The sequence below is a fragment of the Streptomyces sp. NPDC006309 genome (assembly GCF_040613095.1).
Classification (GTDB): Bacteria; Actinomycetota; Actinomycetes; order Streptomycetales; family Streptomycetaceae; genus Streptomyces.
Genome location: NZ_JBEXRO010000015.1, coordinates 1 through 57,671, shown reverse-complemented (window position 1 = coordinate 57,671; position 57,671 = coordinate 1). Strand labels below are relative to the sequence as shown.

Annotated in this window: 35 protein-coding genes and 1 pseudogene (1 of these 36 running past the window's edge); 18 read left to right on the top strand and 18 right to left on the bottom strand. The window is 73.7% G+C overall.

Translation table 11 applies throughout. The features are described from left to right. A protein-coding gene (locus ABZ117_RS20390; protein ID WP_356822635.1) for a low temperature requirement protein A crosses the window boundary here: on the bottom strand, positions 1–1,020 show its 5' portion. Its footprint begins 171 nt before the window's first position; 1,020 of the gene's 1,191 nt are visible here — the first part of the coding sequence; it begins with the start codon at positions 1,018–1,020; its stop codon lies beyond the left edge, outside the window. A 499-nt stretch (positions 1,021–1,519) separates the two neighbouring features. On the opposite strand from ABZ117_RS20390, the gene ABZ117_RS20385 reads away from it, so the two are divergent. Next, positions 1,520–2,095: a dienelactone hydrolase family protein gene (locus ABZ117_RS20385; RefSeq protein WP_356822634.1), complete on the top strand. Its 576-nt coding sequence runs from the start codon at positions 1,520–1,522 to the stop codon at positions 2,093–2,095. Positions 2,096–2,171: 76 nt separating this feature from the next. On the opposite strand, the pseudogene ABZ117_RS20380 reads toward ABZ117_RS20385, so the two are convergent. Continuing rightward, positions 2,172–4,111 (bottom strand): annotated as a pseudogene (locus ABZ117_RS20380) (ABC transporter ATP-binding protein). Positions 4,112–4,463: 352 nt separating this feature from the next. On the opposite strand from ABZ117_RS20380, the gene argG reads away from it, so the two are divergent. The 4 genes from argG (at position 4,464) to ABZ117_RS20360 (ending at position 11,429) form a co-directional block, all read left to right on the top strand. After that, positions 4,464–5,909: an argininosuccinate synthase gene (argG, locus tag ABZ117_RS20375; RefSeq protein WP_356822632.1), complete on the top strand. Its 1,446-nt coding sequence runs from the start codon at positions 4,464–4,466 to the stop codon at positions 5,907–5,909. A 1,069-nt stretch (positions 5,910–6,978) separates the two neighbouring features. Next, on the top strand, positions 6,979–7,734 hold the full coding sequence (locus ABZ117_RS20370; protein WP_356822631.1) for an alpha/beta fold hydrolase: 756 nt from the start codon (positions 6,979–6,981) through the stop codon (positions 7,732–7,734). A gap of 135 nt (positions 7,735–7,869) precedes the next feature. Further along, a complete protein-coding gene (locus tag ABZ117_RS20365) occupies positions 7,870–9,666 on the top strand; it encodes a non-ribosomal peptide synthetase (RefSeq protein WP_356822629.1) in 1,797 nt (598 codons plus the stop codon). A gap of 23 nt (positions 9,667–9,689) precedes the next feature. After that, positions 9,690–11,429: an NAD(P)/FAD-dependent oxidoreductase gene (locus ABZ117_RS20360; RefSeq protein ID WP_356822627.1), complete on the top strand. Its 1,740-nt coding sequence runs from the start codon at positions 9,690–9,692 to the stop codon at positions 11,427–11,429. 109 nt (positions 11,430–11,538) lie between these two features. On the opposite strand, the gene ABZ117_RS20355 is transcribed toward ABZ117_RS20360, so the two are convergent. Both ABZ117_RS20355 and ABZ117_RS20350 read right to left on the bottom strand, forming a co-directional pair. Then, entirely contained in the window at positions 11,539–12,831 is a 1,293-nt protein-coding gene (locus ABZ117_RS20355; RefSeq protein ID WP_356822625.1) for a cation:proton antiporter, read from the bottom strand. Beyond that, positions 12,828–17,273 (bottom strand): amino acid adenylation domain-containing protein, encoded by a 4,446-nt coding sequence (locus ABZ117_RS20350; protein WP_356822624.1) that lies wholly within the window; start codon positions 17,271–17,273, stop codon positions 12,828–12,830. Before ABZ117_RS20350 ends, ABZ117_RS20355 begins: the two co-directional genes overlap by 4 nt. A gap of 530 nt (positions 17,274–17,803) precedes the next feature. On the opposite strand from ABZ117_RS20350, the gene gntD (ABZ117_RS20345) reads away from it, so the two are divergent. Beyond that, positions 17,804–18,886 carry a guanitoxin biosynthesis L-enduracididine beta-hydroxylase GntD gene (gene gntD / locus ABZ117_RS20345; RefSeq protein WP_356822622.1) on the top strand — a complete coding sequence of 361 codons (1,083 nt, stop codon included), beginning with the start codon at positions 17,804–17,806 and terminating at the stop codon, positions 18,884–18,886. An 86-nt stretch (positions 18,887–18,972) separates the two neighbouring features. On the opposite strand, the gene ABZ117_RS20340 is transcribed toward gntD (ABZ117_RS20345), so the two are convergent. Then, on the bottom strand, positions 18,973–22,626 hold the full coding sequence (locus ABZ117_RS20340; RefSeq protein WP_356822620.1) for an amino acid adenylation domain-containing protein: 3,654 nt from the start codon (positions 22,624–22,626) through the stop codon (positions 18,973–18,975). A 1,578-nt stretch (positions 22,627–24,204) separates the two neighbouring features. Here ABZ117_RS20340 and ABZ117_RS20335 point away from each other — a divergent pair. Next, entirely contained in the window at positions 24,205–26,637 is a 2,433-nt protein-coding gene (locus ABZ117_RS20335; protein ID WP_356822619.1) for a non-ribosomal peptide synthetase, read from the top strand. Positions 26,638–26,674: 37 nt separating this feature from the next. On the opposite strand, the gene gntD (ABZ117_RS20330) is transcribed toward ABZ117_RS20335, so the two are convergent. Then, entirely contained in the window at positions 26,675–27,748 is a 1,074-nt protein-coding gene (gntD, locus tag ABZ117_RS20330; RefSeq protein ID WP_356822617.1) for a guanitoxin biosynthesis L-enduracididine beta-hydroxylase GntD, read from the bottom strand. Positions 27,749–27,786: 38 nt separating this feature from the next. After that, a complete protein-coding gene (locus ABZ117_RS20325) occupies positions 27,787–29,388 on the bottom strand; it encodes a condensation domain-containing protein (RefSeq protein ID WP_356822616.1) in 1,602 nt (533 codons plus the stop codon). Between the two features lie 191 nt (positions 29,389–29,579). Between ABZ117_RS20325 and ABZ117_RS20320 the strand changes: the two genes are divergently transcribed. Continuing rightward, complete coding sequence (locus ABZ117_RS20320; RefSeq protein WP_356822614.1) at positions 29,580–30,416, top strand: putative nonproteinogenic amino acid hydroxylase; 837 nt, start codon at positions 29,580–29,582, stop codon at positions 30,414–30,416. Here ABZ117_RS20320 and ABZ117_RS20315 read toward each other — a convergent pair. From ABZ117_RS20315 to ABZ117_RS20285, 7 genes are all read right to left on the bottom strand, one after another. After that, on the bottom strand, positions 30,392–32,017 hold the full coding sequence (locus tag ABZ117_RS20315; protein ID WP_356822612.1) for an amino acid adenylation domain-containing protein: 1,626 nt from the start codon (positions 32,015–32,017) through the stop codon (positions 30,392–30,394). The genes ABZ117_RS20320 and ABZ117_RS20315 overlap by 25 nt on opposite strands. Before the next feature lie 4 nt (positions 32,018–32,021). Next, entirely contained in the window at positions 32,022–33,104 is a 1,083-nt protein-coding gene (locus tag ABZ117_RS20310) for an ornithine cyclodeaminase family protein (RefSeq protein ID WP_356822610.1), read from the bottom strand. 51 nt (positions 33,105–33,155) lie between these two features. Continuing rightward, entirely contained in the window at positions 33,156–34,910 is a 1,755-nt protein-coding gene (locus tag ABZ117_RS20305; protein WP_356822608.1) for an ABC transporter ATP-binding protein, read from the bottom strand. 49 nt (positions 34,911–34,959) lie between these two features. After that, positions 34,960–36,654, bottom strand: a complete 1,695-nt coding sequence (locus ABZ117_RS20300) for an ABC transporter ATP-binding protein (protein WP_356822606.1) — start codon at positions 36,652–36,654, stop codon at positions 34,960–34,962. A gap of 82 nt (positions 36,655–36,736) precedes the next feature. Then, positions 36,737–37,507, bottom strand: a complete 771-nt coding sequence (locus ABZ117_RS20295) for an alpha/beta fold hydrolase (protein WP_356822605.1) — start codon at positions 37,505–37,507, stop codon at positions 36,737–36,739. Then, positions 37,504–38,301 carry an alpha/beta fold hydrolase gene (locus ABZ117_RS20290; RefSeq protein WP_356822603.1) on the bottom strand — a complete coding sequence of 266 codons (798 nt, stop codon included), beginning with the start codon at positions 38,299–38,301 and terminating at the stop codon, positions 37,504–37,506. Before ABZ117_RS20290 ends, ABZ117_RS20295 begins: the two co-directional genes overlap by 4 nt. A 16-nt stretch (positions 38,302–38,317) precedes the next feature. Next, positions 38,318–39,931, bottom strand: a complete 1,614-nt coding sequence (locus ABZ117_RS20285) for an MBL fold metallo-hydrolase (protein WP_356822601.1) — start codon at positions 39,929–39,931, stop codon at positions 38,318–38,320. 537 nt (positions 39,932–40,468) lie between these two features. Between ABZ117_RS20285 and ABZ117_RS20280 the strand changes: the two genes are divergently transcribed. The 5 genes from ABZ117_RS20280 to ABZ117_RS20260 all read left to right on the top strand — a co-directional run bounded on the left by ABZ117_RS20280 (position 40,469) and on the right by ABZ117_RS20260 (position 47,378). After that, positions 40,469–41,278, top strand: coding sequence for an SDR family NAD(P)-dependent oxidoreductase (locus ABZ117_RS20280; protein ID WP_356822600.1), 810 nt, complete (start codon positions 40,469–40,471; stop codon positions 41,276–41,278). Continuing rightward, complete coding sequence (locus ABZ117_RS20275) at positions 41,268–41,849, top strand: GNAT family N-acetyltransferase (protein ID WP_356822598.1); 582 nt, start codon at positions 41,268–41,270, stop codon at positions 41,847–41,849. Before ABZ117_RS20280 ends, ABZ117_RS20275 begins: the two co-directional genes overlap by 11 nt. Before the next feature lie 40 nt (positions 41,850–41,889). Beyond that, the gene (locus ABZ117_RS20270) at positions 41,890–43,596 is read left to right on the top strand and encodes a carbamoyltransferase N-terminal domain-containing protein (protein ID WP_356822596.1); all 1,707 of its coding nucleotides are present in this window, start codon (positions 41,890–41,892) and stop codon (positions 43,594–43,596) included. Further along, complete coding sequence (locus tag ABZ117_RS20265) at positions 43,593–44,378, top strand: hypothetical protein (protein WP_356822594.1); 786 nt, start codon at positions 43,593–43,595, stop codon at positions 44,376–44,378. The genes ABZ117_RS20270 and ABZ117_RS20265 overlap by 4 nt, the downstream gene beginning before the upstream one ends. A 924-nt stretch (positions 44,379–45,302) precedes the next feature. Continuing rightward, the gene (locus ABZ117_RS20260) at positions 45,303–47,378 is read left to right on the top strand and encodes a SpoIIE family protein phosphatase (RefSeq protein ID WP_356822592.1); all 2,076 of its coding nucleotides are present in this window, start codon (positions 45,303–45,305) and stop codon (positions 47,376–47,378) included. 50 nt (positions 47,379–47,428) lie between these two features. Here ABZ117_RS20260 and ABZ117_RS20255 read toward each other — a convergent pair whose 3' ends face one another. The 4 genes from ABZ117_RS20255 to ABZ117_RS20240 are packed head-to-tail and all read right to left on the bottom strand — an operon-like array spanning position 47,429 to position 52,732. Then, positions 47,429–48,439, bottom strand: a complete 1,011-nt coding sequence (locus tag ABZ117_RS20255) for a DUF5914 domain-containing protein (RefSeq protein WP_356822590.1) — start codon at positions 48,437–48,439, stop codon at positions 47,429–47,431. Next, on the bottom strand, positions 48,436–49,470 hold the full coding sequence (locus tag ABZ117_RS20250) for a phytoene/squalene synthase family protein (protein WP_356822588.1): 1,035 nt from the start codon (positions 49,468–49,470) through the stop codon (positions 48,436–48,438). The genes ABZ117_RS20255 and ABZ117_RS20250 overlap by 4 nt, the downstream gene beginning before the upstream one ends. Next, positions 49,467–51,008 carry a phytoene desaturase gene (locus ABZ117_RS20245; protein ID WP_356822586.1) on the bottom strand — a complete coding sequence of 514 codons (1,542 nt, stop codon included), beginning with the start codon at positions 51,006–51,008 and terminating at the stop codon, positions 49,467–49,469. The genes ABZ117_RS20250 and ABZ117_RS20245 overlap by 4 nt, the downstream gene beginning before the upstream one ends. Further along, positions 51,005–52,732 carry a polyprenyl synthetase family protein gene (locus ABZ117_RS20240; RefSeq protein ID WP_356822584.1) on the bottom strand — a complete coding sequence of 576 codons (1,728 nt, stop codon included), beginning with the start codon at positions 52,730–52,732 and terminating at the stop codon, positions 51,005–51,007. Before ABZ117_RS20240 ends, ABZ117_RS20245 begins: the two co-directional genes overlap by 4 nt. A gap of 396 nt (positions 52,733–53,128) precedes the next feature. On the opposite strand from ABZ117_RS20240, the gene ABZ117_RS20235 reads away from it, so the two are divergent. From ABZ117_RS20235 to ABZ117_RS20215, 5 genes are all read left to right on the top strand, one after another. After that, positions 53,129–54,316 (top strand): lycopene cyclase family protein, encoded by a 1,188-nt coding sequence (locus ABZ117_RS20235; RefSeq protein ID WP_356822582.1) that lies wholly within the window; start codon positions 53,129–53,131, stop codon positions 54,314–54,316. Between the two features lie 65 nt (positions 54,317–54,381). Next, positions 54,382–55,227 carry a class I SAM-dependent methyltransferase gene (locus tag ABZ117_RS20230; RefSeq protein ID WP_356822580.1) on the top strand — a complete coding sequence of 282 codons (846 nt, stop codon included), beginning with the start codon at positions 54,382–54,384 and terminating at the stop codon, positions 55,225–55,227. Further along, positions 55,224–56,840: an FAD-dependent oxidoreductase gene (locus tag ABZ117_RS20225; RefSeq protein ID WP_356822578.1), complete on the top strand. Its 1,617-nt coding sequence runs from the start codon at positions 55,224–55,226 to the stop codon at positions 56,838–56,840. Before ABZ117_RS20230 ends, ABZ117_RS20225 begins: the two co-directional genes overlap by 4 nt. A 12-nt stretch (positions 56,841–56,852) precedes the next feature. Beyond that, a complete protein-coding gene (locus tag ABZ117_RS20220) occupies positions 56,853–57,212 on the top strand; it encodes an STAS domain-containing protein (protein WP_356822576.1) in 360 nt (119 codons plus the stop codon). Between the two features lie 130 nt (positions 57,213–57,342). Beyond that, a partial coding sequence (locus ABZ117_RS20215) for a sigma factor (RefSeq protein ID WP_356822575.1) occupies positions 57,343–57,671 on the top strand: 329 nt, incomplete at its 3' end.

The window sequence follows — 57,671 nt, the reverse complement described above, 5'->3', positions numbered from 1 at the left end:
GGGGAACGCGAACCGCTCGACACCGCCGCGCCGGTGAGGGCGTACGTGCACGGCCCACACCGTGAACAGGAACACCGCCACCGGCACGGTGACCGCGGCCCGCGCGGCCAGGGGCACCGCGTCGCCGTGGCGCCGGGTCAGCGCGGCGTACGCGGCCAGGCCGGCGCCCTCGGCCGCGGCCGAGGCGAAGACCGGGAAGTGGCCGTACGCCCAGACGAACCTCCCGCGCGCCGCCCGGTGCGTCGTGGCGAGGATCGTGTGCGCGGGCCGGGCGAAGTACAGCCACCACATGGCGAAGACCATCAGCAGGCCGCCCGTCGCCAGCAGGTACAGCGCGCCGGAGTCGCGGTGCCGGCCGAGCGCGTCACGGACCGCGCCTGCGGCGGCGGCCACGGACTCGCCGAGCACGATGAGGACGAACGACTCGTAGCGCTCCGCGATGTGACGCGGATGCCACGGTGTCGTCCCCGCCGACTGCGCCCACACCGGGACCGCCAGCTCGCCGGCGATCATCACCAGGACCGCCGGCAACCGTGCGTGCGCCGGGAGGAACAACAGCCCCACCCATCCCAGTTGGCAGAGCGTCACCCCGGCGGCGAAGCGCAGCGCGGTCCGGCGCCGGACCGGATCCGACCGCGCGGCCCGCAGCCACAGTGCGCCCAGGGTCGTCCGCAGGACCGCGTACCCCAGGGTGATGATCCGCAGGTCACCGTCCTGGAAGGCCCGGGCGACCCCCGCCGCCAGCACGAGTGAACCGGTGATCTGCGCGAGCACCGTGAGCCGGTACGGCACGTCGTCCGGGTCGTAGGCGGAGGCGAACCAGGTCAGGTTCATCCACGCCCACCAGACCGTGAAGAAGACCAGCGCGAAACGCAGGGCACCGGAGCCGGCGTGCCCGCCGGCCACCGCGGCGCTCAGGCACCGGGAGGCCTCCGCCACGGCGATGACGAAGCACAGGTCGAAGAGGAGCTCCAGGGACGTGGCCGTCCGGTGCGGTTCCCCGGGATCCCGACCCCGCATGGTCCCTCCGGGACGCAGCCGCCCCGCGACGTCGCGCGGTGAACGCCTCGTGAGGCGGCGGCCCATGACACCGGGGAGCATCACGCCGGCCCGTTCGCCCACTGTTGTTCCTCTCCACATGCCCGTCGGCCCGGGCAGCCGTTGCGAGCGTGGAGGGGGCCGGGCGGCCGGCTGTGCCCGCCGGCGCACGAGAAGGTGACCCCGCGCGCACACACCGCTTGCCGGGCGGCTCCGGCGGCTCGGGCTGGACGCGGGAGGCGCGGGGAGCGGGCGTCAGTAGTTCCGTCCGGGTGCGGACCTGGCACGATGCCGCCCGCGATGGTGAACAGGCCCCCTCCGGTTGCGGACCGGGGACGGCGCCCTGACCCGCCGGGGCGCACCGAGCGCTGCCGTCCGAGGTCGCCGCGTACGCACCCAGCGTCCCCTCCCCGCAGTGGTCCGGCGCCACTGCGCGGGCGGTCGCGGCGATCCGGAGCCCGGCGTACGGCACCATGACGCCATGGTGCACGTCGCGTTGTTCCACTCGGTTCTCGGTCTGCGCCCGGCCGACCTGCTCGCCGCCGAACGGCTGCGCCGTGCCGGGCACGAGGTCGTCACGCCCGACCTCCTCGGCGGCGAGACCGCGGCCACCCTCGACCAGGGGTTCCGGCTGCTCGGCCGGGTCGGCTGGGCAGCGGTGGCCCGGCGCGCCCGGCAGACCCTCGGCGGCATGCCGGACGAGACGGTGCTCGCCGGTGTCTCCATGGGGGCGGGCGTGGTCGGCGAGGTCTGGCCCGAACGTCCCGCTGCCGCCGGTGTCCTTCTCCTGCACGCCACCGCCGACCTTCCCGCGTCCGCCCGGCCGGGTCTCCGGGTACAGCTGCACGCCGCCGAACCGGACGACTTCGCACCGCCCGAGCGCGTCGCCGCACTGCACCGGGCCGCCCGGGAGAGGGGCGTCGACCTGGAGGTCTTCCGCTATCCGGGCGCCGGCCACTGCTACACCGACCCCGGGCTCCCCGACCACGACCCGGCCGCGGCCGAGCTGACCTGGCGCCGGGTCCTGGACTTCCTCGCCCCCCGGCCCACTCCGTAGGCCGTGTCGCAAGAGCACGCACCTGACGTCGCGGAGCCCGCCCTCCGGGCGAACGGCGGGAGTCCGACGACACGACCTAGTGGTCGCCGGCCTCCCCGCCCGTGCGCTGCTGGAGTTCCCACAGGGTCCGGAAGAGCCCGGGCTGCCGGGTGAGTTGCGCGTACGTCCCTTCCTGCACCACGCGTCCCTCGTCGAGGACGACGATCCGGTCCGCCACCGCGACGTTGGCGAGCCGGTGTGTGATCAGCAGGATCGCGCGCTGCTTGGCCAGCTCCCGCAGTCCGGTGAAGACGCGGTGCTCCGCCCGTGCGTCCAGGGCGGCCGTGGGCTCGTCCATCACCAGCAGGGCCGCGTTCCGGTGGAACGCCCGGGTGAGCACCACCCGCTGCCACTGTCCCCCGGACAACTGCTGGCCACCGAACCACTCCGACGTCAGCAGGGTGTCGAGGCCCGACCGCAGGCCCGGCAGCAGGTCCGCCGCCCCGGACGCCTCGCAGGCGGCCAGGACGGCGGCGTCGCCGGTGTCGCCCTGCCCGAAGGTGATGTTGTCGCGCAGCGTCAACGGCAGGTAGGTGTACGTCTGCGGGGCCAGCGCGACATGCTTCCACGCTTCCCAGGGCGCCAGCTCCGCCGTGCTGGTGCGGTCCCACGCCACGTCGCCCGACGTGGGCAGCAACAGGCCGCACAGCAGCCGGGACAGGGTCGACTTGCCCGACCCGTTCTCCCCGACCAGCGCCACGATCTCCCCGCGCCGCACCTGGAGGGACACTCCGCCGAGACTGTCCCCGGGAGCGCCGTCGTACCGGTAGGTGACATCGCGGACCTCGAACCGCTCGGGTGGCCCGGGCAGCGTCCCGCTGCCCCGGGATGCCGCCATGGCCTGCCCGTGGGCGTTGTCGAGGAACTTCTGCCAGTCCTGCACGTACCAGCCGGTGCGGATCAGCCGGGCCCCGCTGTTGATGATGCCGCGCACGGATCCGGTCGCCGTCTGGAGGGCGAAGACGGCGCCGCCTCCGGCCGCGAGGTTCATACGGCCGGAGGCCAGGAGCCAGAGCAGCGCCGCCCACACCGCGGCCGACGCCACCCCGCCGGCGACCGCGCCGGCCAGCCCCATCCACACGCCGGAGTCCGCGGCCCTGGCTCCGCGGCGTTGACGGACGCGGCGAGCCGCCGGTACCGGCCGATGAGGAACGGCCCGGCCAGGCAGGCCCGCATCTCCTCGCTGGACTCCGAGTAGGCCATGTGCCAGCGGAGCTTGTGCAGCATCCGCCGCCGTCCCGAGGTCTCCAGGCCCGCCAGATACAGCACGCGCGCGGCCCGCACGTAGGCGGCGGCCTGCGGGAGACACGCCAGGAGGAGCAGCGGGAGCAGCGCGGGGTGCAGCACGGCGAGGACGGCCGCGCCGGCGGCGAGCGTCGCCGTGGCGGCCAGCACGTTCTGCGCCTCGTCGACCAGGTCCCGAGTGACCTGGGCGCCCCGGTCGGCGATGTCGTAGAAGTCGTTGTAGCCGGGCTTGTTGTGCGCCGCCGGCTCCGCGCCGAGCGCGGCCTCGATCATCGTCAGCTCGGCGGCCCGGGCCAGCACCGGCCGCAGCCGTCCGGTCAGCCACGTCACCATGATGCCCAGCAGGGCGCGCGCACCGGTGGCGGCGGCGATGACCGCCAGCTGGGGGGCCGCGTCCCGCAGTCGCTCGGTGATGTCACCCGACGAGATCAGCGCGGTGATCGTCCCCCTGACCGCGAGGAGCCCCAGGGCGGCGAGAACGCCGGTACCGGCCTGGCAGGCCAGCAGTCCGGCCGTGGCGCCGCGGTCCGCCCGCCACGCCATCCGCAGGGACCGCAGGACCAGCGCGGGCAGCCGCCGCGCCATCGTGCCGGTCGTCATCTGCGCGCCGGCCCGGAGCCGGGACTCGTCGCGGTACAGGAACTCCTCTTCCTGCGCGCTGCGGGTGGCGTCCGGCGGGCTGGTGTCCGATGGGCCGGGAATCGGTTGTTCCTGTGTGCTGGCCGAAGTCAACGTGGTCCCCCTCGACGGTCGTGCGGCTGGCTCGGAAGGCTCAACGACCCGGCGGGCTCCTCGAACACATGTGTTTCGGCCGTGCCGGGAAGCCCGGGATCACGCGCACACCGGAGCCCGCGAGCGGCACCGGTCCTTGCCGCACATGGGCCCGGCCCGGAACGGCGGTGACCGAAAGGCCGAGCGTGCCCCGGCCCGGACGGCGTGGACGCGCTGGACCGGCTGGTGGATGAAGGCCGCCCAGTACTTAGCGCGACTATTCGTCGCTTATGCGTGCATAACCAGCACATGTGCGCCGAGTATCACCCCCCGGGGGTCTGCATGATGATGTGGAATCTTGCATACTCTTCCTATGTCCAAGGTCCTCACTTCCCTTCCGGTCGGCGAGCGCGTCGGCATTGCCTTCTCCGGCGGTCTCGACACGTCGGTCGCCGTCGCGTGGATGCGCGACAAGGGCGCCATCCCGTGCACCTACACCGCCGACATCGGCCAGTACGACGAGCCCGACATCGCCTCGGTGCCCGGCCGCGCGACCAGCTACGGCGCCGAGGTGGCCCGCCTGGTCGACTGCCGGGCGGCCCTCGTCGAGGAGGGCCTGGCCGCTCTGGCCTGCGGCGCGTTCCACATCCGCTCGGGCGGGCGCGTCTACTTCAACACCACGCCCCTCGGCCGCGCCGTCACCGGCACCCTGCTGGTGCGGGCCATGCTCGAGGACGACGTGCAGATCTGGGGCGACGGCTCCACCTTCAAGGGCAACGACATCGAGCGGTTCTACCGCTACGGTCTCCTCGCCAACCCGCACCTGCGGATCTACAAGCCCTGGCTGGACTCCGGCTTCGTGACCGAGCTGGGCGGCCGCAAGGAGATGTCCGAGTGGCTGCTCGCGCACGGGCTGCCGTACCGCGACAGCACGGAGAAGGCGTACTCCACCGACGCCAACATCTGGGGCGCCACCCACGAGGCCAAGACCCTGGAGCACCTGGACACCGGGGTCGAGACCGTCGAGCCGATCATGGGTGTCCGGCACTGGGACCCCGAGGTCGAGATCGCCCCCGAGGACGTGACCATCGGCTTCGACCAGGGCCGCCCGGTGACCGTCAACGGCAAGGAGTTCGCCTCGCCGGTCGAACTGGTCATGGAGGTCAACGCCATCGGAGGCCGGCACGGCCTCGGCATGTCGGACCAGATCGAGAACCGGATCATCGAGGCCAAGAGCCGCGGCATCTACGAGGCCCCCGGCATGGCCCTGCTGCACATCGCCTACGAGCGACTGGTCAACGCGATCCACAACGAGGACACCGTCGCCCAGTACCACAACGAGGGCCGCCGGCTCGGCCGGCTGCTCTACGAGGGCCGCTGGCTGGACCCGCAGGCGCTGATGGTCCGCGAGTCGCTGCAACGCTGGGTCGGCGCCGCCGTCACCGGCGAGGTGACCCTGCGGCTGCGGCGCGGCGAGGACTACTCGCTCCTCGACACCACCGGCCCGGCGTTCAGCTACCACCCGGACAAGCTGTCCATGGAGCGCACCGAGGACTCCGCGTTCGGTCCCTCCGACCGCATCGGCCAGCTCACCATGCGCAACCTCGACATCGCCGACTCCCGCGCGCGCCTGGAGCAGTACGCGGGACTCGGCCTGATCGGCACCGGCCACCCCGCCATCGGCGCCGCCCAGGCGGCCGCCACCGGCCTGATCGGCAGCATGCCGGAGGGCGGCGCCGAGGTCATCGCCTCCCGGGGCGAGGCCGCCGCCGGTGACGAGATGCTGGACCGCGCCGCGATGGAGTCGGGCGCCGACTGACCGTCCGTTCGATCGCACACCCCCGCGCAGCGGGCCCCGACGGTGCCGCACCGCCGGCGCCCGCTGCCGTCCGCCCGCCGAAACCGCGCCCGCCGGGACCGCGCCCGTCGGGACCGTGCCCGTCGGGGCCGTGCCCGCCGGGACCGTGCCCGCTGGAACCGCGCCTGCCGGAACTGGGCCCGCCGGTACCGCATCTGCCGGAACCGTGCACCGAGCCCGCCGGTACCGCGCCCGACATATCCACGCCCGACAGAACCGGGAGCCCGGCACGGACGGGGTCGGGTCGCCGCGCACCGCCCGGCCGCCGTACCGCCGTGAACGCGGCCCGGAACGTGGACCCTTCACCCCGGCCGCGCGCCGCCCACGCGCTGTCTGCCTCGCCCTCTCGCGTCGCCCACGCGTCGCCCACGCCCCGTCTGTCACCCCGCTCCCGCGCCGCCCACGCGGGCCTCTTCACCCCGCTCCCGCGCCGCGTGCACCCCGCTCCCGCGCCGTGCGCACCCCGCTCCCGCGCCGCGTGCACCCCGCTCCCGCGCCGTGCGCACCCCGCTCCCGCGCCGCGCGCACCCCGCTCCCGCGCCGCGCGCGAAGGCTGTCGCACCGGCGGCGATCCCGCGCCACCGTGGCGCAAAATAGTCAGGTCCATGATCGGTGGACTGTGATAGACATGGAAGCCACAAGGCGGGGCTCACTCAGACACACGTCACCAGGCGGTACGCCGCCACCGCACGCCAGTGCACACATCCCCCCCGGGACCGGGCCGCGTACCACGACGACCCCACGTCACCGTCGTATCGGCCGGGCCGGGACAGGCCGGGCCGCGAACCCGGGCACCACGCCAGCCCCGTCCACCTCTCAAGGGAGCGCCGTGCCAGCACACCAGACGCCCACTGCCGCACCACGGGTACGTGAGGTCATGGCTGCTGGCACCAGACGCCGCCGGACGCCACCCCGGAGGCCGTGACCCGCAGGCCGCCGCGCCGGCACCCCGTCGGCCGGCACGCGCCTCGTCACGAACCGGACGCCCCTCACGCAGTACTCGTCGTGGATCCCCTTGGGTGGTGTGCACATGCAGAACAATTCCGGTCCCAGCGGCGTGTCCCTGCACCGCTTCGGTCCGCCGGGCGGGGCGGGAGACCCGGCGGACCGCGCCCGCCTCGTCTGCTTCCCGCACGCCGGGGGAGGGGCGACGGCCTACGCCTCCTGGCGGCGCGCGCTCCCCGACCGGATCGACCTCCACGCCCATGTCCCGCCCGGGCGGGAGGCGCGCGGACGCGAGGCCCTGCTGGACTCCGTGCCCGACCTCGTCGCGGACGTCCTGCCGGACGTCCTGGCGCTCCCGCAGCCGCTGGTCCTGGCCGGTCACAGCTTCGGGGCGTGCCTGGCCTACGCCCTGACGCTCCGGCTGACCGAACTGGGGCGCCCGCCGGCCCACCTCGTCGTACTGGCGGCCGGAGCACCCGGACCGGCGACACCCCGGGCCCCCGGGGACGACCACGAGATCGAGCTGCTGTGGAAGCGTCTCGGCGCGAACCCCGCGGGACTCGACCGCCCCGCGTTCCGGGAACGGTTCTTCCCCGTGCTGCGCGCGGACCTCACCGCGCACGCCTCCTTCCGCCCGCCGCTCGACGGACCGCACCTGACCACACCCGTCACCGCGCTCTACGGGGACGAGGACGCCGATGTGACGGCCGACGTGGCGGCCACCTGGCGCGCGCTGTGCGCCGGCCCGTTCCGGCTCGCGGCGGTACCGGGCGGGCACTTCTTCCCGCAGAACTCGCCGACCGCGACGATCGGCGCGCTCGCCCACGCGCTCGATGTCTAGTTCGGTCGTCCGGGGAATGGCCCGGTTTATCCGCCCGGGCCGCACGCAATGCAGAGAAGTCCCCCTTGAGTGTTCGATTGACGACGGATAAGCTGCGGAGGTCGAGGATTCACGGTATTCGCACAGGGGGAACATGTGGCGATAGCACCCGACAAACCGGGGACCCTGCACCAGTTTTTCGAGGAAAGCGTCCGAAAAGCTCCCGATAATATCGCCCTGGAGTACGAGGGCGAATGCGTCAGCTACGGCGAACTGAACCGCAGAGCCAACAAGCTGGCGCACTACCTGCGCGACACCGCCGGAGTCGCCCCGGACGACCGGGTGGCCATTCTCGTACGGCATCCGCCGAGCGTGGTCATCGGCATGCTCGCCGCGCTCAAGGCCGGCGGTGCCTATGTCGCGCTGGATCCGGACAATCCGCCGGCCGTGACGCACCGCATCATCGAGAACACGGCGCCCAGAGCGCTCCTCGTCGAGTCCTCCGCCGCGGCCGGTGCCGCGTTCTTCAGCGGCGCGCTCTTCGTGACGGACGTGATGAGCGCCACCCTCGACACGCCGGACACCGACCCGGCACCGCTGTCGGCGCCCACGGACCTCGCCTATGTGATCCACACCTCGGGCACCACCGGGGCACCGAAGGCCACAGCGGTCGAGCACCACGCCATCGTCAAGACGCTGACCTGGCGCAACTCCTACTACGGCTTCGGGCCGGACGACACGACGCTCGCCATGCCGCGGCCCTCGTTCGACAGCTCCGTGGCCGACACCTTCTGTGCCCTCACCTCCGGAGCGCGACTCCTCCTCCCCGCCCGGGACCGCATCACGGACCGCCGCTATCTCACCGGCCTGATGGAGCGGCGGGAGGTCTCGCACTTCCTCATCACCCCGGCGCTCTACAGCCGTCTCCTCCCCGGCATGGACGCACAATCGACCAAGGCGCTGCGAAGTATCACGATCGCCGGGGAATGGTTCACCTCCAGCCTCGTCCGTGAACATTTCTCCCGGCTTCCCGACGTGAAACTTCTCAATGAATACGGCCCCTCCGAGAATTCCGTGTGCTCCACGGTCCACGCGCTCGGCGCCTCGGATCCGCACGTGCTCATCGGAAAGCCCATCGACCACACCGAGGCTTTCGTGGTGGACGAGGACGGCGAACCGGTGGAACCGGGCGGCACGGGCGAGCTGTATCTTGCCGGAACCCGGCTGGCCCGGGGATACCTGGGAAATCCGGAACTGACCGAGGGAAGCTTCTTCGTGCCCTCGTCCCCGTATTTCGGCGGAAAGCGGGTCTACCGGACCGGCGACATCGTCCGGGTGCACGAGGACGGCAATCTCCAGTTCGTGGAGCGCCGGGACCAGCAGGTGAAGATCCGGGGCCGGCGCGTCGACCTGGGTGACGTGGCCGAGGCCCTCACGAAGGACGACTCGGTCGACCACGTCGTCCTGCTGCGCCGCGACGTCACCTCGGCGACGCCCCGTCTGGTCGCCTTCGTCGTCGGTCCCACGGCGAGCGACGTAGAACGGCTGCGGGCCACGGCGCAGGAGAGCCTGCCGGACTACATGGTCCCGTCGGCGATCATCCCGATCGACACCGTGCCCGTCACGGGGCACGGCAAGGTGGACGAAACGGCCCTCGCCGCGCTGTACTCCGACGCGACCTCTCCGGCAGGCCCGGCGCCCGCGCCGGCGTCACCGGCCGAATCCGCACTCCTCGGGATCTGGCGGAAGATCTTCGCACCCCTCGGAGTGGGCCTGGACGACGACTTCTTCGAACTCGGCGGCGACTCCCTCAGCGTGATGGACCTCGTCGCCGACGTGGAGGAGACCCTCGGGGTCCAGCTGGACAACTCGGATCCCTACACGGGCAGAACCATTCGGAGCCTGGCTCTCATCATCGAGAACCGGCAGAGCAGCGAGGTGGGTAAACGTTGAGCGGACAGGGCGGTACTGATTCCATGGTCACGGAGTTCACGGGGGTCGACCACGACGTGGTCATCGCGGGCGGTGGCCTGGCCGGGCTCTGCCTCGCCAAGCAGCTCAAGGACGCCTATCCCACGCTCAGCGTCCTGGTGTGCGAGCGCGAGCGTTCGCCCATTCCGCTGTCCGCGTTCAAGGTCGGCGAATCGACGGTCGAGGTGGGCGCGCACTACTTCGCCGCGGTCGTCGGCATCCGGGACTACCTCGAGGAACACCAGCTGGAGAAGCTGGGGCTGCGCTACTTCTACGGCGACCGCCCCGACTTCCACCTGGAGTCCGAGTTCGGCGTCAACCGGTTCCTGCCGGCGAAGTCCTACCAGCTGAACCGGGGCTCCCTGGAGGAGCACCTGCGGGTGGTGGCGGCCGGCGCCGGGGCCGAACTCACGCAGGGCGTACGCGTCCTGGACATCGAGCTGGGCGAGCAGGACGCACCGCACCGGGTGACGTACCAGAGCGACGGGGACGACCCGGAGACGACCACCGTCACCTGCCGCTGGGTCGTCGACGCCACCGGCCGGCACCGGCTCCTCCAGCGCAAGCTGGGACTCACCAAGCGGTATCCCAAGCCGCACAACTCCGTCTGGTTCCGGCTCGAAGGACGCCTGGACACCGACGAGCTGGTGGCGCCGGACAAGACGGCCTGGCACGACCGCGCGGACGAGCCCCGGTGGCATTCCACCAACCACTTCATGTTCGAGGGCGGCTGGGTGTGGGCCATCCCGCTGGCCCCGGACCACACCAGCGTCGGCATCGTCGTGAGCGACGAACTCCATCCGGTCACCAAGTACAACCGGATCGAGAAGGCCATCGACTTCGTGGTCGACCGCGTCCCCGGCTTCGACCCGGCCATCCGCGAACTGCCGGTGCTCGACTTCCGGGTCCTGAAGAACTACAGCCACTCCTCCCACCAGGTCTTCTCCCAGGACCGGTGGGCGTGCGTCGGCGACGCCGCGGTCTTCGCGGACCCCTACTACTCGGTGGGCTCGAACCTGATCGGCTACGCCAACGGATTCGTCACCGAGATGATCGGCCGCGACCGGGCGGGGTCCTTCCAGGCGGACTTCGTCCGCTACGCCAACCGGTGGTTCCTGTCCCTGGCCGAGGGACTCACCCAGAACATCCAGGGCTCGTACGCCTTCCACGACAACCCGGTGATCATGTCCCTGAAGACGATCTGGGACTACTACGTGGGGTGGGCGTTCTCCGACCCGCAGTTCTACGGCAAGACGTACCTGGACGAGTCCGCGAGTACGACACTCAGCGCGCTCGGTGCCCCCGTCGTGGCGACCCAGGGTGCCGTCATGAACCTGCTCAAGGCATGGTCGGGCAGCTACCGGGGCGTCTTCGAGTTCGACTACATCGACTACTTCGACGACCTGCCGACCCTCGCCCGCCTCTTCGTGCAGAACCTGCCCGCCGACGACACAGAGACCCCGGCCTTCGGCCAGGTGCTGGTGAGCATCCGCGACGGCATCGACCGCATCGAGGAACTGGCCCACGTCCTGTTCTACCTGGCCCTGGAGGACGCGCTGCCCGAGCACCTCGACACCGTCCGCTCCCGCGGCTGGCTGAACGTCTCGGCACTGAGCCTGGACCCGGACCGCTGGGAGAAGGACGGCCTCTTCGCACCGAAGAGCCGGCCCCGGCTGGACGAGGTCAAGAAGCTCGAAGAGGAACTGCGCCGGCTGTACCGGGTCTCGTCGCCCGTCCAGCAGTAGGCCGCCGGACCCCGCACAGCGGGTTCACCTCCCCGAGGTGAACCCGCTGTTCTCATGCGGCGCCGCAGCGGGCAACCCGTATCCGTGCCACCCGTACCGCGGGGATCCGTCAGTGGCCGCCGGGCGCCGCCGCCGACACCGGACCGGCCGAGGACCGCGGGTCGGCGTCCGCCGCCGGCAGGCGGCGGCACAGCACCAGCAGCGGCTGCGTCAGCAGCGTGGTCGCGATCGCCATCAGCACGAACACCGTGTAGAGCGGCCCGCTCAACAGCCCCGCCTCCAGACCGGCGTTGAGAGCGATCAGCTCCGTGAGACCGCGGGTGCTGAGCAGCACCCCGATCGTCAGCGACGTACGGTTGTCCAGCCGGCAGGCACGCGCCGCCAGCGCCCCGGAACCCACCTTGGCGACGACGGCGAGCACCGTGACCACCGCCAGTACGGCCACCGCGGTGCCGCCCAGCGCGCCGACGGCGACACTGCGGCCCGACACCACGAAGAAGAACGGCAGCAACAGCGAGCCGACGCTGTCCAGCGAGCGCACCAGTTCGGGGTCCAGGGTGCCGTCGGGCTCCCGCGGCGTGACCACTCCCGCGAGCAGTGCCCCGAAGATGACGTGCAGGCCGAGCGCGCTGGTCGCCCACGCGGCCGTGAAGGCGAACCCGATCAGCAGTGCCAGCCGGGGCTGCGCGGAGACACCGGGGAAGCGGTGGAACCGCTTCAGCAGCAGCCGCGCGGGCCAGACCATCACGACGACGAAGACCACGAGCAGGAGCAGGCGTACCGGCAGTGACATCCCGGATCCGCCGCCCTTGCCCCGCATGAGGGTGCCGAGCAGGACCGCCCAGCCGACGATGTCGATCAGGCCGGCGGCCGAGACGGCGATGACGCCGGGAACCGTCCCGGCCAGCCCGTTCTCCCGCACGACGACGACCAGCACCGGTACGGCCGTGATCGACAGCGCGACGGCCAGGAAGAGGACCGAACTCGCCGAGATGTGGTGCGGGACGCCCAGCTTCTCCAGCGTGCCGTGGAACAGCAGCGTGGCGCCCGCGCCCACCGCCATCGGCACGGCGAACGCCGCGGCGGCGACCGTCAGCGTGGTCCGCGACCTGCCGCGCAACAGGCTCAGGTCCAGCTCGTACCCGACGACGTACAGGAACAGCACCAGCGAGACCTGGCTGAGCCCGGTCAGCATCGGCGCTATGGCCTGGGGAAACAGTGTGTCCCCGATGGAGTCGGGGAGTTGGGACAGCAGGCTGGGGCCGAGGGCGATGCCGGCGATCAGCTGGCCCACGATGGTGGGCTGGCCGAGTCTGCGGGACACCCATCCGCCCGCGTGGGCGGCCAGCAGGATCACCGCCGACGCTCCTATGAGATGGGTGACGGCCAGGTCAGGACTCACGGATTTCCCCCGTTGTCGGCGCCGTGCGGCACGGATGCGGCAGGCGCGGTGATGCCGTCCGGGAAGGGTTCCCGGGGCTGGGCGAAGCAGCTCAGTGCCTGGTCGAGGCCGCGGCGCAGGGCCCGGGCCGTGCGCTGCCCGGCTCCCTGCGGGTCCGCCTCCAGCCGCAGCACCCGCCGGCCGGTCCGGGGCGCCGCGAGCAGGGTCACGCTCAGCGGCACCCGGCCGGCCGGCGGGGCGACGGCCTCCGAGGCGACCAGCACCGTGGGCAGGCCGTGGGCCGGGGCCGCCGTCCGGACCGCCCGGTCCACCGCCACGACCAGATCGGCCGGGGTGGTGGCGACGGCCACGTCCACCGGGCAGCGGACACGCGCCGCCGCCCGCTGCACCTGAAGCTCGCCCGGTCCGTCGCAGCCGGCGGTCAGCAGCGCCACCGCGGAGGTCAGTACCACGAGTTCCTCGGCCGCCCGCCCGCCACTGATGCGGGCCAGGGCCCGTACGGCGCTCTCCGACAGGGCGAGGTCGGTCGTGGTGCACGCCGGTCCACCGGCGGCGTCGGCCGCCGGGGCGGGCAGTCCGGCCAGCGGCGCGTCGGGGTCGTCCAGGACGGCCCGCAGGACCTCCCGCAGCTGCTCGCCGATGCGCGCGGCGCTGTGCGCCGTGAACCGGTCGAGGCGGTGGCCGACCCGGATCTCCGCGGTCCGGGCGGTGCCCGGGTCCGGCAGCTGGAAACCGAACGACAGGTCGAAGTCACCGACCTGCGGCGGCTCGTCCAGATGCCGGGCCGTGCGCCGGCCGTCGCCGTCGCCGGCCGTGACGGCCGGCGACATCACCGTCTCCACCAGCACGTCGAACAGCGGGTTGCGGCCCGCCGTCCGCAGCAGCGCGAGGTCCTCCACGATCCGGTCGAACGGGTACTCCTCGTGCTCCTGGACGTCCAGGGCCGTCCGGCGGACCCGGTCCAGCAGGGCGGTGAAGGAGTCCGCCGGGTCCAGCGCGGTGCGCAGGACGACCGTGTTGGCGAACAGGCCGACCTCCTCGGCCAGTCCGGGCGCAGAACGGCCGGCCACGACCGTGCCGAGCGGCAGGTCCGCGAGGCCCGTCAGCCGGTGCAGCAGCACGCGGGCGGCCGCCACGCAGACCATGAACGGTGTGGCCGAGGCCCGTACGGCCACCGTGCGCAGCCGGCCGGTCAGTTCCTCGTCCAGGGGCACACGCGCCTGCCCGCCCGCGCTGTCGCGGACGGCGCCCGGCGTGTGGTCGGCGGGCAGCGCAGGGAGCGGCGGGAGATCGCCGAGCGTCCGCCGCCAGTACGCCGAGTGCGCCGCCCCGTTCCCCGCGGCCAGCCGGTCCGCCAGCGCCCGCGTGTGGGCACGGTAGCCCGGCAGCGGGGGCAGTGCGGCGGCCCGCCCCGCCTCGGCGGCGCCGGCCGCCGTGAGCAGATCGCGCAGCAGCACGGTGTACGACCAGCCGTCGTTCACGCAGTGGTGGACGTTGAACAGCAGCACGGGCCGGTGACCCTCGGCGCTCAGGTACCGCAGCCGGAACAGCGGGCCCGTGGCCAGGTCGAAACGCCACCTGGTCTCCTCGTCCCGCGCCCGGGCGAGGGCGGCCCCGAAGTACTCGGGCGCGACCGGCTGGACCAGCGGAACGACGTCCAGGTCACCGGCGTCGCGCACCACCTGCCGCAGTTCCGCGCCCGAGCCGTCCGAGGGCAGGTCGAAGGTGGTGCGCAGCGACTCGTGCCGGGCCACCACCGCGCGCACCCCGGCGCGCAGCGCCTCCTCGGACAGGGGACGGTCCAGCTCGTAGGCCTCCACCATGTTGTGGGCACGCCACTCGCCCTCGTCCAGCGCCTCCAGCAGCCACATGCGCCGCTGCGCGTTGCTCGCCTCGATGGTGGCCGGCAGCGGCTCCCCGGGCACCGGCCGCACGGGAGCGGCGGCGGGCGCGGTGGCCTGCGCGGCGGGGGACGGCCGTGCGTCGTCCAGGCCCTTGCGTACGGCCTCGGCCAGCGCCCCGGGGGTCCGCGCGGTGAAGATCTGCCGTACGGCGACCCCGCACTCCGGTTCCGCGGCGCACAGGGCGCTGACCAGCTGGGCGGCGGTGAGGCTGTGGCCGCCGGCCTCGAAGAAGTCCTCGTCGGCGGAGCGGGGCGGCTGCCCGAACACGCTCTCCCAGGCGTCGGCGACCGTCCGGGAGGCGTCGTCGTACGTCGCCCAGACCTCCGTGGCCCGGGGATCGGGCGAGGCGGCGAGCGCGGCCCGGTCGATCTTGCCGTGCGGTGTCCGGGGGAGGGCGGGCAACTGGGTGAGGAGGCGGGGCACCATGTGCGCGGGCAGTCCCTCGGCCAGCCGGGAGCGTACGGCGGCCGGTTCGACCGCGGTGTCGGCCGTGTACCAGGCGGCCAGCGTCACCGAGTCGGCCCCGGCCGGCCGGGGAAGCACCACCGCCTCCCGCACCCCGGCCAGCCGCACCAGCGCCTGCTCCACCTCGCCCGGCTCCACCCGCTGGCCGTGCAACTGGACCTGACTGTCGATCCGGCCCAGGAAGTCCAGCGTGCCGTCGGCGTTCCAGCGGGCGAGGTCGCCCGTGCGGAAGCTGTGGCCGGCGTCGCCGGCCGGGCACGGGACGAAGCGCTCCGCCGTGGCCTCCGGCGCGTTGAGATAACCGGCCGCCACACCGGGGCCGGCGACATAGATCTCCCCGGGGACGCCGACGGGTGCCGGCATGCCCCACCGCGTCACCAGGAGCACGCCGAAGCCCGGGGAGGGGGAACCGATGGGGACCGACATCAGCTCGGCGGCCCGGTCGCCGGGGCACACGTACGACGCGCACTCCACGGTCGCCTCGCACGGGCCGTAGAGGTTGACCAGCGTGCCGATGCGCAGCCGGCCCGCGGTACGGGCCATCAGGCCGCGCGGCACCGCGTCGCCGCCGAGGACCAGATGGGACAGGGGCAGCCCGGCCGTCGGCGGAAGGGCCTCCAGCATGGCCGACAGCAGGCCCGGAACGCAGTTCAGAAGAGTGACCCGTTCGGCCCGGACGCGATCCCAGAAGGTGACGGGGTCCAGTTCGTCGGGTGCGCCCATCGCGATCAGGGTGCCGCCGACGCCGAGCGTCACGAAGATCTGGTACGCCGTCGCGTCCGAGGTGAGCGCGGACAGCAGGGCGGTCCGGACGCCGGCGTCGATGCCGAGCTGCGCCGCGGAAGTGACCACCTTGTGGCGCAGCTGGTCGTGCCGGATGCTCACCGGGCGCGGCAGCCCGGTGGACCCCGAGGTGAAGAACACCACGGCCTCGTCACCGGGCCGTACCCGCGGTGCGGGTGACGGGCCGGCCGCGACGTCCGGCCGGTCGCCGAGGACCCGGACCGAGGGCACGGCCGGCAGGGCGCAGTCGGCGGGCGGCCGGTCGCCGATCAGGAGCTTGGCCTCGCTCAGCCGCAGGAGATGGCTGATGCGCTGTTCCGGATGGCCGGGATCGACGGGCACATAGGCGGCGCCCGCCCGCAGGACGGCCAGCACGGCCACGACCAGGCCCGCGCCGCGCGGCAGCAGCACGGCGACCCGGTCGCCGGGACCGACCCCGTGCTCGGCGCGCAGCTCACCGGCCAGGAGCGCCGCCTGCCGCATCAGGTCGTCGTACGTCAGACGGGTGGCGCCGTCCACGACGGCGATCCGGTCCCCGCTCCGCGCGGCCGTCGCGTCCACCAGGTCGAGGAGCGACAGGGCGGGGAAGGCGGCCGGCAAGGGCAGTCCGCTCCAGCGCTCCAGCTCGGCGCGCTGGTCGGCGCCGAGCACGTCCACCTGCCCGGCGGGGCGCCGCGGATCGCGGCCGAGGTCGGTCAGCGCGGCGGCGACACACCGTGGCAGCCCGGCCGCGGCCACCGGCACCCGCCCGTGCGCGGACACGGCCTCCACGCGCAGGGTGCCGTCCTCCTCGAGCCGCCCGCGCACCTCGACCCCGGCACGCGCGGGCCCGGAGGACTCCCCGGACACCTGCCACCGCACGGCGAGTTGGGACAGGGCCTCACTCTCCGCCGCACCCGCCGCCTGGAGTTGCGCGGCCAGCGCGCCACGGTGCCGCCAGGCGAACGGGGTCGCGGCTTGCAGGTCGGCGTGGGCGGAGGTGAGGAACTCGGTCATCGGCGTCGTCGGGCCGAGCGGTGTCCGCAGGGCGAGTTCGGCGTCCGGGTCGGCCGGTGAGGCACAGAGCACGGCCAGGTCCCCGGCCGCCCCGAAGGCGGTCAGGCACAGCCGTGTGGCGGCGAGCAGCAGCAGATGCAGGCCGACCGGGTCGTCGCCCGCGATGCGCCGCAGCGCCGAGGCAGGCCCGGCCGGCACGAACGCGGCCTCCGGTACCGGCGCGGTCGCGCCGTCCGGCTCCAGCAGGGGTTCTTGCCGGATGCCCTGGAGCATCGCGAGCCAGTAGGCCCGCACTGCCGCGGAGTCTCTTTCCGCCGTGTGGCCGGAAACAGCGGTTCCCGGCGAGGAGCGCGTCGGTCCAGGGGTAGGGTCGGGGCCTTTCGGCAACGGTGACTCCTCGGCTTGGAAAGGACAGGAGAAGATGCGTGTCAGGAAATCGAACCGGTAACCGTGCGAGGGGCGCGAAAATGCCCGAAGACGCTTCGGTGCTTTGGTTATCCGCAGGGTTGCGGGGAATGCGCGGGAAGCGAAGTGACGCGGCTCACATTGCGGGTCACTGGGTCGAAGTGTCTGGTGAGACTAGGCTTCGACCCAGTCTTTTCCGGCGACGCGGGGATTGAGAGTCGGTGGACGGAATCGGGGGAAGGGGGCTCTCCGTGGCGTTCTCGGAACGCCGGTCGAGGATATCCAGAACACTCCGAATTTCCCCGCATTTTAGACCGGAGAAGGTTTGCCCCCGTCCGGACCGTTACGTGTCCGATATCTCTCCCGAGGGTCCGTCTGTCCCGAATAGAGCCTGAGCACAGAAAAGGAAAGCACACCTCATGAACTTCAGAGGAGCTCTTCCCGTCGCGGAACTCCCGCTGCGAGCCGACGACCGGATGCCCTGCCTGGAACTGACGGACGCGGAGCACACCGCCCTGCGGGACCTGGCGGAGGCGGCGCTGGAGCGCAGTCACGAACAGCCGATCGACCGACGACTCGACGAACTCGCCCTGCTCGCCCACGAGATACCTCTGCGCATCCGGTCCCATCTTGTCGACTTCCGCCTCACCGGACGTCCCTACGGCGGTCTCGTCCTCGCCAACCTGCCCGTGTCCGAGGCCTTGGCCGGACCGACCCCGACCGACTACGTCCACGAACCGGTCAGCGAGGAAGCCGAACGGGCCACCGCTCTGCTGCTCCTGATCGGTTCGCTGCTCGGCGACCCGGTCTCCTTCGTGACCCAGCAGCGCGGCCGACTGGTGCTCGACCTGTTCCCGATCAAGGGACATGAGGGGGAACAGCTCGGTTCCAGCTCCACCACCACCCTGGAGTGGCACAACGAGGACGCCTTCCACCCGCTGCGCGCCGACTGGATCCTGCTGGCGGGGATCCGCAACCACGACCGGGTGCCGACCACCTTCGCCACCGTCCAGGACATCGAACTGGAGGACCGGGTGCGGGAGGTGCTCTTCCAGGAACGCTTCGTCATCCTGCCGGACGAGTCGCACACCGCCGCCTTCAACAGCAGGACCACCGGTGTGGACGAGGAGAGCTGGGTCGCCGAGGCGTTCCGCGACATCGCCGACCGGCAGACGGCACCGCGCCCGACGGCGGTCCTCTCCGGCGACCGCGAGGCTCCCTACATCTGCATCGATCCGGCTTTCATGCCACGGTCCCTGGACGCCGAGGCGCTCGAGGCGCTCGACGCGGTGACCGCGGCCATCGACGCCGGGCTGCGGGACGTCGTGGTCGGCCCCGGTGAGCTGCTCATCGTGGACAACAAGCGGGCCGTCCACGGGCGGCGGCCGTTCGCCGCGCGCTACGACGGCACCGACCGCTGGCTGCGCCGTATCAACGTGCTCGCCGACCTGCGCAAGGCCGGCGGACGGCGCTTCGCGCCGCACCGCCGCGCCCTGGTCTGACCGCTCGTCACGGTGGCGGCCCGCGACCACGGGCCGCCACGTGGACCGGCCGGCCCCGTCCACGACCCTCCGGGCGGGCCGGGAGGTCAGAAGTCGTAGGTCGTCGCGCCCCATACGTCCTCCTCCGCTTCCGGCAGGCTCCGGGCCACGCCCACCGGCGTCCGCGGTTCACCCACCACGGCGGACACCAGCCCCACCAGGTCGTCCGCGAAGCCGGCCGCCTCGTCCTCCGTCACCAGCTGCCGGTCATAGGTGAGATCCAGGTGCAGCAGGTCGCCGCGGACACTCGCGTACAGCCACAGGTCGCTGTCGGCGGGCAGTGCGTCGGCCAGGACGTCCTCGACCTGCCAGGACGGGCCGCCGACGGTCGCGTTCTCCCAGCTGACGCCCAGGTCGAGCAGGACGCTGCGACCGGGCCGCGCACCGATGCCCAGGCGCTCGACCAGAACGTCGAAGGGCAGCCGGGCGTGCTCGTACGCCTCCACGACGCGCGTCCCCACGTGCTCCAGCAGCTCGCCCAGCCCGTCCTGCGGCCCGAACTCCAGCCGCAGTGGCACCGCGTTGGCGAAGTAGCCGACCAGCGCGTCGGCGGCCGGGCTGTGCCGCAGACTCGCGGGGAAGCCCAGCACGAGATCCGTCGCCCCGGTCGCCCGGTGGAGCAGAGCGGTGAACGCGGTCACCACGACCGCGTACGGCGTCGCCGGGGAGCCCTGCACCGACTCGGCCGGGAGCGTGCGCCGCGCGAGTCCGGCGAGCCCCCGGCGCCTGCCCCGGCGTGCGGGGTCCACCGGGTCGGGGGCGGGCCGCACCCCCGCCAGCCGCTCCCGCCAGAACGCCTCCTGCCGCGCGGCCTCCCGCGAGCCGAGCCAGGCCTGTTCCTCGGCGGCCCAGTCGCGGTACTGGTAGCCCGGCACGGGCCGCCGCTCACCGCCGTGCCGCTCCACCGCGTCGTACGCGGCGAACAGGTCGTCGAGCAGCACATTCACGCTGGCACCGTCGTAGATCAGATGGTGGGCGCTGACCGTGAGCAGGTCGCCGCCGGCCGGGCCCTTGACCAGGCACACCTCGAACAGCGGGGCGCGCTCCAGGTCGAAGGTCGCGGCGCGGGCCCGGCGCAGGGCCTCTCGCACGGCCGGCCCGTCGGGGTCGGCGCCCGGCAGCTCGGTCACGCGCAGCGGCACGCCCCCGGGGAGCCGGTCCAGCACGGTCAGCCCGGCGGTCGCCCCGGAGGGCAGCACCTGCGCCCGCAGCAGTTCCTGGCGCTCGACGACGGCGGTGAGCGCCGCGCGCAGCGTGTCGGGGGACAGGGAGCGGCCCGTGCGGACGAGGTCCGCGATGATGAACCGGTCCGCGTGGGTACGGCGGGAGGTCAGCCAGACCCTGCGCTGCGCCCGGGACAGCGGGAAGGCGCCGTCGCCGGCCGGGGGCGCGGTCACCGCGGGCTCCGGCGTACCGTCCGGCGCGCGGTCCGGGAGGGCCTCCGCGAGCCGGCGTACCGTCGGGCGGGCGAACACCGTGCTGACCGCCACGCCCAGTTCCTTGGCGATGCGCGCCGCGGTGAGGCTGTGGCCGCCCAGCGCGAACAGGTCGGCGTCCAGCTGGTGCACGGGGTGGCCCAGCACCGCCGACCACACGCCGGCCACGCGGAGCTGGGCCTCGGTCAGTTCCGTCTCCGCCGCCGCGCCGGCGCCCTCCCCGGGCTCGGGCGGGGCGGGCAGCGCGGAGCGGTCCAGCTTGCCGATGGAGGTGACCGGAAGCGCCGGTACCGTCACGTAGGCGTCGGGGACCATGTGGGCGGGCAGCCGGCCGGCGAGGTACGCCCGCAGCCGGGCGGGCTCGCCGTCGCCCACGACGTAGGCGACGAGGCGGTGGGAGCCGTCCCCGGCGGTGCCCGGCACCGCCACGACGGCCGCGCCGCGTACGCCCGGCGCCCCGGCCAGCGTCTCGGTGACCTCGCCGGGCTCCACCCGGTGGCCGCGGATCTGCACCTGGTCGTCGATGCGGCCCAGGCAGAGAAGACTCCCGTCGGGCAGCCACCGTCCCAGGTCGCCGGTGCGGTACATCCGCTGCCCGGCGCGCACCGGGTTCGCCACGAACCGTTCGCCGGTCCTGCGCTCGTCGCCGAGGTAGCCGCGCGCCAGCCCGATGCCGCCGATGCAGATCTCCCCCGGGGCGCCGAACGGCACCAGTGCGCCGTGCTCGTCGAGCAGGTCCACCGTCTTGTTGGGGAACGGCCTGCCCACGGGCGGCTCCCCGGCGCCGGCCCGCACCTGGACGAGGGTGGTGGCGACACTGTCCTCCGAGGGGCCGTACTCGTTGAACAACTCGGCGTCGGGCAGGAGCTGGTGATGCCGGTCCGCGAGGGCCGCGGTGAGCCGCTCGCCGCCCAGGACGACCTGGCGCAGCGAAGGCAGCCGGTCCCCGGCGTAGTCCAGGATCAGCTGGTACAGGCTGGGCACGGTCTGCACATGGGTCACGTTCTCGCGCCGGATGACGGCCGCGACCTCGTCGGGATCGATGAGCTGCTCCCGCTCCAGGACCACCAGGGGCGCGCCGGAGCAGAGGGCGGACAGCACGTCGGAGATGCCCGCGTCGGCGTGCACCGGGTCGACCTGGAGAACGCGGGAGTGCGGGCCGAGGCCGTAGTGGTCGATGCGGTACCGGACCGTGTTGAGGATGCCCAGGTGCTCGATCATGACGCCCTTGGGGGAGCCGGTGGAGCCGGAGGTGTAGACGACGTACGCCAGGTCCTCGGGGCCCGCCGCGCGCGACCGCGGCCCGGGTGGTCCGGCGGCGGTGTCCCGGCCGAGGACCACGACGGGCTGCGGCGCCCCGGCCAGCGTCCCGGCCCGGACGGGGTCGGCGAGCACCGCTGTGGCCCCGCTGTCGGAGAGGAGTTCCCGCACCCGGAGTCCGGGCTGTTCGGGGTCCAGCGGCAGAAAGGCGGAGCCGGTCTTGAGGATGGCGAGGAGGGCCACCAGCATCCACTCGGTGCGCGCGCACAGCAGGGCGACGACCCGCTCGGGCCCGGTCGGCGCCGCCGCGGCGAGCCGCGCGGCCAGCCGGTCGGCCATGCCGTCGAGTTCGGCGTAACCGTAGGCGCGGTCGCCGCAGATGACGGCGGTGGCCCCGGGCCGCGCGACGACCTGTTCGGAGAACAGGTCGAGGACGGTGCGCTTGGCCGGGAGTTCCTGGTACGGGCCGGTGCCGAGCGCGAGCAGGTCGTCGCGCCGGCCCGCCGGCAGGACGGGGAGGAGAGCCACCGGGGTGTCGGGTGCGGCGCACACCTCCGCGGCCAGTCCGGCGAGTCGACCCGCTGTGCGCCGGGCGTCGCGGGCGTCGGTGGTGCCGCCGCGCACGGTCACCGCGATGCGCCCTGCGTCCGGGTCCAGCCGGCCGGTGAGGACGGCGTGCCGGCCGAGTCCGTCGGCCGTGAAGGCGGCGCCGGACGACTCCCCGCGGCCGACTGCGGCGTCGACGGCCCGCTGCTCGGCACGCAGGCAGGCACGGAACCCGGCGTCCGGGTCGAGGGGCGTGCCCAGGCGCGCCTCACCGCCGGGCAGTACGGCCCGGACGGTGGCGGTCGCGTCCGGGGTCAGCCGGTGCAGCAGGACGCGCAGCAGCGCGGGGACCACCGTCGGTACCTCCGCGCCCACCGAGACGCACAGCGCGCGCAGGGCGGCACTGGTCTCGTCGTCGAGCGCGACGGTCACCCGCGCTCGGCCATCGGCAACGGTCATCAGGATCTCCTCTGCCAGGGGCGCCTCGGCCGGGAACGCGGACGGGGTACGCCGATTGCGGCACTGCCGGTGGCAGCGGGGGACGGCCGGTGGGGCGGCCCGCGCCCGCGGGCCACCAGGACGGTCACTCGGGCGGGCTCGGGGCGGGGACGGCGCGGCCGCCGTGAGCGGGTCGTGGGTCCGGTGCCGGCAACCGCCCGGACGGCGGCGGGGGTTCGGCGGCGGGGACGCGGTGCGGCGCACGCCGGCGGGCGTGGACGCTCGGCGGGGGCCGGCTCGCCGCGACCCGGCCGGTGGGGCTCGGGCGGGAGCCCCACCCCGGGCGGCGACCGCCCGCGAGGTGTGCGGTTCCGTGCGTACGGGGGCTGGTGTCAGCGAGCACCCGCCGGCACCGTGGGCGCCGACGAGCGGGAGCGTACGTCCGGGAGGGAGGCGCTCGCCGCGGGGCTCACCGGGTCGGCGGGCACGGTCTCGGGCCCGGCGTCGTGCCGGGGGTGTGCGGGCCGGCGCCGCGACAGGACGCGGGCGCCGCGGTCCGCCCCGGCCGGGCGAGCGGGAGACGCACCGCCGGCCTCCGTGCGTCGAGGCTTTCGGGGGCGGGCGTCCGGCTCCCGGTGGTGCCGTCCTCCCGGACCGGTGGAGAGAATGCCTCGATTGCGGGCGTCATGGACGTGCGGTCCTTTCGTCATTCCTGCGGGTGGTCGGCCCGCGCGGGACGAGGAAACGAAGGCGAGAGCCCGGGATTCCGCGCTCCCTGCCCATCGTGGGGCGAAGCTCGTGACCTTCTCCGTCCGAGCGTGCCATAGTGACCGGTGTCAGCCAAGCGTTTCCGGGGAAAATCTGACGGGGGTCGCCGGGTCGAACAGGGGCTGTATCAAGATCCGTTCCGCTGCTATGCTCGTCGTCCGAACGCCTGGCGATACGGGAGGGGGCAAACGCGGAAAATCCGACATGCGGGAGCGGTGCGGTATGTCGAGTTCGCCGGCACTCGTGAGTGTAATACCGGAGCTGTGGTGATGGCCGGGACGCAGGTGGATCGTCTGCCCGATGCGCCGGCCTCAAGGCATCTGACCTGCGAGGACAGCAACTCTTCCAGGAGTCGGGAAGCGCGGGGTGGCGAAAAGGGAAAGTCGTTCCCGGGATGCCTGAGAGGCAATAGAGCGGCTCTTGTCCAATTTTCTCGGTGTCATTCCCGGAAGCTGGACATGAACTCCCGCAGAACTGCCCGCCGGGAAATCCGCGAGGAAACGAGAAGCGGGGCGCCCGTTCCCGCGCTCCGGTGGATACCGAGTTTTTCGACGGCCTTTTCCCGGAACTGTCCCGCGGTTCCCTGTCCGGTGCTGCGGGCCCGTCGGGCCGCGGCGCCCGGCCGGTGAAACGGCGCGCTTCCGCGCGGCGCGCTTCACCAGGAGGCCCCCGTTCCAACCGCCGGAATCCCCGGCACGTGAACACCCTGTCCGATTCCGTGTGCCAGGCACAAGGCAATTCCGAGCCTCGGAGACAGCCGCGGCCACGCGGGCCTGCGAGGCGAAACCCGCGCCGTGCGGGGCCCGGCCCCGACCCCCTTGAGGACCCGTCATGAGCTTCGAAAACGCATCCCGCCCCACCGCGGCACCGACTCCGACTCCCCTGCGGGCCAGGCTCACCGGAGCCGGGCACAGCGGACGCGGCGAACTCACCGAGGAGCTGACGGCCGCCGCGCGCGAGGGCCTGCGCCGGGTGGCCGGGGAACGCCCCCTGGAGGAACTCGTCGTCCTCACCGCCGCCGCCGCGCTGGTCCTGCGTGCGGCGGAGGACGTGCCCGAACCCGTGCTCGCCGTGGCCGGCCCACGGGGCACCACCGCCTGCGCCGTCACCACCCCCGAGGACGCGCCCCTGCGGGACCTGGTCCTCGCCGTCGACACCGCGCTGCGGGGCGCGGACACCGTGGCCGCCGACGACCCCGGCCTGCCCTTCTCCCTCCTCGTGCGGTCCGACCGGCTGTCGCCCGCGCCGCACGCCGGCACCGCCCTCGTGGTGAGCCTGCGCGAGGCACCGGACGGCGGCCGCACGCTGCACGCCGCCTTCGACACCGGGCGCCTGGACGCCTGGTGGGCCGCCGTGGTGCTCCGCTCCCTGGTGACGGTGCTGGCCGCCTTCACCGAGCCCGGCACCGCCTGCGCCGCCGTCGAACCGACGGCGCCCGAGGACAGTGCCGAGGTGGCCCGCTGGGAACGCGCCGGGTTCGCGCCGGAGCCCACGCCGGGCACCCTGCTGGGGCCGTTCATGGACCGGGCGCGCGAGACACCGGACGCCGTCGCCGTGGTGGACGGCGACCAGCGCGTCACCTACGCCGACCTGGCGGCCCGCACCGAGGCGGTGGCCCGCCGGCTCGCCGCGGCCGGAGTGCGGCCCGGCGACCGGGTGGCGACCGCGCTGCCCAAGAGCCCGAACGCCGTGGCCGTCATCCTCGGCGTCCTGCGCGCCGCCGCGGCCTACGTGCCACTGGATCCCCGACTCCCCGCCGAACGCCTCCGGTTCGTCCTGGACGACGCCGCCTGCGCGGCCGTGGTGAGCGACGACACCGGGCTGCTCGCCACGAGCCCGGTGCCCGTGCTGACGGCCGACGCGCTCGCCGGGACGACGGAGACCGCCGTAGAGGGTCCGGCCCTGCCCGCCCTCCCCGGCCCGGACGACCCCGCCTACGTCATCTACACCTCCGGCTCCACGGGCACCCCCAAGGGCGTCGCGATCCGGCACTCCGCCATCGCGGGCTACCTGTCCTGGAAGCGGCGCTACCACGAACTGGACGCCGGGACCCGGCTCGTCCAGGTGCCCTCGTTCTCCTTCGACAGCTCCGTCTCCGACCTGTTCTCCGTCCTCGGCGCCGGCGGCACCCTGCTGCTCCTGCCGGAGTCCGACCGGCTGGTGCCGCAGCGCGTCGGGGACCTGGTGAGCAGCCACCGCGCCACGCACATCACCCTGGTGCCGTCGCTGTACCGCGTCCTGCTCGACGCCCTGGCCGCGCCGGGCTCGCTGCGCCTGGTCACCGTGGCCGGCGAGGCGTGCCCCGCCGAACTCGTCGCCCGCCACTTCCGCCACCTGCCCGGCGTGCGGCTGGTCAACGAGTACGGCCCGACGGAGAACTCGGTCGGCGCGACCGCCTACGACTGCGACGAGCGGCCCCGGCACGGATTCCCGGTGGGCCGGCCCATCGACACCACCGTCCTCGAGGTACTCGACGAGCGGGGCCGCCGGCTGCCGCCCGGCTTCCCCGGCGAGATCCACCTGGCCGGACCCGGCCTGGCCGACGGCTACGTGAACGACCCCGACCTCACCAAGCGGCTCTTCACCGAGGCGCCCGAGCTGCCCGGCGGCCGGCGCTATCGCACGGGGGACCGGGGCTGGTGGACGCCCGCCGGGGTGGAGTTCCTCGGCCGTGGCGACAGCCAGGTCAAGATCCGCGGCAACCGCGTCGAGCTCGGCGACGTGGAAGCGGGGCTCTGCTCGCTGCCCGGTGTCGCCTCCGCCGTCGCCCTGGCCGCCCCCGGCGCCGACGGCTCGCTGGTCCTCGTCGCCTTCCTGACCGGCGACGCCGGCCCGGACGACGTACGCGCGAGGGCGGGCCGCGTCCTGCCCGGCCACATGGTGCCCAGCCGGGTCGAGCGGCTGGCGGACATGCCGCTGACCCGCAACGGCAAGGTGGACCGGGCCGCCCTGGCGGACCGGGCCGGAGAACTGCTGCGGGCCACCGCCGCGCACGACGCACCGGCGTCCCCCGCGCCGGCGCCCGAGGAGCCTGCCGACGGCGGCCTCACCGCCCAGGTCACCGCGCTCTTCGCCGAAGTGCTCGGCGTGTCCTCGGTGGGCCCGGAGGACGACTTCTTCGAGCTGGGCGGGCACAGCCTTGCCGCCGCGCTCCTCGTCATCGAGCTGGAGAACCGGCTCGGCGTCCAGGTGGAGCTGGACGACTTCTTCGACGAGCCCACGGTGGCCGGCGTGTGCCGCGCCGCCGCGGCGCCCCGGACGTGACGCCGGGGCCGGGCGCGCGGGCGCCCGGCCCCCCGCCTCAGCCGATGAGCCGGGCACCGACGGAACGCCGCAGACCGCGCGACTTGCGCAGGTCGTGGGTGACGTTGACACGCTTGAGCCAGCGGTCCGTACCGTCGTAGCGCGCGGTGAAGGAGCTGCGGCCGTGCACGACCCGGTGGTTGTTGAGGAAGACGAACGTGCCGGCGTCCAGCGCGCGGGGGCGGGCGCTGCGGGTCAGCAGCTCGTGGGCCGCGGCGAACGCCCTTACGGCCTCGGGATCGTCCTCGGGCGCCGACATGTGCGTGGCGTCGAAGCACAGCAGGGGATCGGTCCGGGAACCGAACAGCACCGGCACCCGGCCGAGACCGTGGATCAGCCGTGAGATGTTGTCGAAGATCCGCTGGTCCTCCGGCGTGCGCACCGTGTTGTTGTGCGGCAGGTGCGAGTCGTCGGAGATGATCTCGAAACGGCTGTCGAAGAGGACGTCGAGCACGTCCGCCGGCAGCGTGGTGAAGTCGGCCTCCGCCACCACCACGGGTATCCGGTCAGGATTGCGCAGCGCGGCCAGGATGATGTAGTCCGCGCGGTAGGGGTGGAAGGCGTCCTCCGTGTGCAGGGTGAGCGCCGTCCTGCTGCCCGTGCCGAGCAGCAGGGTCTCGTACTCCTTGATGGGGAAGACGTCGTTGACCAGGTGGCCGTCCTGCTGGGTCGACCAGCCGAACGGCTCACCGAGCAGCGAGGCGTACAGCAACAGCAGGATCTCCTCGGGCAGTTCGCGGTGGACGCGCTGCTCGTCGCGCCAGTGCGCCGGGGTGGGGCCGATCCGGTCGTCGTCCATCAGGTGCCCGCTGACGGCGCAGTACCCGTCCGCCCGGTCCAGCTGGAAGGCGCGCAGGAACCTGCGCACCCGCTCCGGCAGCCGGGCGGCCAGCAACGGCAGGTCCTGGAGGAGGCTCTCGCTGTCCGCCGAGGGGTGCTCCGCGGCCAGTTCCAGGGCCAGCCGGTCGGTCTCGGCGGCCTCTTCGGGCGTCAGCCGCAGCTCGGTCAGCCCGGCCGGCTCGGGCCCGGACGTCGACGCGGGCGTCGACGCGGGTGTGGGCGTCGTGGTCATGGGTGTCTCCTGTTCGCTCGGATGAGGTCGGGGCCGGGTCAGCTGTCGAAGCGGAAACCCTGGAAGGCCGGGGCGGGCGGACCGCTCGGCGGCTTCGCCGGCTCCCCGGTCCCGGGCTCCCCGGCGAGACGGCCGAGTTCGGCGAGGACCCGGCCGGCGATCTGCTCGGCCGTGTCCCGGGCATAGCGCCCGGTGTCGTACTGGAGGCACAGCCGCAGCCCCCGCTCCTCCTCGACGAACTGGAACGACAGCTCGAACATGCCCCGCCGTTGCAGGAAGGGGCCGCCGCGCAGCGCGATGCCCCGTGGCCCGGCGGGGCCGGTGTCGATGCGCGGGAACAGGGCGACCCACACGTCGAAGAAGGGGCCCCGCCCCGGTGGCCGGGGCGGGTCCAGGGTCGCCACCAGCTCGTCGAAGGCGACCTCGCTGTGGTCGAGGGCGTCCGCCGTCCGCGCCGCCACGTGGCGCACCAGGCCGGCCGGGTCGTCCCGGCCGGTCAGGTCGAGCCGCAGCGGGACCGTCGCGACGTGGAAACCGACGGCGCCGTCCAGGCCGAGCGGGGAGCGGCGGTCCACGGGCGTGCCCAGACAGACGTCGTCGGTCCGGGTGAGCCCGCCCAGTCCGCTCGCCACGGCGGCGGCGAGCGGCGCGAAGAGACCGGCGTGCGCGGCCGCGGCCAGCGCCCTGAGACGGGATGTGACCCGGGGTTCGATGTCCAGGGACACCGTGTCCGTCACCGTGCCGGCGGGCTCGCGCCGGGGACGGTCCACGGGCAGCGGCAGCGGGGACGGCGGGGGAGTGAGCAGGTCCCGCCAGTGCGCGAGCGACTCCTCCCGGGGGCGCGGGGCGGTACGCGGCCCGGGGACCGGCGCCGGCGGCGGGGCGCCGTCCTGCCGGTAGGCGGCCACCAGTTCGGCCGCCAGGACCGTCAGGGACCGGCCGTCGCACACCAGGTGATCGGCTGTGAACAGCAGTGACCAGGCGCCGTCCGGCCGCAGAAACAGCGTCGAGCGGAAGAGCGGACCCTCGGTCAGGTCGAAGGGAACCTCGACACGGTCGTGGACGAGCGCCTCGAACTCCTCCTCGGTGAGGGACCCATCGCGCAGGTCCACCACGTCCAGCGGGGCCGTCCGGTCGGTGACGACGGCGCGGACGGCGCCCAGCCGCTCCACGAAGACGGTCCGCAGCGCCGGATGGCGGGCGGGCAGGGTGGCGACGGCCGAGGCGAGGCGGTCGACGTCCAGCTCCCCGTCGCCGCGCAGCAGACACGGCACGGTGTACGCGACGGCGCCGCCGTGCTCGTTCTGGCGTGCCAGCCACAGCCAGCGCACGGACTCCGGCACGTCGCCGTCCCGCGCCCGCCGGGACTCCGGCGCGGCCCGCGAAACGCCCTCGGGTCCGGGGCCGGTCACCCCGCCGCGCGCCTCGGCCAGCCGGGCGGCCAGCAGCTTCGGGGTGGCGCACTCGAGGATGTCGCGCACCCGGACCGGAAGCCCGACGGCCTCCTCGACGGACACGGCGAGGGCCAGCGCCGACAGACTGTGTCCGCCGGCGAGGTAGAAGTCCGTGTCGTCGGTCACGTACTCCAGCTCGAGTGCCCGCGCGAACAGCCGGCACAGATTCTGGGTGAGGTCAGTCATGATTCCACTCCGTGACGGCAGAACTCTGCGGAAAAAAACCCTGCACAAACACTCCAGATCTTGTCAATAACCTTCCGCCTGGCGGAGATTGCTGTCATTGCCCTCGTATCTCTGTCGGGTTAGGGTGGCGAGCGGAAGGCGCCGGCATATGTTCAGCGCGTCATGTCACCATCCGGTGAAGGGGAATTGCCTTGCTCAAATCCCAGCGGCTTGCGGTATTGCCCATCGACTCCTACGACCTGGAAAGGGAGCTGTCCCTCGTGGACCAGCACGACGCCGGAGGCGAGTACGACGCCTTCACCTTCGGTTCGTGGTCGGCCCATGTGCTGGCCAACGGCAGCGGCGCCGAGTCCGACACCGCGTTCCGCCCGCACGGCGACCGCCTGACCCTCACCGAGCTGGGCAGGAAACTGCCGGGCATCATGTCCCTCGTGACCGAGCACTTCCCGCTGGACCGACTCCAGTGGGTGCGTGTCTTCAGCCTTGCCGACGGAATTCTCGCCCCGCACGTGGACTTCCTGGAATTCACCGAACCCGGCACCCGGGTGCAGATTCCGCTGCGTACCGGCGAGGAATCCCTGCATTCCGAGAACGACCTCGTCTACCACCTCCGTCGCGGTGAGGTCTGGAAGATACACACCACCGACCCGCATTCGGCACGCAGCAGCGCGGGACCCGCCCGGCTCTCCCTCTGTCTCGACTTCGCCGGCGCCGCCGAGCCGGTCGAGATCCGCGGCGACGTCCCGGCGGCGCGGCCCGTGCGCGTCCTCGACCTCCCCGAGGTGACCGACGCCGACGTCGAGGAACTCATCGGCTCCGGCCCAAGGCTGACCCGGGCGACCATGCGCGCCTCCTTCCGCCGGTTCGCCGCGCTCCACTTCGAGCGGCGGGCGCACGCGACGGCGGCCTTCGACTGGTTCGCCGAGGCCGCACGCCGCACCGGCGACGAGGTCATGGTCGCCAAGGCGGAGGCGTTCCGCACGTACTGCATCGACAAGCGCGGCTACCGGGAGACGTTCGCCTGGTGAGGGACCACGGCGAGCCGCTCGGCCCCCGGCCCGGGCAGGGCCCTGCGGTCCAGCTTGCCGTTGGCCGAGTACGGCAGCTCGTCCGTCACCCACCAGCGCACCGGCACCATGTAGTCCGGCAGCACGGCGAGCAGCGCGCGACGCAGCTCCTGCGCCGGCGGCGGATCGCCGGTCAGCGCCGCGTGCAGCTCCGTGCCGCCGTCCGCCCGCGCCACCCCGAACACCGCCGCGTCCTTGACCCCGGGCAGCGCGGTCAGCCGGGACTCCGGCTCCCGGGGCTCCACCGCGTTGCCACGGATCTTGATCAGGTCGTCGATCCGCCCGAGGAGCCCGAGCGTCCCGTCGGCCCGCCAGACGCCCCGGTCCCGGGTGCGGTACAGCCGGGCCCCGGGCAGGAAGGGGTCCTCCACGAAGACGGTCCGGGTGAGTTCCGGATCCGTGTAGCCGCGGGCCACCCCCACCCCGCCGATGTACACCTCGCCGACCTCACCGTCGGGCACCGGCATCCCCTCCTCGTCCAGGATGCGGATGTACGTGTTCCACACCAGTGACCCGACCGGCGGGCGGGGTTCCAGGTTCCCGCGCTCCGCGCTCATCGAATGGCTCGTCACCATGTGGTTCTCGGCGGGCCCGTAGTGGTTGTGGAGGGTGACCTCGGGACGCCGGGTGAGCAGCCCCTCCAGCGCCGGCGTGACCCGGACCGTCTCGCCCGCGCTGATGATGTGCCGCAGCGCCGGGGCGTGTTCGAGGGTGGTGGGCAGCGACATGAGGATGTCGATGAGGGACTGCGGGAAGTCGACCACCTCGATCCCCTCGCCGATGACGTACTCGACCAGGTCACGCGGGTCACGCCGTACGTCCGGGTGCGGGACGTGGAGGCAGCCGCCGGAGGCCAGGGTGTAGAAGATCTCCTGGACGGAGACGTCGAAGGTGAGCGGCGCGCACTGCAGCACCCTGCGTTCCCGGCCGAGACCGGACCCGTTCGCCTGCCAGGCCGCCAGGTTGGCCAGGCACCGGTGCGTCTGCACGATGCCCTTCGGCGCGCCTGTCGAGCCGGAGCTGAAGATGACGTAGGCGGCGTCCTCGGAGGCGATCCGGGGGCGTGCCGGCGGCGGCCCCGGATACTCCGCGAGCAGCCGGGTCAGCGTGGTCGCCGCCCCGTCCGGGTCCTGCACGGACGCGCCGGGCACCCCCTCGTCCAGGACCGTGAGCCGGGCGCTGCCGGCACGCAGGATCTGCTCGATCCGCTCGCGCGGATAGGTCATGTCCACGGGCAGATAGGCCGCGCCCGCCCGCAGGGTGCCGAGCACCACCGCGGTGAAGTCCACGCCCGCCCGCGCGGCGATCAGCACGGTGTCGCCGTGGCCGACCCCGAACGTGCCGGCCAGGTGTGCGGCCACGGTGTCCGCGAGCCGGTCCAGTTCCGCGTACGACACCGGGCGCCGGCCCTGTTCGCACACCGCCCAGGCGTCCGGGCGGGCCGCCGTCTCCCGGTCGACGAGATCCAGGACCGTCCGGGCGCCGATGTTCACGACCGGCCCCCGGTGCGCAGGGTGCCGGTCGCCGCCGGGCGGGTCCCGGCGGTCGGTGGGCTGGGGCACGGGGTCACACCTCCCGCACGGGCCACGGCGCCCGCGAGACCGATTCGGGCAGGAACGAGTAGGGGTCCTGCGGGTCGTGCGCGGTCGCCTCGATCACCAGCCGGTGTCCCGCCCCCGCCTCCCGGGCCAGTTCCTCCAGCAGCTCCACCATCACGAGATCCTGGAGCGCCAGCCCGGTCGAGTCGTAGACGGTACGCCGGTCACGGAGTTCCGCCTGCCGGGCGGGGTCCGTCAGCAGCTCCGTGAGCGAGGGGCCGATCTCCTCCGGCCGCAGCCGCTGGCACTCGCCCTCCGCCATCGCCTGCTCCCGGTGGTCGGGGACGACGACGGCGTCCCGCAGCAGTTCCAGGGGCAGTTCGGTCTTGCCGGGCATGTCCGAGCCGACCGCGTTGATGTGCACCCAGGGCCGCAGCGACGTGCCCTGGAGCACCGGACCCTGGTCGGGGGCGACGGAGGTCGCCGTGCACAGGATGTCGGCACGCTCCTCCACCTCCGCCGGCTCGGCCACCCGGACCAGCCCGTCGGGCATTCGCGCCCGGGCCGCGAAACTGCTCTCCGCCCGGATGTCGGTATCGCACACCAGTACCTCGGTGAGCGGGAACGACCGCACCAGAGCGTGCAGTTGCGTCACCGCCTGGGCGCCGCAGCCGATGAGCCCCAGGACGCTGCTGTCGGGCCGGGCCAGCGCCCGGGAGGCCAGCGCGGACGCGGCCCCCGTCCGTATCGCCGTCGCGAACGTGCCGTCCACGATCGCGCGCAGGTGCCCGGACTCGACGTCGAAGGCGAGCAGGGTGGACAGGATGGTGGGGAGCTGGTTCTTGACGGGGTTGTGCGGGTTGTAGCCCACCAGCTTCATGGAGACGGTCGCGCCGTGGCGGACCGCCGGCATCCATTCGAGCAGCCCCAGCGTGGGGGTGGTGAGCAGGAATCCGTCGCGCGTCTTCATCTCGGCGCGAGCGGGACCGCTCGAGGTGAGTACCTCGGTCAGCCGTTCGATGGCCAGGTCGTACAGCCGGCCGAGGCCGACCTCGCTGACGACCGTGGCGACCGCCGGGGCATCGACGATGTGGGTGGTGTCCGGTTTCACGTCACTCTCCTGATCCGGTTCGTGTTCCGCTGCCGGAGGGTTGGGGTGTGCTCAGGTAAGGGGTGTGTCGGGGGTCCGGCCGTGCCAGGAGTCCCACAGGGCCGCGTAGGCCCCGCCGGCGGCGACCAGTTCGTCGTGGCCACCCCGCTCCGTGACACGGCCGTCCTCCATGACGAGGACGGTGTCGGCGTCGTGCGCGGTGTGCAGCCGGTGGGCGATGGCGATGACGGTACGGCCGCGCAGCACGGCCGCCAGGGAACGCTCCAGGTGCCGGGCCTCCCGGGGATCGAGCAGCGAGGTGGCCTCGTCCAGCACCAGCGTGTGCGGGTCGGCGAGGACCAGCCGGGCGAGTGCCAGTTGCTGGGCCTGGGCGGGGGACACCTCGTGGCCGCCCGGGCCGATCCCGGTGTCGAGCCCCCCTGGCAGCCCGCGTACCCAGTCGCCGGCGTCGACCGCGTCCAGCGCGGCCGTCACCTGCTCGTCCGTCGCGTCCGGCACCGGCAGCGTCACGTTGTCGCGGACCGTCCCCAGGAACACGTGGTGTTCCTGGGTGACCAGCGCGACATGCCGGCGCAGCTCCTCCAGGGGCAGTTCGGCCACCGGCACGTCGCCGATGGTGACCGTCCCGCCGCGCGGCGGGTGGACGCCCGCGAGGATACGGCCGAGTGTCGACTTGCCCGCTCCGGACGGCCCGACGACGGCGACCCGCTCACCGGGCCGCACCCGCAGGCTGACCTCGCGGACGACGTCGTGGCCCTCGCGGTAGGCGTAGCTGACCTCGTGCGCTGCCACGTCGCGGCCCTGCGGACGGCGGCCCGGGCCGGTGTCCCCGGCCGGGGTGGCGCCCACCCCGACGAGGCGGGCCAGCGAGGCGTCGCCGACCTGGAGTTCGTCCAGCCAGCCGAGCAGTTCGTCCAGCGGATCGATCACCGCGCGGGTGTACAGCGTCGCCGCGGTGACCTCCCCGAGGCTCACCCACCCGTGGATGTGGAAGAGCCCGCCGCACAGCAGGGTGGAGGCGACCGGCAGGACGTAACCGAAGTCCATCAGCGGGAACCACACGCTGCGCAGGAAGAGTGTGCGGTGCTCGGCGGCGTTGGAACGCAGGACGTCCTCGTCCGTACGGCGGATCCGCCGCTCGGCGAGGCCCAGCGCCTCGACCGTACGGGCACCCGTCACGGTCTCGGCCAGCCCCTGCGTCAGGTCCGAGTAACCGGCGGCCTCCGCCAGGTACGCCGTCCGCGCGCGCTTCAGGTACCAGCGCGTCGACCCCGCGATCAGGGGTACGGCCACCAGGCACGGCAGCGCCATGAGCGGGCTGGTCACCAGCAGCGCCACGAAGGTGAGCAGCACGGACAGGCCCGCCACCAGGATGGACGGGGCGCCCATGCGCACGGCTCGGGACAGCGAGTCCACGTCCCGGGTGCCGCGGGTGAGCAGATCACCGGTGCCCGCCTTCTCCACGGCGGACAGGGGCAGCGACAGCACCCGCTGGACGAAGCCCTCGCGGATGTCCGCGAGCACCTGCTCGCCGAGCCGGGCGCCGAGCAGCCGGGCCGTCCTGGTGAACACGCCCTGGAGCAGCAGCAGTCCGGCGATCACCGCCACGACGACGTCCACCCGGGTGGTGGAGACGTCCTGCTGCACCTGTTCCACGAGACGGCCGAGCAGCGCGGGAACGACCAGCCCGCACGCGGTGGCGAGCACGAACCAGGCCACCGTCCGGCCGAGCAGGCCGGCGCGGCCCCTGACCAGTTCTCGGACGTGGCGGCGCACCGCCGGGGCGTCGGCGACCGGAAGACTCACAGCGCACTCCTTCGCGGGATGCCGCAGGACCGGTGCGGGGCGCGGCCGGTCATGTTCCGTCCCGCAGGACGGCGCCGGCGTACTGGGGGTTGCGGACCACGAGGTCGCGGTGCGCGCCGGTGCCGACCACCTTGCCGTCGACGACGAAGGCCACCTCGTCGGCCTGGTCCAGGAGCAGCGGGCTGGAACTCATCACGACGGTGGTCCGTCCCGCGCGGGCCCGCCGCAGCCGCCGGGCGACGCCCGCCTCGGTAAGGGCGTCCACCGCGCTGGTCGGGTCGACCAGGACGAGCACCGGAGTCCCGGACGCGACGGCCCGGGCCAGCCGCAGCCGCTGGCGCTGTCCGCCCGAGAGGGTGCTGCCCTGCTCCGTGAGGACGCTGCCGAGCCCGTCGGGCAGCGCCTCCACGATGTCCTCGGCGCCGGCGGTGTGCAGCGCGGCGGCCAGCTCCTCGTCAGAGCGGCCGGCGGCGAGTTCGTCGCGCAGCACTCCCGAGAAGAGCGTGTCGCTGTTGCGCACCACCAGGATGTGCCGGCGCACCTGTTCCACCGGCAGGGTGTCCAGCGGCAGCCCGCCCAGGGTCACCACGCCCTCGCGGTAGCGGCCGAGCCGCTCCGCGATCTCGGCGTTCTCCTCGGGGGTGGCGGACACGACGGCGGTGAGCCTGCCGTGGCGCGCCGTCAGCCCGGTGGCGGCGTCGACGAGATCGGGCGCCTCCGGCAGGACGGCCGGTGCCGTGCCCGCGGTAGGGTCGGGTGCGACGGCGAGCACCCGTACCACGCGCCCGGCGGCCACGTTGGCGCCGACGATCACCTGCACGGCCGAGGTCACGGTGCGCATGGGCAGCATCAGGAACGCCGCGTAACCGTAGGCGGCCACCAGGTCGCCGGGGGAGATGTCACCCGCGAGGGCGAGCCGGGCGCCGGCCCAGACCACGGCCACCACCAGCACGCCGGGCAGCAGGATCTCGGCGGCGGGCAGCACCGACTCCACCTCGGCGACCTCGACACCGGCCTGCCGCAGCCGCTGGGAGTCCGCGCGGTAGCGCCCCCAGAACGCCTGCTCGCCGCCGATGCCGCGCAGCACCCGCAGTCCGGCCACGATGTCCGAGGCCCGCCGGGTCAGTTCGCCCTCCAGCTCGCGGTACCGCCCGACACGCCGGTGCAGGGGGCGCAGCAGCGGGCCCGTGCCCGCCAGCAGGACCGGCACCCCGAGCAGCACCAGCAGCCCCAGGGGCAGCGAGGTGGACAGCAGGACGACGGCCACCACGACGATGGTGACCGCGCTGCCGGTGCCGCGGGCCACCGCGCCGGGCAGCGCCCCGATCCGCGAGATGTCGGCGGTGCCGACGGTCACCATGTCGCCGTCGGCGACGCGGTCGCGCAGCCCGCCGCCCAGGGAGACCGCCTGCCGGACCACGAGACGGACCGTCAGGTAGTTCGCCTTCAGCCGTCCGACGGTGTCGCAGCGGTGCCGCAGCACGCTGCCCGCGGTGGTCACCAGGGCGAGCCCGAGGACCACCCCGGTCCAGGCGAGGAGGCCACCGGTGTCCTTGTCGCCGATCGCGTCGATGGCCCCGCCGACGGCCAGCGGGGTGAGCCCCATGCCGGCCATCCACAGGCAGCCCCAGAACACCCCGAGCGTCGCCGTACCGGCCTGCCGGCGCAGCAGCCAGAGCAGATAGCGCCGGGGCGACCGGAGATCGGGTTCTCCGGTGTCGGGCAGTGGGTCGTTCCTCGGCAACGCGATTCCTTCTGACGTGTCTCGGTGGGCTCGGGGAGGCAGGGCGCGGACGGCCGGGAGGCCGGCGGGGGACGGCGGCGGGCTAGTCCCTCACGCCCGTACGGGCTGTCGCACCGAGTCGGCGCAGCGCGTCCACGACCTCGCCGGGGCGGTCGAGGTGGTAGAGGTGCCCGCCGTCGAAGCGGCGCACGCCGGCCGGCGCGGCCGACCAGGCGCCCCACTGCCCGGCGTGCTCGTCGGTGACGCCGAGGTCGTCCCTGCCCCGCCAGGCGTGGACCGGGCAGGGCAGTACGGCGTCCGCGGCCGGCGGGCGGTAGTGGTCGCAGAGGGTGAGGTCGGCGCGCAGGGGGCGGGCGACGATGGGGACCAGCTTCTCGCTGGCGGCCACGTACTCCGGTACGGCGCCGTGCTCGGCCAGTTCGGCCACCAGCTCGCCGTCGCTCATCGCCGCCGCCCCGGTCGGTGCCCCCTGGGCGTCCGGCGCACGGCAGGCGGACGCCACGAACCCGACGGGCCACGACCCGTACCCGGCACCGAGGGCACGCGCCAGCTCGTACCCGAGCAGGGCGCCCATGCTGTGCCCGAACACGAGGTAGGGCAGGTCGAGCCGGGCGGCCAGCACCGGGACCAGCTCCCGGACCACCTCCTCGGCGCGCGTCGCCGGCTCCTCGCGCCACCGGTTCTCCCGCCCCGGCAGCTGTACGGCGACCACGGCGATCCCGGGGCCGGCCAGCTCCTGCCACTGACGGAACTGGAAGGCCCCCGAGCCCGCGTGCGGCAGGCACACCAGGAGCAGCCGGGCCGTCGCCGGCGGCTGCCACTCGACGAGCCAGCGCCGCTCGCCCGCGCTCACCGCACCGCCCCGCGCGTGTCCAGGGCGTCGGCGAGGTCGTCCGCCAGGTCCCGGCACACCAGCCGCAGCTGGTCCTCCGCGTAGAAGTGGCCGCTGGGGTATCGGCGTACGGTGGCCGCCTCCCGTGTCTCGCCGGCCCAGGCATCCAGGCCCGGCAGCGCGACCCGGTCGTCCCGCTCGCCCGCGAAGACCGAGAGGGGACACGCCAGCCGGGGCGCCGGCCGCGGCACGTACCCCTCCAGCCAGGCGAGGTCGGCCCGCAGCACGGGGAGCAGGATCTCCAGGAGCTGCGGGTCGGCGAGCGCCTGGGCCGGTGATCCGCCCAAGGCCGCCATCCAGGCGAGCAGTTCCGCCTCGGGCAGCCGGGACAGCGAAGGCCGGGGCCGCCCGGAGCCGGGATGTTCCATCCCCGAGACCGCGAGCAGGGCGGGCCCCGTCGCCCGGTCGTCGGCGGACAGGGCGCGGGCCACCTCGAAGGCGACGAGGGCGCCCATGCTGTGCCCGAACAGGGCATACGGCCGCGAGCCGTGCGCCGCGACATCGGCGCCGATCGTGTCCGCGAGCCGGGCGGGGTCCACGCACGGCGGTTCGGTGATCCGCTGCTCGCGTCCCGGGAGCTGGACGGCCACCACCTCGATCCCGTCCGGCAGGGCCGCGGGCCACGGCCGGTAGGCCGAGGCCGCGCCGCCCGCGTGCGGGAAGCAGTACAGGACGGCGGACGCCTCGGGCCGTGGCCGGGGGCGCACCAGTTCCCGCGCGGCCGGCGGGCGTGCGGTGGTGGAAGAGGGCTTCATCGCGTTCCCGGCGGACTCAGGAGCGCGGCTCGGCGGCCGGCCACACGCGTTCGGCCTGCCGGTACAGCAGCTCCGAGCCGACCGAGCGCCGCCGGCACAGTTCCTCCAGCAGGCCGCTCTGGCGCACCGGTTCGGACTCGGCGTCGAACTCGGAGCCGGTGAGGTGTTTCAGCCAGGGTTCCAGGCCCATGGCGTACGCGTACACGTGCCGGGCGCCCACCTGCTGGGCCAGCCGGTCCGCCATGGCGGCGTCCGAGCCCTTCAGCCGCCGCGACTGGTTCTGCTCGCGGGTCAGCTTGGCCTCCATCAGCGGACCGTAGAGCCAGCTCAGGGACGCGCCGACGCACTCGAGTCCGACGAACAGCGCGTCGACCTCGCCGACGATGTCGCGAACCCGGTCGTAGAGGGCGGGCTCGATCGGCGTGATGTCGGTGGCGAACATGAAGGAACGGCCGAGCGCGCGTACCAGCGGGACCATCTTGGTGCGGATGTCGAGGTCGGCGTGCTCCCCGATGAAGGGCAGGCCCACGACGTCGAGCCCTTCCGCGGCCCGGTGGGTGTCCAGCTCGCCCAGCTCCACCACCCGGCGAAAGCCCAGGGCCTCCAGCATCACCTTCAGGCTGGGGTCCTGGAGCGTGCCGCCGGAGGCGCGGGGGACCACGATGGTGCCGATGCGGGTGCGCAGCTGGAGAAGGGTCTCCAGCGAGAAATGGTCCGAGTGGAAGTGGCTGATCACCACGGCGTCGATGTGGTGGGGCAGGTCCGCGAGGGCGAAGTGCTCGTGCCCGTCGTCGGAGTAGCCGACCAGCGGGTCGAGCAGGACGCAGCCCGCCGAGGTCTCCACCAGGACCGTCGCGTGCCCGAAGTAGCGCATGCGGACCTGGCCGTCGGGGACCGGGTCAGGGGTGCGGGGGGTCTCGTCGTGGAAGAGCGCGTCGAAGCCGGCCGCCCCGGCGGCGTCCAGGCCCAGCCGCTCGGCCAGTTCCCGGGTGTCCACGGGCTGGAGACGGGCGGCGAACACGTCGTCCCACACGGCGGCGGAGAACGGCACGCCGATGTCGAGGCGCTCGGGCGAGGGCAGCACGGGACTGCCGTACACGAAGGGCTGGTCGCGCGGGGGGACGGAGGTCAGCGACAGGGTCTGGCCGTGCTCCTCGAACGCCGGGGAGCGGTACAGCAGCGACTCGAAGAAGCGGAAGGAGGGGTGGTTCGCGGTGTCGTAGACCAACTCGACGCAGCCGCGCAGCGATTCGGGGACCTCGGGGTACAGGGACTCCAGGGGGCCGCCGGTGGCCCGCTCGGCCAGCAGGGCCCGCAGGCGGTCGATGTCGTCCGCGAGGGTGAGGCGCGCCGCCGCGTCCCGCAGGGTCGTGTCGAGCAGTGCCTGCACGTCGTCGGTGCCCGCGGCGCCCGGGTTGAGGAACGGTCCGCCGTAACGGGACGGGTCCGCCAGGGCGTTGCGGTGCAGCGCCGGGGACATGACGTAGTTGCGGAGGATGGGAAGCAGTCTCTCGCGCAGGTTCAGCGCCCCGGTGTGCGGTGCCAGGAGGTAGGGCCAGGCGTACCAGCGGTGCAGCAACGGCTGCGCGACGACGGAGGCACGAAGATGGCGTTTCTGGATGACGGGCACGCTGCGTTCCCTTGCGAGTCGAGGCCGGTGGTCAACGGGGGTCGGCTCTGGTGGTGTCTTCGAAATCCGTATTCGGTCCCGTGGCGAATGGGCGGCACAGGCCTGGGACGAAAAATTCGTACTGCGCCACCGAACAGATGGGCCGGCATGTTCCCCCGTTTCCCCGCGAGGCTTTCGATCCGGGCGTTCGGGGCTGGATTTCCGCCCTTTATCGCCGCAGGATTTCGCGCTGTAGTGCTGGGACTTAGCTTTCGACTGTAGTCATGATCCTCAAGGGCCTGCCACCGATTGCACATGTGACGTGCGTCACATGGCGACGCCGCGTGTGTGCGTGATTGACTGGCAAGAAGTTACGGGTGGTCATGCGGTGAAGCTCTCTTCACTACTTCCTTTCCTGGAGAGCGCGTGACCCGAAATCCTCTTCTTGAGGCCGGCGCGCGGGGAACCCGCTGCATGACCGGTCATGAAGTGCGCCTTGACACGAGGTGCAGGCCTACGTGAAACTCTGCGACCTGTTGCAGGGGGAACGAGAGGGATATGTCGGACGGTACGGAGCCTCGTGGCATTGCGTTGGTTTCTGGCGCCTCGTCCGGATTCGGTGCGCGCATCGCGCAGGTGTTGTCTGCAAGAGGATACGCAGTCATTGCCCTCGCCCGCCGCGCCGAACGGCTCAAAACGCTCGCCGAAGAGGATCCATATCGAGCCATTCTCCCTGTGGTCGCCGACGTGCGGGACCCGGACTCCCTGAGTAGAGCCCTCGACGAGCTACCGGCCGAATACCGGGATATTTCGGTGCTTGTGAACAACGCGGGCCTGTCGAAGGGCTTCGGCCCGCTCCAGCAGGGCGGCTCGCAGCACTGGCGTGAAATGATCGACACAAACGTCACAGGTGTGCTGAATCTGACCGAAATCGTGCTGCCCCGGCTCGTCGCGCGTGGCGACGGACACGTGGTCAACGTCGGATCCATCGCCGCCGAGTACCCCTACCTGGGCGGCAACGTCTACGCCGCCACGAAGGCGTTCGTGCACCAGCTCTCCCTCAACATGCGCGTCGACCTCCAGGGCACCGGAGTCCGGGTCAGCTGCGTCGCGCCCGGCATGGCGAGGACAGAGTTCGCCCAGGTCCGCTACGAGGGGGACGAGACGCGCGCGGCGGCCCTCTACGCCGGTGTCACCCCCCTCACGGCCGACGACGTGGCCCAGGGCATCGCCTGGTGCCTGGACCGGCCGCCGCACGTCAACGTCAACATGATCGAGCTGATGCCCGTCGACCAGCCCTTCGGACTCGGCTTCGGGGGGAACCGGACCGGCGGCCCGGGCGCCTGCGCCGAACCCGATGCTTCGTGATCCGCGGGCCGGTGCCCGCGGCCGGCCCGGCCCCGGCGGGACCGGGGTCGACGCCCGGCCCCGGCCGGCGGACCAGGAGGTTTCGGTACGGCGGGCGCGCCCCGGGGACGCCGGGGAGCTCGCCCGTATCTCCGCGCCGTTCGCGGCCGCGGACCGGCTGCTCAGACGCTCGCCGGACACCTTCGCGCGGCACATCGACGAATTTCTCGTGGCGGTCCGGGAAACGGCGGTCCACGGAACGGTGGTCCATGGAGCAGCGGTCCACGAAAACACCCTCGCGGGCTGTATGGGACTGCTGCCGGTGCCGCAATGCCTGGTCATATACAACCTCTGCGTCCCGCCGGAGTTCCAGGGCGGCGGAATCGGCCGGACCCTGCTGCGTCACGCCGTCCGGCGGGCGGCCGACAGCGGGTGCACCGCCATTCTCGCGGCCTCGAAACACGGGGGTGCCTGGTTCACACGACAAGGCTTTCAAGAAGTCGACCCCGACCGCGCCCCGGAAGAGTGGCGGCGTCTGTCCCCCGCCGGCCGCAAGTCGTCTCTTTACTGTCTGCGACTCGATGACCGGTAACACTGGGGCCATTGCTTCAGGATGATCAGGGAGTGGAAAATTGATTGTCTGCGGACTCAAACTCACGCACGACGGAGCGGTGGCCCTGCTCGAAGACGATCGCCTCGTTTTCAGCGTCGAGATGGAAAAGATAGGGAACGGCCTGCGGTACAGCACCGTCTCCGACCTCAGCCAGATCCCCGGAATTCTCGAGGATTTCGGCTACAAGCCGCAGGACGTCGACGAATGGGTCGTGGACGGCTGGGACGGTGACGTCTCGGGCGTGGTCTCCCTGCTGAGTTCCTCGGTCCCGGTGGAACTCGCCGTCGGTCCCTACCGGGAATCCGCGGCCTGCCCCGACCTGGCCGCGCCGGGAGCATCCGGTGAGTTCCCGATGGACGGCCGCACCTACCCCTACACGAGCTACGCGCACGCCGCCGGACACCTGGCGAGCGCCTACTGCTCCAGCCCCTTCGCCCGTCGGGGCGAGCCGTCCTTCGTCCTCGTCTGGGACGGCGGACTCTTCCCCCGGCTGTACTGGGCCGACCCCGACACCGGTGTGGAGAACCTCGGCGAACTCTTCCCGCTGCTCGGCCACGCCTACGCCATCGCCGGCCACCACTTCGGCCCGTTCCGCCGCGAGGTCCAGTCACCGACCGTGGACGACCTCTCGGTGGCCGGCAAACTGATGGCGTACATCGCGCTCGGACAGCCGCACGAGGACGTACTGACCGCGCTGCGCGAGGAGTTCCACCGGGTCTTCGAGAGCGACCTGCCCCGGTCCGTGGAGTACCGCCGGGCGGTCGGCGGCTACGGCAGCCTCTTCGAACCGTCGGTGCCCCCCGTCCACGAGTTCTTCCAGGCCGTACGCGACCGGGTGGAACCCCGGGGGATCGCCGACGAGCACGTCCTGGCGAGCGTCCACACCTTCTTCCAGGAACTCCTCCTGGAGCGCATCACCCGGAAGGTCCGCGCGGCGCGCGGACCGGGGCCGTTCAACCTGTGCTTCGCCGGCGGCTGCGCCCTGAACATCAAGTGGAACAACGCGCTGCGCGCCCTCCCCGAGTTCGCCGACGTCTGGGTTCCGCCGTTCCCCAACGACTCCGGATCGGCGATCGGCGCCGCCGTGCTCGGCAGGGCCCGGCACGAGGGCCTGCGCCCCGTCGACTGGCACGTACGGCTGGGCCCGGCCCTCCAGCCCAGCCCGCAGACCCCGGACGGCTGGACCGCGACGCCCTGCACCCCCGCCGAACTCGCCCGGGAACTCCATGAGTCGGGCATGCCCGTGGTCGTCCTCCAGGGGCGCGCCGAACTGGGGCCGCGGGCCCTCGGGGGCCGCAGCATCCTGGCCGCGCCCACCCGGGCGGCGATGAAGGACGAACTGAACCGGGTCAAGGACCGCGAGCCGTACCGCCCGGTCGCCCCGATCTGCCTCGTCGAGGAGGCCCCGGCCGTCTTCGCCCCGGGCACCCCCGACCCCTACATGCTGTTCGAGCACGAAGTGCGCCCCGAATGGCTCGACAGGGTCCCGGCGGTCGTCCACCTCGACGGCACGGCACGGCTCCAGACCGTCTCCCGGGACGACGACCCGTTCCTGGCGGAGGTGCTGACCGCCTACCACCGCCTCAGCGGCGTCCCCGTCCTGTGCAACACCAGCGCCAACCTCAACGGACACGGCTTCTTCCCGGACGTGGCCTCCGCCATGGCCTGGGGCAGGGTGGACCGGATCTGGAGCGACGGGGTGCTCCACCACCGCGGGGGCGCGTGATCCGGTACCCGTCCGTGGCCGGCACGGCGGCCGGGGGCGCGGAACGCGAGGCGCTCCGCGCGGTGGGGGCACTCGTCGGCGCCCTGCCGGTGATCAGGTCCCTCCACGGCGGCGCCGTGGTCGTCGTCGCGGGGCGGGCCGTGCTCGCCCCCGGCGCGCTGGGCGAGGCGTTCGCCCAGGACCTGGCGTTCCTGCGGTACAGCGGGGCCCGGCCGGTCGTCGTGCACGACGCCGGCCCCGAGCCGGTCCGGCGGGCCCCGGACGAGGACGAGGGCACCGCGCTGCGCACGGTGGCCGCGGGCCTGGTGCAGCGGCGCCTCGTCGGCCTCGTCAACGCCCACGGCCCGCTGGCCGTCGGCATCACGGGCGAGGACGGCCACACGCTCACCCGCACGGCCTCCGGAGACCTCGTGGCCGACCCCGGGGTCCTGCGCACGCTGCTCGACGACGGCCGTATCCCCGTGGTCGCCGCCGTCGCACACGGTGAGCACGGCCCCCACCCCGCCGGCGTGGTGCCGACGGCCCGCCTGCTCGCGGCCCACCTGTCCGCCCGGCGACTCCTGCTGCCCCGGGACGCGGTGGGAGCCGACACGACCGGGGCGAGCCTGCTCGACCCGTCCGCCCCCCACGCACTCCTGCGCACGCTGTACGAACCGGACGCACCGCAGGACGAGGCCCAGGAGGGCACGCCGGCGGATCCGGATGCCCGGAAGGTGCGGTGGGCCGGCCGGCCCTGGACGGAACCCGGCGGTGACGCCCGCGAACCCCGCTACCCGTCCTGACCCGCGCAACGCCCGACCTGCCCGGGGCGCACCGGCAGCGCCGGTGTGCTGCCGTAGCCGCGCTGCCGTCGCCGCGTCGGTGTGCTGCCGGTGATGTGTCGGTGCGTTGCCGCCGCCGTGTCGGTGCGCCGTCGTCGTCGCGCCGCGGGCACCGGCGCGGGCGGGATGCGCCACCCTGCTCGTCCCGCGCCCGCCCGTGCCGGAAGGGGGCACCGGCGACCCCGGCGCGGCGCGGTGCGGCGCGGACAGGCGGACGGCGATCCACGCCGCGCCCCCCGGCCGCCGTGTCGGTGCGCCGTCGTCGTCGCGCCGCGGGCATCGGCGCGGGCGGGATGCGCCACCCTGCTCGTCCCGCGCCCGCCCGTGCCGGGAAGGGACCGGCGACCCCGGCGCGGCGCGGCCCGGCGGACGGCGACCCACGCCCCGCCACCCGGCCGCCGCGGCGGCTCGCCGCGCCCGCAAGGGCGACCGGCATGCCGTGGCACCCCGGCCGGCACGGCCGCGTATGGGGCCGGTCCACGCCGGACCACCCCGGCACGCCGTCCCCTCCGCGCGCTTCCCCGGCCGACCGCGGCTCGTCCCGGCGTGCCGTCCCGCACCCCGCTCCCACCGGCCCGCCCGTTCACCCCGGCGTGCCGTGCCGTCCTCGGCCCTTCTCCGGACGGGACACCCGGTGCCCGGGAGGGGTAGAAGTGGAGTGTCGGCCGGAACAGTGAGGTGAGCGCTCCATGGACCTTGTGCTTGGTGCCCGGGACTCGGGGGCCGGGGTAGGTCGCGGGACCCTGCCCGGCGCGTCCCCCTGGCTGCCCTAGGTCCCGTACCGCATCGTGGATGCGGCTGCTGACCTGCGGGAAGACCCTGTCACCCGACTGCGCGGTGAGGCGGGCGCACCGGTGGGGCCGGCAGGCGGAAGGAGCGAGTGGGATGACAGGAGCGCAGCGGCGCCCGGAGCAGGCGGACCGTGCGGAGGGCGGCGCGGCGGATCCCAGCGGGCTGATGGATCTGCTGGGCGTCGCCGCGGTGCTGCTGGAGGCCGACGGCAGGATCGACATGTGGAGCCCGCAGGCGGAAAAACTGTTCGGCTACACCCGCAGCGAGGCGGTCGGGAGGTACGCGGCGCCGCTGCTCATCCACCCCGAGAACCAGGACGCGGTGATCACCCTGTTCGCCGACGTGATGGCGACGGGCCGGAGCTGGGCGGGGGCGTTTCCCGTCCGGCACAAGGACGGCAGTTCCCGGATGGTCGAGTTCCGCAACATGCGGCTGACGGACAACCTCGGTGACCACTACGCCCTGGGACTCGCCACGGACCGCGCCACCCTGCGGCAGGTGGAGCGGAACCTGGCCCTGTCCACCCGGCTGGTCACCCAGGCCCCGATCGGCCTGGCCGTGCTGGACAACGACCTGCGCTACCTGGCCGTCAACCCGGCCCTGGCGGCCATGCACGGCGTCCCCGAGGCCGGCCACATCGGCCGCGACTTCCGCGAGATCCTGCCCGGTGAACCCTTCCGGGACGCGGAGGCCGTGATGCGGCAGGTCCTCGCCTCCGGCGCCCCCGTGGTGGACCAGCAGGTGGTGGGCCGCACGGCCGCCGACCCGGAGCGCGATCACGCCTGGGCGGTGTCGGTGTACCGGCTGGAGGACCACCACGGGCACGTACTGGGCATCGCCACCATGGTCGTCGACGTCACCGACCGCTACGAGGCTGCCCGCAAGGCGGACCAGGCCCAGCAGCGCCTGCGTCTCGTGGCCAACGGCTCGTCCCGGATCGGCACCACCCTGGAGGTGGAGCGGACCGCGCGGGAACTGGCCGACGTCGTCGTGCCCGACCTGGCCGACATGGTCGCGGTGGACCTCCTGGACTCCGTCCTCCAGACGGGCCGTCCGGACGTCGGCGAGGGCCCTGCGCTGTTCCGCGCCCTGGCGGTGAAGACGGCCTATCCCACCGACGCCGCCGACGCCATCGTCCCGCCCGGCCGCCTCACCACGTACCACGCGGACCACCCGGCGGCCCACTGCATCCGCACCCGCCGTCCGCACCTGATCACCCATCTGGAGGATCACGCCCGGATCGCCTCCGGCCCCGAGGCCGCCCGCCTGCTGGCCCGGGCCGGGGTCCACTCCGACATGGCCGTCCCGCTCATCGCCCGCGGAGAGGTCATCGGCGTGATGGGCCTGGCCCGCGCCCGCAACCCCCAGCCGTTCGACGACGACGATCTGGCCCTCGCCTGCGAGCTGGCCTCCTCCGCCGCGCTGAGCATCGACAACGCCGTCCTGCACCAGCACATCCGCAGTGCCGCCGAGACCCTCCAGCGCAGCCTGCTGCCCCGGCTCTCGCCCCGCCATCCCGGCCTGGACGTCGCCGCCCGGTACCGGCCCGCGCAGGCCTTCAGCGAGGTCGGCGGCGACTGGTACGACGTGATCCCGCTCGACGGCGACCGGACCGCGCTCGCGGTGGGCGACGTCATGGGCAGCGGCATCCCGGCGGCCACCGCCATGGGCCGCCTGCGCACCGCCACCTCCACCCTCGCCGACCTCGACCTGGACCCGGCCCGGATCCTCACCCACCTCGACAAGATCACTCACGGTCTGGACCCGTACATCGCCACCTGCGTCTACGCGGTCTACGACCCCCACCGGGCCCTGCTGCACGTGGCCTCCGCCGGCCACCTGCCCCCGGTGCTGATGCGCGCCGGCAGGCCGCCGGAACTCCTAGACCTGCCCACCGGCATCCCGCTGGGAGTCGGCGGCGTCCCCTTCGAGACCACCACGCTCGCTCTGGAGCCCGGCGACCAGCTGGTCCTCTACACCGACGGGCTGGTCGAGACCCGCGACGACCCCATCGACGAACGGCTGGCGGACCTCCTGCGTCTCCTGGCACCGCGCGACCGCTCCACGGAGGACACCTGCGACCGGCTCCTGCGGGAGCTCCGCCACCCCGCCGGCCACGACGACGTCGCCCTCCTCATCGCCCGCGCCCAGCCCCTGTCGGCCCTGTGACGGCCGCGACGTCCGGCATCCGTCCACGCCCGTACGTCACCCGGCCGGCCTCAGCCGGGGAAGCGTCCCGTGGAGCGCAGCCGCCAGCGGCGTTCGGCGTAGGCGAGGTCGTCCCGCCACAGCCGCCCCGCCGCCGCCCGCACCAGTGGACGCAGCACGGGCGCCGCCCGGCGGGCGACGGCGAAACCCGGCCGGTCGGAGGCGGCCATCACGGCTTCGACGACCGCCGTACGCGGCCGGCCCCGCTCGTCCCGCCCCAGGGGCGTGGCATGGGTCTCGACCACGGAGCCCTGCCCCTCGCCCTCGGTGATGCGCATGACGACCGTGCGGGGTTCGGGGGCCGTGAACACGGCACGCACCGGTACGACGAGGCGTCCGGCCACCTTGAAGGACACGTCGACGGTGAAGGCGTCCTCGGTGCCCGGGCCGTCGGGTGATCCGACCACCGACAGGTCGACGAACGAGTACGGGTGGAACCACGCGCCGTGCCACGGGTCCAGGCGGTTGGCCACGACGTCCTCGGTCTCGCACACGCCCGTGCCGGTGTAGACGGCCGTCAGCGCACGCGCCCGCTCGGGCCTCGGCGCGACGACCGGGGCGTCCAGCGGCGCCTCACCGCCCGCCTCGTCCAGCCGCACCCACACCAGGACGCCGTCGTCGTGCACCGGCAGGGGAGCCCAGCCCGCGGACGGGCCACCGTCCAGGGCGAGCCCGTGCCAGTGGCAGACCAGGGTGCCGCAGCGTACGGGACTGTCCCGCAACGGTGCGCCGAGATGCGGGCAGATGCCGGGGCCGCCCACGAGGCGGCCGTCCGCGCCGCGCCAGACGACCACCTCCTGACCCGCCACGGTCCGCGCGAGCGGGCGGTCGGCACGCAGGGCGCCGGAGGCACCGACCACGTACCAGTTGCCGGACGGACGGGCCCGGGCCCGCTTCAGCGCCTGTGCGATGACAGCGGGCCGCGCCTCCCGCCAGGTGGGCCGCTGACGCTCCCACGGCACCGGGCGCCGCCGCAGCGACAACGGCAGCCGGCCGCGCCGGCCGGGGGGAACGGGGTTCACGCGACCTCCTCAGCGACCGGCGGGCACGAGGCGGCGCGCACGGCGGTGGGCACGGCGGTGGGCAGCGGGCTCGGCGCGGCGGGACGCCGCGGCCGGCGCCGCGCGGCCAGCCGGGCGGCGACCACCCGGACGAGCCCGTCGGCGGCCACCGCGGCCCGGCGCCGGCGCCCGACCGCCGCGCGGCGGTGCAGCACCGCGTACCCGTCCCGGGCGACCGCGTCCAGGATCCCGCCGTACAGGACGAACGCGGTACGGATGCACGGGCGGGACACCGGGTCCAGCATCGCCAGGCCCGGCGCCGCCTCCCGGTAGACACCGCGGGTCAGCGCCTCGAACTCGCGCAGCGCGCCCGTGATGCGGCGGTCGTGCCGCCCGGTGTCCCGGCTCCACCGCAGCAGCTCCCGGCCGACTCCGTGACCGGCGAGCAGATCGGCGGGCAGATAGACGCGCCCCCGGTCCAGGTCCTCTCCCACGTCGCGCAGGAAGTTGCTCAGCTGGAAGGCGACGCCCAGGGCGGCGGCGTACGGCGCGGCCTCCTCGCGGGGGACGACCGTCCCCAGCACCGGCAGCATCTGCAAACCGATCACCGCGGCCGAACCGTGCATGTAACCGCGCAGGTCGGCATAGGTGGCGTAGTCGGTCACCACCAGGTCGGCGCTCATGGCCGACATGAAGTCCCGGAAATGGGCGTGCTCGATGCCGTAACGGCGTGCGGTGTCGGCGAGCGCCAGCACCACCGGTTCGCGGCTGTGTCCGTCGCGCAGCCCCTCGTCCAGGCTCCGCCGCAGTTCCCCCAGCACCTCGCCGCGCCGCCCGGCGTCCAGGCCCGGGTCGAGGGAGTCGACGATGTCGTCCGCCCAGCGGGCGAAGCCGTACAGGGCGTGCACGGCGGGCCGGCGCTCGACCGGCAGCAGCCGGGTGGCGAGGAAGTACGTCTTGCCGTGCCGTGCGTTGAGCGCACGGCAGTGGTGGTACGCCGCACGCAGCGCCGGATCGCCGATCCCCGCCGCGTCCAGTTCACGGTCCGTCATACGCTGCTTTCCTCCACGGGCTTCGGCGTGATCTGCGGCCGGGTGGGCGCGGGGTGCGGCAGGCCGGTGATCCGCGCGGCGGCGAGCTTCCCCGACACCAGCACGGTCGGCACGCCGACGCCCGGCGTCGTGCCGCAGCCGGCCAGGACCGCGTTCTCGGTGCCCCGCACCAGGTTGCGCGGCCGGAAAGGGCCGGTCTGGGCGAAGGTGTGGGCCGCCGAGAAGGGCGTCCCGGCGGCGTGGCCCGCGGCCCGCCAGGTGGCCGGGGTGACGAGGCACTCCTCCTCGACGGCGGCCTCGATGCCGTCCAGGCCGCGCCGCTCCAGCTCGCGCAGCAGTGTCCGCCGGTAGCGGGGGCCGAGTTCGCCCCACGCGAGGGCGTCCGGTCCGATGTCGGTGTTGGGGCACGGCGCGAGGACGTAGTGCAGGTGCCGGCCCGGGGGAGCGAGCCCGGGATCGGTGGCGGTGGGCCGGGTGATGAGCAGGGAGGGATCGCTCATCAGCCGCCCGGTGCGGGTGAGTTCGTCGAACGTGGTGCCCCAGGCCGCGCCGAAGGAGATGGTGTGGTGGGCCAGCTGCGGCCAGGTGCGGTCCGTTCCCAGGTGCAGCACCACGGCGGACGGTGAGTGGCGCAGGCGCAGCGGCCGGCGGGGGCGGCGGCCGAGGAGCCGGTAGGTGACCGGGAGGTCCGGGGTGAGGACCACGCTGTCGCAGGGGATGCGTTCCCGGTCGGTGACGACGGCGGTGACGCGCGCCCCCGAGCGTTCCAGCCGGATCACCTCCTGCCCGTAGCGCAGGTCGGCGCCCGCGTCGGCGGCGGCGTCCGCCATGGCCCGCGGCAGCGCGTGCATGCCGCCCCGGGGGAAGTACACGCCGGCGACGGTGTCCATGTAGGCGATGACGGCGTACGCGGCCAGGGCGCGGGCGGGCGGCACCCCCGCGTACAGGGACTGGAAGGAGAACACCCGGCGCAGCCGTTCGTCGGTGAGGAACCGACCGATCCGGGCATCGAGCCGGCCGAAGCCGCCGAGCGCGGCCAGCCGGGCGAGGTCGGGGGTCAGCAGGTTCAGCGGGGAGTCGAAGTTGGCGTCGATGAAGCGGCGCATCTGCGCCCGGTACAGCTTCTCCAGCCAGTCGCGCAGCCGCCGGTAGCCCGCCGCCTCCCGGGGTCCGGCGAACCGTTCCACCTCCGCCGCCATCGCGTCGGCGCCGGTGTGCACGTCGAGCGTGGCGCCGTCCGCGAAGCGGGCCCGGTAGGCCGGGTGCAGGGGAATCAGGTCGACCCGCCGGTACAGGCTGTCACCGACGGCCGCGAAGGCCTCGTCGGCGAGGTCGGGCATGGTCAGCACGGTCGGGCCGGTGTCGAACCGGTAACCGCCCAGGTCGAGGCGTCCGGCCCGGCCGCCGGGCAGCGGGTCCCGCTCGACGACGGTGACGCGGCGTCCGGCGCCGAGCAGGTGCAGCGCGGCCGACAGCCCGGCCAGACCGGCTCCCACGACCACGACGTGATCGCTGCGCCCGGGCAGCGTACGCGTCATCGTCCGCACTCCTTCGCACCCGAACCGGCCAGCAACGCCGCCACGGACACGCCCACGTCGTCGCCGCAACAGGGACCACTGCCACCGGGAGGCACGGACTCCGGCCCGCCGGATACCGGCACGTCGCCCGCGGACGGCCACGGGGCCCCGCTGCCTGCCGACGCCCGCTTGCCGTCGCCGCCTGCCGACGCCCGCTTGCCGTCGCCGGCAGCCGACCGGCCGTCGCCAGCAGCCCGCCCGTCGTCTCCGGAAGTCGGCCCGCTGTCGCCGGCAGCCGACCGGCCGTCGCCGGTAGCCGACCCGTGTCCGGTAGGCGCGGATGCCGGCCCGTCACCGGTGGGCGGCCGCCCTCCGTCCTGGGCAGCCCACCGGCCGTCTCTAGCAGCCCGCTTGCCGTCTCCGGCAGCCGACCCGCCCTCTCCGGCAGTCGGCCCGCCGTCCCCGGGACCCGGCCCGGCGTGCGCGCAGGGCGCCGGTCGCTCGTGGTTCGTGCATTCCGGTCCGGCAGGCGCGGGTCCCGGTTCGTCACCGGTGGAGGCCCACCGGCCGTCTCCGGCAGCCGGCCCGCCGTCTCTGGCAGCCGGCCCGCCGTCCCCGGAAGCCGATCGGCCGTCCGGGCACGGCGGCCGTGGCCCGTGCTCCGTGGAGGCCGGTCCGTCGCCCGCGGCGGCGAGGAGGTGGCGGAGCCGGATACCGGGCTCGTGCGCGAGGCGGGCGTCGTCGAGGTGGTGCAGGCTCTGGGCGATCAGGCGGCCGATCCTGTCCTCCACCGCCGCCCGGGCGCCCGTGCCGGTGAGCACCTCCCGCACCCGGTCAAGATCGGGCGCCGTCAGACCCTCGTTGCCCAGCGCGCGGCGCAGGACGGTCAGGGCGGATCGGTCGCCGCTGGTCTCGGCGCGGACCCGGGCCAGAGCCACCAGGTACGTCGGTTTGCCCTCGCGGATGTCACCGCCGCAGGGTTTCCCGGTCCGCCGGGGGTCACCGAAGACGTCGTCCAGGTCGTCCCGCAGCTGGAAGGCCATGCCGGCACAGCGGCCGGCCGAGCGCAGCGCGCCCGTCGTGGCGTCGTCCGCGTCCGCGAGCGCGGCGCCCAGCGCCAGGGGCCGCTCGACGGAGTACCGGGCGCTCTTGAGGCAGGCCGCCCGCAGCGCCCGGGACAGGGAGTACGCACCCGTGATCTGTCCCTGTACGTCCAGATACTGACCGGCCACCATCTCCGTGCGCATGTCGCTCCACAGACGCCGCACGGCGGACGCCCGCACCGGGTCGAGCGGTGTCTCGGCGACCAGGTCGTCCGACCAGGCGAGCGCCAGATCGCCGGCCAGCAGCCCGGCCGCCTCCCCGAAGCGGCCCACGCGCCGGGGCGAGGCCGAACCGGCGTACTGGGCGCTCAGCTCGGCGTGCAGCGCCGGCCGGCCGCGGCGCCGGACCGAGCCGTCCATCACGTCGTCGTGCACCAGGGCGCAGGTCTGGAGGAGTTCGAGCGCGGCGCCGATCCGCAGGGCCGACGCCGTCAGCGCCTCACCGGTGCCGCCACAGGCACGCAGTGACCACCACAGCAGCTGTGAGCGGGCCCGTTTGCCCCCGGTCCGGGTGAACCGCACGACACTCCCGGCCAGTTCCTCGGCGAACAGGACGTCCATGGCGCGGGCGCGGGCGACACGGTCGGCCAGGAAGTGGTCCAGCACCCGGGCCACGGCGGCGGTCACGTCCGCGTCGGTCACGCCCGCGTCCCCCGTGCCCGGCGGGATCGCCCCCTGGGTCTCGCCAATTGCGCCGTCCGGGCGCACCCGGAGGGGGGAACCCGACAGCGGCACCGGGCGCGGGAGGGGTGGCGGTGCGACCGCATGGTGTTCCTTCGCCTGTGTGGGGCGCATCCCGGTTCCTCTCGTCCTGATCACAGAGCAGTTCGTCTCCACGTCTTCGGCGTGTGGGCCGGACGCGGATGCGGTACGGGCCGAGGCGCGACGGACCGCTTGTGACGATGCCTTCCACATCCCTCACGCACCGTGGCCGACGCGTGTCGCATACGAGTGACCCGCATCCGTTCGGGCACACGGGCCGGAACAGGGGCCGGGTGCGCGACACGCACCGGGACGCACAGCACGGAAGGAGCCGTCGTGCCGGAGACGGAGGTGGCCGTCATCGGGGCCGGAGCCGCCGGCCTGTCCCTGGCCCACCGTCTGGCCGGGCCCGCGCCGGGACTGCGCACGCCGTCCGTGGTCCTCGTCGACGCGCCGCCCGGCCCGCTGCGCGCACCCCGCCGCACCTGGTGTTTCTGGGAGGCCGGCCGAGGGCGCTTCGACGCCGCGGTGACGGCCTCCTGGCGGCATCTGCGGGTACGGCCACCGGCGGGGCCCCCGTTCGAAGGGGACCTCGGGCGGCTGCGGTACAAGATGATCCGCTCCGACGACTTCGAGGACCTGGTCGCCGGGGACCTGGCGCGCAGCCCCCACGTACGGCGCCTGGAGGCCACCGTCGAGACGGTGGAGGAGGTGCCCGGCGGCGCCCGCGTCCGGCTGAGGAACCCCGACGGCACACCGGGGGTCCTCGACGCCCGTTGGGTGTTCGACTCCCGGCCGCTCGGCAGCCTGCCCGCCGCCCGGACCACACTCCTCCAGCACTTCCACGGCTGGTTCGTCCGCACCGCCGGGCCGGTCTTCGACCCCGCCACCGCCGACCTGATGGACTTCCGCACCCCCCAGCCCGCCGACGGCCTGTCGTTCGGTTACGTGCTGCCCACCGGACCGCACGAGGCCCTCGTGGAGTACACCGAGTTCTCACCGCGGCCCCTGACCGACAGCGGGTACGAGGCTGCGGTACGGCACTACACGCACGACGTCCTGGGGCTCGGCGACCTCCAGGTCCTCGCCACCGAGACCGGGGTCATCCCGATGACGGACGCCCCGATGCCACGTCAGGTCGGCGCGTCCGTCTTCCGTATCGGCGCCGCCGGCGGCGCCACCCGCCCGGCCACCGGCTACACCTTCTCCGGCCTGCAACGCCAGACCGCGGCCGTCGCCGCCGCCCTGCGCCGGGGGCGCCGGCCCGTGCCGCCCCCGGCCCACTCCGCCCGCTCGCGCGCCATGGACGCCGTACTGCTGCGCGCCCTGGCGAGCGGCCGGGTCGACGGCCCCGCCCTGTTCTGCGGGCTGTTCCGCCACGTGCCCACGCCCACACTCCTGCGGTTCCTCGACGGACGCACCCGTCTGCGCGAGGACCTGGCCATCGGCCTGCGCACCCCGATCGGCCCGATGTTGCGCTCGGCGCTGGAACTGCCGGGCCTGCCCCGCCGCCCCTTCGACTGACCGGCCCGCCCCGCACACCTCCACATCCGGCCCTCCCGGGCCACCCGACAAGTCACGGAGACCGCATGACCCTGCTGCGTGACGCGGACCTCGCCGCCGCGTTCGACCACGCCGCCCGCAGCTACGACACGCTGGTGGCCGCCAACCCCGGCTACCACGCCCACCTGAGGCGCTCGGTACGCCGTCTGGGGCTGCCCGGACACGGCGCGGGCCTGCGGCTGCTGGACCTCGGCTGCGGCACCGGCGCCTCGACGGCCGCGCTCCGCTCCGTCCTGCCGGCCGCGCACATCACCGCCGTCGACGCCTCCGCCGGCATGCTGGACCGGGCCGCCGCCAAGCCCTGGGCGAGCGAGGTGACCTTCGTGCGGGCACCGGCGGAAGGCCTGGCCGAGGCGGGGGTGAGCGGGCCGTTCGACGCGGTCTTCGCCGCCTACCTCTTCCGCAACGTGTCCGATCCCGACGCCGTCCTGACCACCGCCCGCGACCTGCTCGCGCCCGGCGGCCGGCTCGGCGTGCACGAGTACACCCTGAGCGGCCGGCGCGCCGACCGCGCCGTGTGGACGCTGGTGTGCCGGGGGCTGGTCCAGCCCACGGCGTCCGCGCTCGGCGACGGCGAGCTGTACCGCCATCTGTGGCGCAGCGTCGTGGAGTTCGACACCGCCGACCGGTTCGCCGGCCGCGTCCGCGCGGCCGGCTTCGAGCATGTCCGTGCCCTTCCCCTGCCGGGCTGGCAGACGGGCATCACCCACACCTTCGTCGCCCGCCGCCCGGAGACCGCCCGCGGCTCGCAGACCACCTCCCGCCCGGAGGCGGCCCGCGGTCCGCAGATCACCTCCCGCCCGGAGGCGGCCCCTCGCCCGGAGACCGCCCGCGGCTCGCAGACCACCCCCCGTCCGGAGGCCGCGGGATGACCGGAGCCAGGAACCCGGACGCCGCCCGCCGCGGCCGGGACCGGCGGGCCCGGCTGCTCCCGGCGCCCCCCGGGACGCGACGCGTGGAAGGCGCCCGCCCCACCACGGCCGTCATCGGCGGCGGCATCGCCGGTCTCGCCGCCGCCACGGCACTCGCCGAGCGCGGCGTCGGCGTGACGCTGTACGAGAGCCGGCCCTACCTCGGCGGACGGGTCGGCGGATGGCCGACCACCCTCCGGGACGGCACACCGGTGACCATGAGCCGCGGCTTCCACGCCTTCTTCCGCCAGTACTACAACCTGCGCGGGCTGCTCCGCCGTACCGACCCCGGCCTGCGGCGGCTGACCGGCCTGCCGGACTACCCGCTGCTGCACGCCGGCGGACTGCGGGACAGCTTCCGCCATGTCCCGCGCACCCCGCCGTGGAGCGCGCTCGGCTTCGTCGCGCTCAGCCCCTCCTTCGGCCTGCGGGACCTCGGGGACATGGACCCGGTCGCGGCTCTGCCGCTGCTCGACGTACGCGTCCCCGGCGTCTACGACCGGCTCGACCGCATCAGCGCCCACGACTTCCTGCACGCCGTCCGCTTCCCCGAGAAGGCCCGGCACCTGGCGTTCGAGGTGTTCTCGCGGAGTTTCTTCGCCGACCCCCGGCACCTCTCGGCGGCCGAGATGGCACTGATGTTCCACATCTACTTCCTCGGTTCCGCCGAGGGCCTGCTGTTCGACGTGCCCCGCGCGCCCTTCCCCGCCGCCCTGTGGCAGCCGCTGGCCGGCTACCTGGAGGGGCACGGCGCCGACGTACGCACCGGCGCGGCCGTCGAACACCTCGCGCCGGCCCGGGACGGCGGCTTCCTGGTGAGCACCGACCGGGACGAGCGGCACCACGACAGCGCCGTCCTGGCCCTGGACGGCGCGGGCCTGCGCTCCCTCGTGGCCCGGTCGGACCGGCTGGGCGACGAACCGTGGCGCGAGCGGATCGCCCGGCTGCGCAACGCCCCGCCGTTCCTGGTCACCCGGCTGTGGCTGGACCGGCCCGTGGCGCCCGGCCGGCCCGGATTCCTCGGTACGAGCGGCTTCGCGACCCTGGACAACATCAGCGTCCTGGAGCGCTGGGAGGACGAGGCCGCCCGCTGGGCCGCGCGCACCGGAGGATCCGTGGTCGAACTGCACGCCTACGCGGTACCGCCCACGGCGCCCCGGGACGTCGAGGAGAAGCGCCTGGTCGAACAGATGCACCGCGTCTACCCCGAGACGCGTACGGCCGCGATCGTCGACGTCCGCCACGAATGGCGCGAGGACTGCCCCCTGTTCCCGGTGGGCGGCTACCGCGACCGGCCGACCGTCCGCACCCCGGACCCGCGTCTCGTGGTGGCGGGCGACCTCGTCCGCACCGGCCTGCCCGTGGCACTGATGGAACGGGCCGCGACGACCGGCTTCCTGGCCGCGAACGCGCTGCTGGAGCGGTGGGGTGTGCGGGGCCAGACCCTGTGGACGGTGCCGGACCGCGGGCGGAGCGCCGTACTGCGGGGCCTGGCCGGGTGGACGGGGAACGGCGCACGTCACAGACGCGACCGCCGGCCGGGAGCGGGCTCGCCGCACCCGGCCGGAGAGTGACAGGATGGCGGGATGCAGTGGGAGTCAGGGGCGGTCGTACGGGTCACCCGGCACCGTCGTGTCTTCGAGGTCACGGTGCGCGGAGAGATCGACTACGACGAGTGCGACCTGCTCGGTGCCGCCTGGGACGAGGCCGACGACTGCGCGCTGCCGGTCACTGTGGTGGATCTCACCGGTCTGACCTTCGGTGACAGCCAGCTGCTCCGCTCCCTCCTCGACGCGCGCCGGCGCCACCAGGCGGACGGCCGCTCCTTCGTCCTCCTCGGCCCGCTCCAGGCAAGTGTCGACCGCCTGCTCACCATCAGCGGCACCCGCGAGTACTTCACCCTCACCGACTCCCGTGAGGCGGCACTGCGCACCACGGACGGCTGACGGCCCCTCGGATCCGCCTCCCGGAACACAATGACCGGCGGACAGGCATGAGCGGCCTGCGACCGGGTAGCCGGGCCCCATCAACAAGTCGTCCGGTACGGGCGGCGTGCGTACCCGGGAGGGGAACACCTTGACGGCAGTGAGCGTGGCGAAAACGGACAGGCGTGCGACGACCCATGCGGTCGGGCTGCCGGAGGTCGCGGATCCCACGGCTGTGGCTCCTCGGGATGCGCGGGAGTTGTCGAAGGTGTTCTTCGATCAGCTGGCGGTGCTGGAGGAGGGTTCGGCGGAGTTCCAGTATGCGCGGAACACGTTGATCGAGATGAACATGTCTTTGGTGCGGTTCGCTGCGGCGCGGTTCCGTAGTCGTGGGCCGGAGGAGATGGAGGACATTGTTCAGGTCGGGATGATCGGTTTGATCAAGGCGATCGACCGGTTCGAGTTGACGCGTGAGGTGGA

Coding starts and splice junctions, on each gene's coding strand:
- ABZ117_RS20325 (WP_356822616.1), bottom strand. CDS start 29,388: ATGACTGACCTCACCCAGAATCTGTGCCGGCTGTTCGCGCGGGCACTC.
- ABZ117_RS20360 (WP_356822627.1), top strand. CDS start 9,690: ATGGTCACGGAGTTCACGGGGGTCGACCACGACGTGGTCATCGCGGGC.
- argG (WP_356822632.1), top strand. CDS start 4,464: ATGTCCAAGGTCCTCACTTCCCTTCCGGTCGGCGAGCGCGTCGGCATT.
- ABZ117_RS20275 (WP_356822598.1), top strand. CDS start 41,268: ATGCTTCGTGATCCGCGGGCCGGTGCCCGCGGCCGGCCCGGCCCCGGC.
- ABZ117_RS20290 (WP_356822603.1), bottom strand. CDS start 38,301: ATGAAGCCCTCTTCCACCACCGCACGCCCGCCGGCCGCGCGGGAACTG.
- ABZ117_RS20250 (WP_356822588.1), bottom strand. CDS start 49,470: ATGACGGACCGTGAACTGGACGCGGCGGGGATCGGCGATCCGGCGCTG.
- ABZ117_RS20385 (WP_356822634.1), top strand. CDS start 1,520: ATGGTGCACGTCGCGTTGTTCCACTCGGTTCTCGGTCTGCGCCCGGCC.
- ABZ117_RS20260 (WP_356822592.1), top strand. CDS start 45,303: ATGACAGGAGCGCAGCGGCGCCCGGAGCAGGCGGACCGTGCGGAGGGC.
- ABZ117_RS20335 (WP_356822619.1), top strand. CDS start 24,205: ATGAGCTTCGAAAACGCATCCCGCCCCACCGCGGCACCGACTCCGACT.
- ABZ117_RS20225 (WP_356822578.1), top strand. CDS start 55,224: ATGACCGGAGCCAGGAACCCGGACGCCGCCCGCCGCGGCCGGGACCGG.
- ABZ117_RS20230 (WP_356822580.1), top strand. CDS start 54,382: ATGACCCTGCTGCGTGACGCGGACCTCGCCGCCGCGTTCGACCACGCC.
- gntD (WP_356822622.1), top strand. CDS start 17,804: ATGAACTTCAGAGGAGCTCTTCCCGTCGCGGAACTCCCGCTGCGAGCC.
- gntD (WP_356822617.1), bottom strand. CDS start 27,748: ATGACCACGACGCCCACACCCGCGTCGACGCCCGCGTCGACGTCCGGG.
- ABZ117_RS20220 (WP_356822576.1), top strand. CDS start 56,853: ATGCAGTGGGAGTCAGGGGCGGTCGTACGGGTCACCCGGCACCGTCGT.
- ABZ117_RS20280 (WP_356822600.1), top strand. CDS start 40,469: ATGTCGGACGGTACGGAGCCTCGTGGCATTGCGTTGGTTTCTGGCGCC.
- ABZ117_RS20340 (WP_356822620.1), bottom strand. CDS start 22,626: ATGACCGTTGCCGATGGCCGAGCGCGGGTGACCGTCGCGCTCGACGAC.
- ABZ117_RS20370 (WP_356822631.1), top strand. CDS start 6,979: ATGCAGAACAATTCCGGTCCCAGCGGCGTGTCCCTGCACCGCTTCGGT.
- ABZ117_RS20245 (WP_356822586.1), bottom strand. CDS start 51,008: ATGACGCGTACGCTGCCCGGGCGCAGCGATCACGTCGTGGTCGTGGGA.